At 34.5% G+C, this 54389-nt stretch carries 61 protein-coding genes and 1 tRNA gene; 16 read left to right on the top strand and 46 right to left on the bottom strand.

From position 1 onward, the window contains the following. Positions 1-177: 177 nt before the first annotated feature. Positions 178-253: transfer RNA gene (locus HMPREF0072_RS07450), tRNA-Thr, on the top strand. Between the two features lie 72 nt (positions 254-325). On the opposite strand, the gene HMPREF0072_RS12605 is transcribed toward HMPREF0072_RS07450, so the two are convergent. From HMPREF0072_RS12605 to glmM, 12 genes are all read right to left on the bottom strand, one after another. Beyond that, positions 326-568, bottom strand: a complete 243-nt coding sequence (locus HMPREF0072_RS12605; protein ID WP_423775369.1) for a putative sulfate exporter family transporter — start codon at positions 566-568, stop codon at positions 326-328. A gap of 20 nt (positions 569-588) precedes the next feature. After that, positions 589-918: a putative sulfate exporter family transporter gene (locus tag HMPREF0072_RS12600; RefSeq protein WP_282633095.1), complete on the bottom strand. Its 330-nt coding sequence runs from the start codon at positions 916-918 to the stop codon at positions 589-591. A gap of 86 nt (positions 919-1004) precedes the next feature. Then, complete coding sequence (locus HMPREF0072_RS07440; protein ID WP_037327430.1) at positions 1005-1448, bottom strand: Fur family transcriptional regulator; 444 nt, start codon at positions 1446-1448, stop codon at positions 1005-1007. Between the two features lie 240 nt (positions 1449-1688). Next, on the bottom strand, positions 1689-2072 hold the full coding sequence (gene rplL / locus HMPREF0072_RS07435; protein ID WP_004828833.1) for a 50S ribosomal protein L7/L12: 384 nt from the start codon (positions 2070-2072) through the stop codon (positions 1689-1691). A gap of 33 nt (positions 2073-2105) precedes the next feature. After that, on the bottom strand, positions 2106-2654 hold the full coding sequence (rplJ, locus tag HMPREF0072_RS07430) for a 50S ribosomal protein L10 (RefSeq protein ID WP_004828832.1): 549 nt from the start codon (positions 2652-2654) through the stop codon (positions 2106-2108). 197 nt (positions 2655-2851) lie between these two features. Continuing rightward, positions 2852-3565, bottom strand: coding sequence for a 50S ribosomal protein L1 (gene rplA / locus HMPREF0072_RS07425; protein ID WP_004828831.1), 714 nt, complete (start codon positions 3563-3565; stop codon positions 2852-2854). A 36-nt stretch (positions 3566-3601) separates the two neighbouring features. Further along, complete coding sequence (gene rplK, locus HMPREF0072_RS07420; protein ID WP_004828830.1) at positions 3602-4030, bottom strand: 50S ribosomal protein L11; 429 nt, start codon at positions 4028-4030, stop codon at positions 3602-3604. 58 nt (positions 4031-4088) lie between these two features. Next, positions 4089-4667: a transcription termination/antitermination protein NusG gene (gene nusG, locus HMPREF0072_RS07415; RefSeq protein WP_004828829.1), complete on the bottom strand. Its 579-nt coding sequence runs from the start codon at positions 4665-4667 to the stop codon at positions 4089-4091. Positions 4668-4674: 7 nt separating this feature from the next. Then, positions 4675-4857 carry a preprotein translocase subunit SecE gene (secE, locus tag HMPREF0072_RS07410; protein WP_004828828.1) on the bottom strand — a complete coding sequence of 61 codons (183 nt, stop codon included), beginning with the start codon at positions 4855-4857 and terminating at the stop codon, positions 4675-4677. A gap of 8 nt (positions 4858-4865) precedes the next feature. Continuing rightward, positions 4866-5015, bottom strand: a complete 150-nt coding sequence (rpmG, locus tag HMPREF0072_RS07405; RefSeq protein ID WP_004828827.1) for a 50S ribosomal protein L33 — start codon at positions 5013-5015, stop codon at positions 4866-4868. Positions 5016-5101: 86 nt separating this feature from the next. Next, the gene (locus HMPREF0072_RS07400) at positions 5102-5419 is read right to left on the bottom strand and encodes a hypothetical protein (protein ID WP_004828826.1); all 318 of its coding nucleotides are present in this window, start codon (positions 5417-5419) and stop codon (positions 5102-5104) included. Beyond that, positions 5412-6761 carry a phosphoglucosamine mutase gene (glmM, locus tag HMPREF0072_RS07395; protein ID WP_004828825.1) on the bottom strand — a complete coding sequence of 450 codons (1350 nt, stop codon included), beginning with the start codon at positions 6759-6761 and terminating at the stop codon, positions 5412-5414. Before glmM ends, HMPREF0072_RS07400 begins: the two co-directional genes overlap by 8 nt. 118 nt (positions 6762-6879) lie before the next feature. Here glmM and HMPREF0072_RS07390 point away from each other — a divergent pair, with 118 nt between their 5' ends. The 3 genes from HMPREF0072_RS07390 to HMPREF0072_RS07380 are packed head-to-tail and all read left to right on the top strand — an operon-like array spanning position 6880 to position 8596. Further along, the gene (locus HMPREF0072_RS07390; RefSeq protein WP_004828824.1) at positions 6880-7590 is read left to right on the top strand and encodes a tRNA1(Val) (adenine(37)-N6)-methyltransferase; all 711 of its coding nucleotides are present in this window, start codon (positions 6880-6882) and stop codon (positions 7588-7590) included. Then, positions 7590-8408, top strand: a complete 819-nt coding sequence (gene rsmI, locus HMPREF0072_RS07385; protein WP_004828823.1) for a 16S rRNA (cytidine(1402)-2'-O)-methyltransferase — start codon at positions 7590-7592, stop codon at positions 8406-8408. Before HMPREF0072_RS07390 ends, rsmI begins: the two co-directional genes overlap by 1 nt. A gap of 8 nt (positions 8409-8416) precedes the next feature. Further along, entirely contained in the window at positions 8417-8596 is a 180-nt protein-coding gene (locus tag HMPREF0072_RS07380) for a hypothetical protein (RefSeq protein WP_004828822.1), read from the top strand. A gap of 90 nt (positions 8597-8686) precedes the next feature. On the opposite strand, the gene rpsU is transcribed toward HMPREF0072_RS07380, so the two are convergent. The 10 genes from rpsU to HMPREF0072_RS11110 all read right to left on the bottom strand — a co-directional run bounded on the left by rpsU (position 8687) and on the right by HMPREF0072_RS11110 (position 18374). Then, positions 8687-8869: a 30S ribosomal protein S21 gene (gene rpsU / locus HMPREF0072_RS07375; protein WP_004828821.1), complete on the bottom strand. Its 183-nt coding sequence runs from the start codon at positions 8867-8869 to the stop codon at positions 8687-8689. A gap of 41 nt (positions 8870-8910) precedes the next feature. Then, positions 8911-9252 carry a histidine triad nucleotide-binding protein gene (locus HMPREF0072_RS07370; RefSeq protein ID WP_004828820.1) on the bottom strand — a complete coding sequence of 114 codons (342 nt, stop codon included), beginning with the start codon at positions 9250-9252 and terminating at the stop codon, positions 8911-8913. Between the two features lie 57 nt (positions 9253-9309). Then, positions 9310-10608 carry a tRNA (N(6)-L-threonylcarbamoyladenosine(37)-C(2))-methylthiotransferase MtaB gene (gene mtaB / locus HMPREF0072_RS07365; protein ID WP_004828819.1) on the bottom strand — a complete coding sequence of 433 codons (1299 nt, stop codon included), beginning with the start codon at positions 10606-10608 and terminating at the stop codon, positions 9310-9312. Continuing rightward, positions 10605-11726 carry a molecular chaperone DnaJ gene (gene dnaJ / locus HMPREF0072_RS07360; protein WP_039931234.1) on the bottom strand — a complete coding sequence of 374 codons (1122 nt, stop codon included), beginning with the start codon at positions 11724-11726 and terminating at the stop codon, positions 10605-10607. Before dnaJ ends, mtaB begins: the two co-directional genes overlap by 4 nt. 96 nt (positions 11727-11822) lie before the next feature. Further along, positions 11823-13637: a molecular chaperone DnaK gene (dnaK, locus tag HMPREF0072_RS07355; protein ID WP_004828817.1), complete on the bottom strand. Its 1815-nt coding sequence runs from the start codon at positions 13635-13637 to the stop codon at positions 11823-11825. 11 nt (positions 13638-13648) lie between these two features. Then, positions 13649-14200, bottom strand: coding sequence for a nucleotide exchange factor GrpE (gene grpE / locus HMPREF0072_RS07350; RefSeq protein ID WP_037327501.1), 552 nt, complete (start codon positions 14198-14200; stop codon positions 13649-13651). 16 nt (positions 14201-14216) lie between these two features. Continuing rightward, positions 14217-15230 carry a heat-inducible transcriptional repressor HrcA gene (gene hrcA, locus HMPREF0072_RS07345; protein WP_037327444.1) on the bottom strand — a complete coding sequence of 338 codons (1014 nt, stop codon included), beginning with the start codon at positions 15228-15230 and terminating at the stop codon, positions 14217-14219. A gap of 155 nt (positions 15231-15385) precedes the next feature. Further along, the gene (locus HMPREF0072_RS07340) at positions 15386-16339 is read right to left on the bottom strand and encodes a 3-hydroxyacyl-CoA dehydrogenase (RefSeq protein WP_004828814.1); all 954 of its coding nucleotides are present in this window, start codon (positions 16337-16339) and stop codon (positions 15386-15388) included. Positions 16340-16399: 60 nt separating this feature from the next. Then, positions 16400-17521 carry a radical SAM family heme chaperone HemW gene (gene hemW, locus HMPREF0072_RS07335; RefSeq protein ID WP_004828813.1) on the bottom strand — a complete coding sequence of 374 codons (1122 nt, stop codon included), beginning with the start codon at positions 17519-17521 and terminating at the stop codon, positions 16400-16402. Further along, positions 17514-18374, bottom strand: a complete 861-nt coding sequence (locus HMPREF0072_RS11110) for a GNAT family N-acetyltransferase (RefSeq protein WP_004828812.1) — start codon at positions 18372-18374, stop codon at positions 17514-17516. The genes hemW and HMPREF0072_RS11110 overlap by 8 nt, the downstream gene beginning before the upstream one ends. Before the next feature lie 105 nt (positions 18375-18479). On the opposite strand from HMPREF0072_RS11110, the gene HMPREF0072_RS07325 reads away from it, so the two are divergent. Together HMPREF0072_RS07325 and HMPREF0072_RS07320 are read left to right on the top strand one after the other, a co-directional pair. After that, a complete protein-coding gene (locus HMPREF0072_RS07325; protein ID WP_004828811.1) occupies positions 18480-18962 on the top strand; it encodes an RNA polymerase sigma factor in 483 nt (160 codons plus the stop codon). After that, positions 18955-19800 carry a zf-HC2 domain-containing protein gene (locus tag HMPREF0072_RS07320; protein WP_004828810.1) on the top strand — a complete coding sequence of 282 codons (846 nt, stop codon included), beginning with the start codon at positions 18955-18957 and terminating at the stop codon, positions 19798-19800. Before HMPREF0072_RS07325 ends, HMPREF0072_RS07320 begins: the two co-directional genes overlap by 8 nt. Positions 19801-19815: 15 nt before the next feature. On the opposite strand, the gene lepA is transcribed toward HMPREF0072_RS07320, so the two are convergent. Continuing rightward, a complete protein-coding gene (gene lepA, locus HMPREF0072_RS07315; RefSeq protein ID WP_004828809.1) occupies positions 19816-21627 on the bottom strand; it encodes a translation elongation factor 4 in 1812 nt (603 codons plus the stop codon). Between the two features lie 15 nt (positions 21628-21642). Further along, complete coding sequence (gene lepB / locus HMPREF0072_RS07310; protein ID WP_004828808.1) at positions 21643-22215, bottom strand: signal peptidase I; 573 nt, start codon at positions 22213-22215, stop codon at positions 21643-21645. A 146-nt stretch (positions 22216-22361) separates the two neighbouring features. Here lepB and rpsT point away from each other — a divergent pair, with 146 nt between their 5' ends. Continuing rightward, a complete protein-coding gene (rpsT, locus tag HMPREF0072_RS07305) occupies positions 22362-22619 on the top strand; it encodes a 30S ribosomal protein S20 (RefSeq protein ID WP_004828807.1) in 258 nt (85 codons plus the stop codon). A 140-nt stretch (positions 22620-22759) separates the two neighbouring features. Continuing rightward, positions 22760-22948 carry a hypothetical protein gene (locus tag HMPREF0072_RS07300; protein ID WP_004828806.1) on the top strand — a complete coding sequence of 63 codons (189 nt, stop codon included), beginning with the start codon at positions 22760-22762 and terminating at the stop codon, positions 22946-22948. A 278-nt stretch (positions 22949-23226) separates the two neighbouring features. On the opposite strand, the gene holA is transcribed toward HMPREF0072_RS07300, so the two are convergent. Together holA and HMPREF0072_RS07290 are read right to left on the bottom strand one after the other, a co-directional pair. Next, positions 23227-24243: a DNA polymerase III subunit delta gene (gene holA, locus HMPREF0072_RS07295; protein WP_004828805.1), complete on the bottom strand. Its 1017-nt coding sequence runs from the start codon at positions 24241-24243 to the stop codon at positions 23227-23229. Then, positions 24240-26429, bottom strand: a complete 2190-nt coding sequence (locus HMPREF0072_RS07290) for a DNA internalization-related competence protein ComEC/Rec2 (protein WP_004828804.1) — start codon at positions 26427-26429, stop codon at positions 24240-24242. Before HMPREF0072_RS07290 ends, holA begins: the two co-directional genes overlap by 4 nt. Before the next feature lie 52 nt (positions 26430-26481). Here HMPREF0072_RS07290 and HMPREF0072_RS07285 point away from each other — a divergent pair, with 52 nt between their 5' ends. The 3 genes from HMPREF0072_RS07285 to HMPREF0072_RS07275 all read left to right on the top strand — a co-directional run bounded on the left by HMPREF0072_RS07285 (position 26482) and on the right by HMPREF0072_RS07275 (position 30751). Next, positions 26482-27096, top strand: coding sequence for a hypothetical protein (locus HMPREF0072_RS07285; RefSeq protein WP_004828803.1), 615 nt, complete (start codon positions 26482-26484; stop codon positions 27094-27096). A 158-nt stretch (positions 27097-27254) separates the two neighbouring features. Beyond that, on the top strand, positions 27255-28994 hold the full coding sequence (locus HMPREF0072_RS07280) for an ABC transporter ATP-binding protein (protein WP_004828802.1): 1740 nt from the start codon (positions 27255-27257) through the stop codon (positions 28992-28994). Further along, positions 28991-30751, top strand: coding sequence for an ABC transporter ATP-binding protein (locus tag HMPREF0072_RS07275; protein WP_004828801.1), 1761 nt, complete (start codon positions 28991-28993; stop codon positions 30749-30751). Before HMPREF0072_RS07280 ends, HMPREF0072_RS07275 begins: the two co-directional genes overlap by 4 nt. A 41-nt stretch (positions 30752-30792) precedes the next feature. On the opposite strand, the gene HMPREF0072_RS07270 is transcribed toward HMPREF0072_RS07275, so the two are convergent. Then, positions 30793-31140, bottom strand: a complete 348-nt coding sequence (locus tag HMPREF0072_RS07270) for a hypothetical protein (RefSeq protein ID WP_004828800.1) — start codon at positions 31138-31140, stop codon at positions 30793-30795. 9 nt (positions 31141-31149) lie between these two features. Beyond that, positions 31150-31554: a helix-turn-helix domain-containing protein gene (locus HMPREF0072_RS07265; protein WP_004828799.1), complete on the bottom strand. Its 405-nt coding sequence runs from the start codon at positions 31552-31554 to the stop codon at positions 31150-31152. A 169-nt stretch (positions 31555-31723) separates the two neighbouring features. Here HMPREF0072_RS07265 and HMPREF0072_RS07260 point away from each other — a divergent pair, with 169 nt between their 5' ends. From HMPREF0072_RS07260 to HMPREF0072_RS07245, 4 genes are all read left to right on the top strand, one after another. Next, on the top strand, positions 31724-32044 hold the full coding sequence (locus HMPREF0072_RS07260) for a DUF4491 family protein (RefSeq protein ID WP_050755271.1): 321 nt from the start codon (positions 31724-31726) through the stop codon (positions 32042-32044). Positions 32045-32093: 49 nt separating this feature from the next. After that, positions 32094-32642 carry a TetR/AcrR family transcriptional regulator gene (locus HMPREF0072_RS07255; RefSeq protein WP_039931232.1) on the top strand — a complete coding sequence of 183 codons (549 nt, stop codon included), beginning with the start codon at positions 32094-32096 and terminating at the stop codon, positions 32640-32642. A 62-nt stretch (positions 32643-32704) separates the two neighbouring features. After that, complete coding sequence (locus HMPREF0072_RS07250) at positions 32705-33385, top strand: hypothetical protein (protein ID WP_004828796.1); 681 nt, start codon at positions 32705-32707, stop codon at positions 33383-33385. Continuing rightward, the gene (locus tag HMPREF0072_RS07245) at positions 33366-33776 is read left to right on the top strand and encodes a DUF2871 domain-containing protein (RefSeq protein WP_004828795.1); all 411 of its coding nucleotides are present in this window, start codon (positions 33366-33368) and stop codon (positions 33774-33776) included. The genes HMPREF0072_RS07250 and HMPREF0072_RS07245 overlap by 20 nt, the downstream gene beginning before the upstream one ends. Before the next feature lie 252 nt (positions 33777-34028). Here HMPREF0072_RS07245 and HMPREF0072_RS07240 read toward each other — a convergent pair whose 3' ends face one another. The 18 genes from HMPREF0072_RS07240 to hflX form a co-directional block, all read right to left on the bottom strand. Beyond that, positions 34029-34367: an SdpI family protein gene (locus tag HMPREF0072_RS07240; RefSeq protein ID WP_004828794.1), complete on the bottom strand. Its 339-nt coding sequence runs from the start codon at positions 34365-34367 to the stop codon at positions 34029-34031. A gap of 8 nt (positions 34368-34375) precedes the next feature. After that, positions 34376-34969, bottom strand: a complete 594-nt coding sequence (locus HMPREF0072_RS07235; RefSeq protein WP_039931231.1) for a TVP38/TMEM64 family protein — start codon at positions 34967-34969, stop codon at positions 34376-34378. Between the two features lie 147 nt (positions 34970-35116). After that, positions 35117-37519, bottom strand: a complete 2403-nt coding sequence (leuS, locus tag HMPREF0072_RS07225; RefSeq protein WP_004828792.1) for a leucine--tRNA ligase — start codon at positions 37517-37519, stop codon at positions 35117-35119. A gap of 8 nt (positions 37520-37527) precedes the next feature. Further along, positions 37528-38916 (bottom strand): asparagine--tRNA ligase, encoded by a 1389-nt coding sequence (asnS, locus tag HMPREF0072_RS07220; protein ID WP_004828791.1) that lies wholly within the window; start codon positions 38914-38916, stop codon positions 37528-37530. Further along, complete coding sequence (locus tag HMPREF0072_RS07215) at positions 38906-40225, bottom strand: replication-associated recombination protein A (protein ID WP_004828790.1); 1320 nt, start codon at positions 40223-40225, stop codon at positions 38906-38908. Before HMPREF0072_RS07215 ends, asnS begins: the two co-directional genes overlap by 11 nt. A 25-nt stretch (positions 40226-40250) precedes the next feature. Further along, positions 40251-40718, bottom strand: a complete 468-nt coding sequence (gene nrdR / locus HMPREF0072_RS07210; protein WP_037327477.1) for a transcriptional regulator NrdR — start codon at positions 40716-40718, stop codon at positions 40251-40253. A gap of 1 nt (position 40719) precedes the next feature. Further along, positions 40720-41814: a cell division protein FtsZ gene (ftsZ, locus tag HMPREF0072_RS07205; RefSeq protein WP_039931229.1), complete on the bottom strand. Its 1095-nt coding sequence runs from the start codon at positions 41812-41814 to the stop codon at positions 40720-40722. A 50-nt stretch (positions 41815-41864) separates the two neighbouring features. Then, entirely contained in the window at positions 41865-42656 is a 792-nt protein-coding gene (locus HMPREF0072_RS11335; RefSeq protein WP_004828787.1) for a cell division protein FtsQ/DivIB, read from the bottom strand. Then, entirely contained in the window at positions 42657-43736 is a 1080-nt protein-coding gene (gene murG, locus HMPREF0072_RS07195; RefSeq protein WP_004828786.1) for an undecaprenyldiphospho-muramoylpentapeptide beta-N-acetylglucosaminyltransferase, read from the bottom strand. Further along, positions 43727-45049, bottom strand: coding sequence for a UDP-N-acetylmuramoyl-L-alanine--D-glutamate ligase (murD, locus tag HMPREF0072_RS07190; RefSeq protein WP_039931227.1), 1323 nt, complete (start codon positions 45047-45049; stop codon positions 43727-43729). Before murD ends, murG begins: the two co-directional genes overlap by 10 nt. Then, positions 45046-45996 carry a phospho-N-acetylmuramoyl-pentapeptide-transferase gene (gene mraY, locus HMPREF0072_RS07185; protein ID WP_004828784.1) on the bottom strand — a complete coding sequence of 317 codons (951 nt, stop codon included), beginning with the start codon at positions 45994-45996 and terminating at the stop codon, positions 45046-45048. The genes murD and mraY overlap by 4 nt, the downstream gene beginning before the upstream one ends. Before the next feature lie 18 nt (positions 45997-46014). Beyond that, the gene (locus HMPREF0072_RS07180; protein ID WP_004828783.1) at positions 46015-46389 is read right to left on the bottom strand and encodes a hypothetical protein; all 375 of its coding nucleotides are present in this window, start codon (positions 46387-46389) and stop codon (positions 46015-46017) included. Position 46390: 1 nt separating this feature from the next. After that, positions 46391-47311, bottom strand: coding sequence for a 16S rRNA (cytosine(1402)-N(4))-methyltransferase RsmH (gene rsmH / locus HMPREF0072_RS07175; protein WP_039931255.1), 921 nt, complete (start codon positions 47309-47311; stop codon positions 46391-46393). Position 47312: 1 nt separating this feature from the next. Further along, positions 47313-47726: a division/cell wall cluster transcriptional repressor MraZ gene (mraZ, locus tag HMPREF0072_RS07170; RefSeq protein ID WP_004828781.1), complete on the bottom strand. Its 414-nt coding sequence runs from the start codon at positions 47724-47726 to the stop codon at positions 47313-47315. A gap of 108 nt (positions 47727-47834) precedes the next feature. After that, positions 47835-48635, bottom strand: a complete 801-nt coding sequence (lgt, locus tag HMPREF0072_RS07165) for a prolipoprotein diacylglyceryl transferase (RefSeq protein WP_004828780.1) — start codon at positions 48633-48635, stop codon at positions 47835-47837. A 1-nt stretch (position 48636) separates the two neighbouring features. Next, positions 48637-49368 carry a YebC/PmpR family DNA-binding transcriptional regulator gene (locus tag HMPREF0072_RS07160; protein ID WP_004828779.1) on the bottom strand — a complete coding sequence of 244 codons (732 nt, stop codon included), beginning with the start codon at positions 49366-49368 and terminating at the stop codon, positions 48637-48639. 2 nt (positions 49369-49370) lie between these two features. Further along, positions 49371-50015, bottom strand: coding sequence for a YigZ family protein (locus tag HMPREF0072_RS07155; RefSeq protein WP_004828778.1), 645 nt, complete (start codon positions 50013-50015; stop codon positions 49371-49373). Further along, complete coding sequence (hflX, locus tag HMPREF0072_RS07150) at positions 49993-51228, bottom strand: GTPase HflX (RefSeq protein ID WP_004828777.1); 1236 nt, start codon at positions 51226-51228, stop codon at positions 49993-49995. The genes HMPREF0072_RS07155 and hflX overlap by 23 nt, the downstream gene beginning before the upstream one ends. Positions 51229-51344: 116 nt before the next feature. Between hflX and HMPREF0072_RS07145 the strand changes: the two genes are divergently transcribed. Beyond that, entirely contained in the window at positions 51345-54266 is a 2922-nt protein-coding gene (locus HMPREF0072_RS07145; protein ID WP_004828776.1) for a transglycosylase domain-containing protein, read from the top strand. Positions 54267-54389 lie beyond the last annotated feature (123 nt).

The raw sequence follows: 54389 nt of genomic DNA, 5'->3' as shown, positions 1-54389 counted from the left end.
GTACCAATGTTAATATGTGGTTTGCTTCTTTCAAATGTTTGTTTGCTCATTAATTCCTCCTAATGTACTCATATACATTATTCTACCATATATGATAAAAAAATTCTATTAATTTCTACAAATTTATTATATTTTTGAACTTGTATTTACAAAATTAGCTTGTATAATAATAAATGTGCCGCTTTAGCTCAGTAGGTAGAGCGCTTCCATGGTAAGGAAGAGGTCCTCGGTTCAATTCCGGGAAGCGGCTCCATTTTTTTTTGTAAATTTTTAACTATAAATTAAAAACGTCCTTGCTAAGTTTAATCAAAGCAAAGACGTTTTTTTATACCATTCCCATGAAATAAATAACTAATATTGCTACCATAACTACAAGTAAGGATATTATAAATCCATGTAGCATAGGATTGATGCCAGCTTTTTTCATATCCCTATATTTGGTATTTAAACCAATAGCAGCAAGGGCTGCTACCATCAAAAATTTCGATATATCTTTTAGGTTGCTTGATAATTCTTCAGATTTAAAACCTAGGGAATTTAGCATTACCATAATTAAAAATACAAGTATAAAAAATGGAACGATTTAGCTTAGCATAAATTTCTTTTCAACATATTCATGTCCCATTTTTTTACTTCAAGTCTATGATGGATGAGTCTAAAAATTAATACTACCGAAATGATTGAAAGGCTCCTTGTAAGTTTTACCATGGTTGCAAAATCACCAGCTGCATCTGAGTAGGAAAATCCTGCAGCTACTACACTTGAAGTGTCATTTACAGCAGTTCCAGTCCAAAGTCCGTATGCCATATCACTTTGTCCCATTGCCCTACCCATAATAGGAAAGGCAATTATCATAAACATATCAAATAAAAATGTAGCACTCATAGCATAGGCTATATCAGTATCCTCTGCTTCTATAACTGGTGCTATTGCTGCAATAGTAGATCCTCCACAAATACCGGTATTTAGTCAAATAAAAAAGCGTTTATAAAACGCTAAATCTATTATTTACAATCAGGGCAAATCCCCCTGTAGATTACTTCAGTAGTGTCAATCGTATAATCTTTTAGCCTAGCAGGTTTTGCAATATCAGTTATTTCTAAATCTTCTATTTTTCCACAAACTTCACAAATAAAGTGACCATGACTAGGTTTTTTGAATTCATATCTTTTTGAAGTCATATTAAAATCAAGTTCTTTGACCAACTTATGTTTCACAAAAAGGTTCAAGCTATTATAAACTGTTGCTTGACTGATAACAGGATCCTTGCTTTTAAGATCCTTAAAAATCTTTTCTGCTGTTGGATGGATTGGATGGGTAATCAAATAATCCAAAATTAATAGCCTTTGGTGAGATATCCTTATTTTTTTATCTTGAAGGATTTTTTTTAACTTATTAAGTCTTTTTTCGTAGTTTTCATCCCTTAAACTTTCTATTAACTCATGCATATTCTCCCACACCTTTCTACCAGATAATATACGATAAAATGTCTATTTGTCAATAATTTGCGAATGATTCTCTAAATCAATCTACTAGTAAAAATATAATATAATTGCATATAAAAACAAATTATGCCTATAAACAAAGGTGTCTATACAAAAACATTATCGATTATATTAATTAAAAACAAAACCTCCTAACAACTAGCTAGGAGGTTTTCTAGGCTAAACCTAGATAAATTAATTAAATTATGCTAATTCTACTTCAGCGCCTGCTTCTTCTAGAGCTGCTTTAACTTCTTCAGCCTTATCTTTAGCAACACCTTCAAGAACGTTAGCTGGAGCTCCATCAACTAGAGCCTTAGCTTCTTTTAGTCCAAGACCTGCAAGATCTTTAACTACTTTGATAACGTTGATTTTAGATTGACCAGCTGATTTAAGAACTACTGTGAATTCTGTTTTTTCTGCTGCGCCTGCTGCTTCAGCTCCACCTGCTGCTGGTGCTGCTACTGCAACTGCTGCTTGAGCTGATACTTCAAATTCTTCTTCGATTGCTTTAACTAGTTCTGAAAGTTCAAGAACTGTAAGATTTTTGATTTCTTCTAATAAGTTTGTTACTTTTTCTGATGCCATTTTATTTCTCCTTAAATTTTAATTATTATTTTATTATGCTGCTTCGTTTTGTTTCTTATTTGCCACTTCATTAAGGGCAATAGCAAGTTTAGAAATTGTGTTGTTAAGATCTCCGGCAAGAGTTCTAATAGGTGCTTGTAATACATTTGCAAGCATTGAGTGTAATACTTCTGTAGCTGGTAATGTAGCTATTGCCATCATTTGTTGGCCATTTTGGTAATTACCCTCAACTATACCTGATTTCAAAACTAATTTTTCTTCATTTGCTTCTTTTTCTTTTCTGTAGTCAACTGCTATCTTTGGTCCGTCTACTAAATCATGTTTAGAAAATACTAGGGCGTTTGCTCCTTTTAGGTCTTCGATTAATTCATCATAACCTAGTTCTTGGAAAGCAAATCTCATCATAGTATTTTTGTAAACTTTATATTCAGCGTCTTTTTCTCTGAACTTGTTACGTAATTCTGTGATTTCCTTAACGTCCATTCCGTTAAAACCTACAAGTGTCACAGATTGTGAACCTTCGATTTTAGCTTTGATTTCATCAACTACTAGCTGTTTAGCTGCTATAGCTTTTTCGCTCACTTTTTCACCTCCTAAGGCTAATGGTAGGCATATAAAAACCCCACTTTATATAGACACCTTAATAGCGCCTACATCGGTGGGGATGTAGTTAATTTCTCCCACCTATACGCAATTATTAAACATTGCTGTCTGCGTAGTCTTTGGTAGCCTGTTTATTTGACTTATATATTATATCACCAATCTAATAATATTGCAAATTATTTTGTTTCTACTAATTCGCTTGCCCTGCTTGCTTGTAATTTTACACCAGGACCCATTGTAGATGCAACTGTGATTGATTTGATATATTTACCCTTTGCTGCTGCTGGTCTTGCCTTAACAACTTCTGTTATTAGAGCTTTTATGTTTTCAGCTAGTTTGTTTGCTCCAAATGATACCTTACCAGCTGGTACGTGGATTAAGTTAGCCTTGTCTGTTCTATACTCAACCTTACCTGCTTTGATATCTTCGACAGCTTGTTTAACGTCATTTGTAACTGTACCAGTTTTTGGGTTTGGCATTAAGCCTTGAGGACCAAGTACCCTACCAAGTCTACCTACTGTAGCCATCATATCTGGTGTAGCAATTACTACGTCAAAATCTAACCAACCATCTTTTTGGATTTTTTCAGCATATTCTTCGTTACCTGCATAGTCAGCACCTGCTGCTAGTGCTTCATCTATTCTATCGTCTTTTACGAAGGCAAGTACTTTTTGTACCTTACCAGTACCGTGTGGCAAAATAACTGTGCCTCTAACTTGTTGGTCAGCATGTCTGCTGTCAACACCTAAGCTAAAGTGTAGTTCTACAGTTTCATCAAATTTCGCCTTTGCAGTTTTTTCAACAATTTCAAGTGCTTCGTTTAATTCATATTCTTTAGTAGAATCATATAAAGCTTTTGATTCTATATATTTTTTTCCTCTTTTAGCCATTTAATACCTCCTGTGGTCAACGAGTAAACTCTCCCACTAATCTTCTACAGTGACTCCCATACTTCTTGCTGTTCCTGCTATCATGCTTACTGCAGCTTCTAAGCTTGCAGCATTAAGATCTTCCATCTTAGTTTTAGCAATTTCTTCAAGTTGGCTTCTCTTGATTGAGCCAACTTTATTTTTGTTTGGTTCACCTGAACCCTTTGCTAGGTTGATAGCTTTTTTGATTAATACTGGTGCTGGTGGTGTTTTAGTTATAAATTTGAATGTTCTATCCGTAAAAATAGTCATTTCAACCGGTATAATCATTCCAGCTTGGTCAGCTGTCTTAGCATTAAATGCTTGAACAAATTCCATTATGTTGATTCCATGAGGACCTAATGCGGTTCCTACTGGTGGTGCTGGTGATGCAGCTCCTGCTGGTACTTGTAGTTTTACTATCGCTTGTATATCTTTTTCTGCCATAATTTACCTCCTTGTGGTGATTCGGGTTACCCCTCCCACTATTTAGACAGTACTAAATTTATTCAATATCACTATATTCTAGGTCTATGAGTGTATCACGACCGAACATATCTACGTATGCTTTTATAATGCCCTTTTCATTATCAATTTCATCAATCTTTGCAACAAAGTCTTTGAATGGGCCAGCAATGATATTTACGTCATCTCCTGGTTTTACTTTGATATTTAATACAGGTTCTTTTTCCTTTACGCCGAATTTTCTCACTTCAGCCTTTGTTAATGGTACTGGATCCCCATCTGGACCAACAAAACCTGTAACACCTTGGGTGTTTCTAATTATATACCAAGATTTACTTGTAACGTTCATTTTGACCATTACATAGCCAGGGAATAACTTTCTTGTCTTTACTTTCTTGTCGTTATTCTTAACCTCAACATACTCTTCAGTTGGCACAGTCACATCTACTATATCTGGGTTTTGCTCATTGTCGATCATCATTTGAATCTTATCAGCAACCCTATTTTCATAGCCAGTATAGGTGTGAACTACATACCACCTTGCTTTTTTTTCTATTTCGGTTAATAAAGCTTCTTTTTCTTCTTCTTTATTGGTTTCAAAGTTTAAAGAATCAGTCATTGTCCACCTACAATATTGTTGATAGTAGGAAATGGAAAATCTTATCAAGAACCCAGATAGCAACACCTGTTGTTGCACTGATGGCGATTACTATTAAAGTATACTCTAATGTAGTCTTCTTGACAGGCCATTGGATCTTTTTGTATTCTTTACTTACTCCAGCGAAGAAAGAATCTTGTTTCTTAGCCATTTAATCTCCTACCTTGTTTCTTTATGAACTGTGTGTTTTTTGCAGAATGGGCAGTATTTTTTAAGCTCAATTCTCTCACTATGATGGGTTTTGTTTTTTGTTGTATCATAGTTTCTATTTTTGCATTCTGTGCATTCTAATTTAACTTTAACTCTCATAAAACACCTCCTATTTGTTTATACGGATACTTCCATACAATCATATATATTACCTGTTAAGTCAACTCTTGTCAACACCTTGAGATTTAATTTAAGAGTTTTCTTACGAATTCTTCTCTTTTTTTGACAAGTAGTTGTCTAAGGTCATCTAAATCATGGTTCGAAAAGCAGCAATCACTATAAGAAAGAAGAATATCTTCAATGTCATCAAATTCATAGAGACCTTCTTCTTCAAACCTTCCTAAGTATTCATCTTCCCTGTCATAATACACAAGAGGTGGATAGGCCTTAATTTTTGATGTATCAAAGACAACATAGGATTCTTTTGCGTAAACCCTACCCCTCACAATTAAAAAACTCTCTCTTATATCAATTTCTCTTCCACTCTTACAATCCTTAATCAAGGCTTAGGCCATTTTCCTTAATGGTATTGACTATTTCCATAGCAGAATCATTTGCAATTTTTTCTGTCTCAGCTTCTACCATTACCCTTATAAGCGGTTCTGTTCCTGATTTACGAACTAAAACCCTTCCTGAATTTTCAAGTTCTTTTTCTATTTTTTCAACACTCGCGCTTACTTTTTCGTTGTCCAAAACAGTGTTTTTATCCTTTACTCTCACGTTTATTAAAACTTGAGGGTAGATTTTAAGGTCACGAACTAGGCTCTTTAAATCATTTTTTGATTCAATCATAGCTTCCATTATTTTTAAAGAAGTTAAAATGCCGTCGCCTGTATTGGCAAACTTCTTTATTATAATATGACCTGACTGCTCCCCACCTAATTCTATATCTTTTTCGTACATACGGTCGTGGACATTTTTATCGCCCACATCTGTTTTTTCGTAATTAATTCCAAGTTTATCAAAGGCCTTATAAAGACCAATATTTGACATTACTGTTGTAACAACAGTATTAGAATCAAGAGCTCCGTCCTTTTTCATATAATTTGCTAATATATAAAGGATGGAATCTCCATCAATCACATTTCCTTCATTATCAACAGCTATACACCTATCACAGTCTCCGTCAAAGGCAAAACCAAGGTCTAATTTATTTTCAGCTACATATTTTCTAAGTCCATCTATGTGAGTTGAACCCGCATCCTTGTTTATGTTAAAGCCATTTGGCTCTGCATTTATCAAAAATGTATCCGCACCTAGGGCATCATAAACTGGTTTAGCTATAGTAAAGGCAGCTCCATTTGCGCAATCAAGTCCGACCCTAATTCCCTCAAAGGACTTAGTAACTGTCTGGATTAGATAAGCAATATACCTATTACGACCCCCGATATAGTCAACTGTCCTTCCAATTTCTTCGCCGACAGCTAGGTCAATATCTTTAATATCAGAATCTATATACTCTTCGAGTTTGTAGAGAAAATCATCTTGCATTTTCTCCCCGTATTTATTTATAATTTTAATTCCATTGTCATAATATGGATTGTGGCTTGCTGTAATCATAATTCCACAATCAAAATCCTCTGTTCTTGTTATATATGAAACTGAAGGAGTAGGTGTGACGTGTAAAAGATGGGCATTTGATCCTGATGAGGTTATACCAGCTGATAGGGCATCTTCGAACATATATGAAGATCTTCTTGTATCCTTACCAATTAGAATTTTACCAGAGCCATTATTCTTTTTAGAAAAATAATCCCCAATAAACCTACCAATTTTAAAAGCATGGTAAACATTAAGATTTTTATTTGCCTCGCCTCTAAAACCATCTGTACCAAAATATTTCATAATCTCTCCTTTCAAGATTAATTTACTCTTATATTATACTTCCAAGATAGGATTTTTAGAAATAAGTCACCGAGATTTTAACGATTTTAAATTTATAAATATCTGATATAATATAAGTATGATAAAGTTAGATTATATTCCAAGAACAAATTTAAAAATGATTCACATAGATGGTGCCTATTCCTTTGGAATCGACTCAATTTTGCTCGCTGACTTTGCAAAGATGAAGAAAAACAAAATTCTCCTCGATATTGGATCGGGCAATGGTATTTTAGCAATGATGGCAAATAGCCTTTACGATTTGGAAAAAGTCTATGCGGTAGAAATCCAAGGGGCCAAGACAAAAATCCTAAAGGAAAATTTAGACCTTAATGGCATAAATAATATTGAAATAATAAACGAAGACTTAAATAAGGTTGATTTTAAGGAGAACAGCCTAGATTACATAATAACCAATCCCCCTTATTATAAGATTGACCAAAATATCAAAAATAAGGACGAAGAATACCTAATTTCTAGGCAAGAACTATATTTAAACTTAGACGATATCTTTGCCTTTGCAAACAAAAGTCTTAAGGATAAGGGCAAACTTTTTATGATTCACAAACCAGAAAGAATGGTAGAAATTTTTAATAAGTCGGGAAATTTGAAACCAAAAAGAATCCGTTTTGTATCATCTACCTACGATACCAGGCCACAATTTATCCTAATAGAATTTGTAAAAAATGCTAAAGATGGCCTTAAAATCGAAAATCCGATTATAATCTATAAAGATGGCACCTATACCGACCAAGTAAAAAAAATAAACGGAACTTATAAGGAGAACTAATGGACTACCAAATATACTTTGTGCCAACACCGATTGGCAACCTCGAAGACATGACCCTAAGGGCAATAAATACATTAAAGAAAGTCGACCTCATTGCATGCGAAGACACCAGAGAATCTAAAAAACTCTTAGACTTTTACGAAATTAACAAACCCTTAACTTCCTACCACAAATTTAATGAGCAAGCCAAAAGCGAAGAACTAATTAAAAAGGCTAACGAAGGAGTAACAATAGGAGTAATTAGCGATCAGGGCATGCCTGGTATGTCTGACCCTGGCGAAATCTTAATAAAAAAATGTATAGACAATGATATCTCATATACAATCCTACCTGGCCCAAGTTCAATACTTACAGCCCTAATCGGTTCAGGCCAAGATATGACAACCTTCACCTTTTATGGATTTATCGGCAAAAAATCTAAAGAGAAAAATGAACTTTACGAGAAATTAAAAAACGAAGACAAAACTTCGATAATATTTGACTCGGTCCACAACCTACCAAAAACAATCGAGGACTTCAAGAAAATTTTCCCAGAAAGAAAACTTACCATAGCAAGGGAATTAACAAAAAAATTCGAAGAATATAAGACCTATACTATTAAAGATATAAATCCAGAAGAAATTACCCTTAAGGGCGAATTTGTCCTAATTTTGGAAGGCAAAAAAGCAGATGAGTCTGCTGATATTTCTTATTTTGACGGCAAAATAAAAGAAATGATTAGAGATGGCAAATCGACCAAAGAAATCGTCAAAGAAATTAAGAAAGAAAGTTCTTTTTCTAAAAACGAAATTTATGAATATGTAATTAATTTTGAATAGGAGATTTTATGCTGAAAAGTAAAAAGTATTTAAAAATAGGATTGGCAATGATTCTAATAGCAGTATTATTCGTATACTATGCCTTACATCATCCAGAAGCGTCCTTTCCATGGCCTAATAGTATAACATATACCATTTACATGACCTATCTTGCCCTAACTATTTATTTTATAATTAAAAAAGATTGAAGTATAAACCAAGAGTCCTAGATAGAATAAAAGTCTGGGACTTTTAATTTTGCCATAAAAAAACCACCCACATCGTGGATGGTTAAATTATTATTTTCTTTTTCTGTTTTTTCTTTTAGCAGCGTCGTTTTTCTTTTTCTTAATAACGCTTGGTTTTTCGTAGTGTTCTCTTCTTCTGTATTCAGAAAGTACACCGGATCTTGCGCATTGTCTTTTGAATCTCTTAATCGCACTGTCGATTGATTCGTTTTCTCCAACTCTGATTTCTGTCATCTCTATCCCCCCTCTCGTATATGCACTAGTTTAAACTTAAATCAGCCTGGTGGCCATTGTAGGCTTCTATCGCCAAGAACATGGAAATGCATGTGAGGTACAGTTTGTCCTCCATCTTCTCCTATGTTATTGACAATCCTATATCCGTTATCAGCTATGCCCTTTTCGCGAGCAATTTTTCTGATTGCCAAAAATATCTTGCCTATCAAATCACTATCAGACTCATCGAGAGTTTCTAAACTTTGTATGTGCTTTTTTGGTATAACAAGAAAATGGATAGGTGCTTGTGGATCTAAGTCGTCAAATGCAATTAACTCATCATCTTCGTAGATTATCTTAGAAGGAATTTCTCCATCTACAATCTTACAAAATACACAATCCATACTTCACCCCCATTAATATATATGTTACCACAATTATTTTTAAGAGTAAAGTTTTTATTAACTTATTTCACCGATTAATTCATCATTTATAAGTCCAGTGATTTTTACATCGTAAATTTCATTTGTTGGAAGGCTTGGATTTTCCACATTTACCCTTAAATAATTGGTTGAATATCCTGATTTAAAGCCAGCCATGTCAGATTTTTCTTCAAATAAAACTGATAAAGTTTTTCCTACTTGATTTTCCAAAAATTTTTCTCTGTTGGTTTTCTCAATTGCTTCTAAATCTTTTAAACGCTCTTTTTTAACGTTTCCATCTACTTGGCCCTTCATTGTTGCTGCTCTTGTCCCATCTCTTTTTGAATATTTGAACAAATGGGTTTTTGCAAATTTAATTTCTTTTACAAATGCCATGGTCTCTTGATGGTTAGCTTCTGTTTCTCCAGGAAAGCCTACAATTATATCTGTGGTTAATCCAGCGTTCGGGAATATTTCCCTAATCAAGTCAGTTTTTTCCTTAAATACTTTTGTATCATACTTCCTGTTCATAGCTCTTAGGACATCATCTGACCCTGATTGTAATGATAAGTGAAAGTGGTCACAGGCCTTTTTTGTCGCCTTCATTCTTTCAAGGAAGTCTCTGGTAATGTGCCTTGGTTCCATTGATGAAAGGCGAATCCTTTTAATACCATCAACTTTTGCTACATTTTCAATTACATCTATTAAGCTAATTCCGTCTTTGAAGTCCTTGCCGTAGCTTGCAACGTGGATACCTGTTAGGACAATTTCCTTAAAACCATTTTCTGCTAGTCTCTCAGCTTCTTTGACAATAGAATCCATTGGACGACTTACGACATTGCCCCTAGCATAAGGAATCAAACAATATGAGCAATACATATTGCATCCGTCTTGGATTTTCATATAGGCCCTGGTCATTTCTGTTTGGTTTGAAATTTCTAAATCTTCAAAAGATTTTTCTTCCGAAACAGATATTACTTGGTCAATGGCTTCCTTATTTTGGAGCATATCTTCGCAAAGGTCAACAACTTCTTCCTTATTTCTTGAGCCTAGGATTATATCCACGCCTTCGATTTTTGCTACATCTTCTGGTTTTACCTGAGAATAACAACCCATTACAGCTATGATTGCATCCGGATTATCTTTCCTAGCCCTAGAAATCATCTGACGACTCTTTCTATCTGACATATTGGTAACTGTGCAAGTATTTATGACATAGACAGATGCGTTATTTTCTTTTCTTTCAAAACCTCTTGCCTTAAAGATTTCCTCAACAGCTTCAGACTCATATTGGTTAACCTTACAGCCAAGAGTTATGATATTGTACGTGTTTTTCATTCAAAAAGGTCCTTTACTTTGTCAAAAAACGACTTTTCTTCCCTAACTTCACTTCCACTTGCTTCTGCGTAGGCTTTTAGAGCTTCTTTTTGCTCTTTAGAAAGTTTGGTAGGTGTTACGACCTTGACGTAGAAGTATAAGTTACCTGTCCTACCTGTCCTCTTATCTTCGATTCCTTCATTCTTTAGGGTAAATCTCTCACCAGTTTGAGTTCCTGCTGGGATTTCAAATTCGACAGATTTTCTAAGGGTTGCTACATCAATTTTTCCACCAAGAGCTGCTGTTGGAAAGCTAATTGGCATTTCATAATAAATATCAAGGCCATCTCTCTTGAATATTTCATGGTTGGCTACCCTAAGAATCACATAAAGGTCACCATTTGGACCTCCATTTTCTCCAACATGTCCCTTACCTGATAGCCTAATCACATTATTATCTTCAACACCTGATGGAATATCAATTTTGATTTTTTCTGACTTATATTCCTTACCTGTACCCTTGCAATTTTTGCATGGTTTATCTATTATTTCACCTGTACCATGACACTTAGAGCAGGTTACAGTCCTTGACATAGTCCCAAAAGGTGTTCTTGATACTTCATTAACTACGCCTTGACCATGACAAGTTGAACAGGTATGAGTTTCCGATCCTTCTTCAGCTTTTGATCCGTGGCAAACATGACATTCTTCCTCACGTCTTATTTGTATCTCCTTGCTTGTACCAAAGGCTGCCTCTTGAAAAGTAAGATTTACTACCTGTTGGATATCAGCTCCCTTACTAGGCCTTTTCCTGTTTGCTCCATAGCCTTGGCTAAAGACATCACCAAATAAATCACCAAAAATATCGCCAAAACCACCAAATCCTCCACCAAATCCACCATTAAAGCCAGCTCCTCCATTTTCAAAGGCAGCTGCTCCGTAGGTATCGTATTTTTGTTTTTTATCTGGATCTGAAAGTATTTCGTAAGCAAGGTTTGCTTCCTTAAACTTTTGTTCAGCTTCTTCATTATCTGGATTTAAGTCTGGGTGGTATTTTTTCGCAAGTTTCCTATATTCTCTTTTTATTTCAACACTTGTCGCAGTTCTTTCTACTCCAAGCACTTCATATGGGTCTCTCATATATCCTCCAATCACTAAAAAAAGCTATTTCACTAGGAAATAGCCCCTTTTATCAATTGTTTTTATTATACTAGCTATAGTAAAACTTTCAAAAGATTATTCTTCATCTTCGTCGATTACTTCATAGTCAGCATCAACAACATCTTCATTGCTTGCGCCGTTAGTTCCTGCGTTTGCTTCGTTTGCCTTATACATTTTTTCGCTTACCTTGTAGATTTCGTTGGTCAACTCTTCTGATAGGCTCTTAATCTTGTCTATATCGTTAGCTCCGATTGCTTCTTCAAGTTTTTTAGCCTTAGCTTCGATATTTTCTTTATCAGCGCCTTCAAGCTTAGCGTCTTCTACAGTTTTTCTAGCTTGGTAAACTAGGTTTTCAGCATTGTTTTTAGCGTCTATGTCTTCTTTTTTCTTCTTATCTTCTTCAGCAAATTTCTCTGCTTCCTTGATTTTTTTATCAATTTCTTCTTCTGATAAGTTAGATGAAGATGTAATTGTTATTTTTTGTTCCTTGCCAGAACCTTGATCTTTTGCTGTTACATTTACAATACCATTAGCATCTATATCAAAAGTTACTTCGATTTGTGGCACACCACGTCTTGCTGCAGGGATACCTGTTAATTGGAACCTACCAAGGGTAGTGTTGTCTGCTGCCATTTCACGTTCACCTTGAACTACGTGGATGTCTACTTCTGTTTGACCATCTGCTGCAGTTGTAAAGATTTGTGATTTCTTTGTTGGGATTGTTGTATTTCTTTCAATTAATTTTGTAGCAACTCCACCAAGAGTTTCGATACCAAGTGAAAGAGGTGTTACATCAAGAAGTAATAGGTCTTTAACTTCACCAGTTAATACACCACCTTGGATAGCTGCACCGATAGCAACTGATTCATCTGGGTTGATATCTTTTTGTGGTTCTTTGCCGATTATTTTCTTAACTAATTCTTGAACAGCTGGCACCCTTGTAGAACCACCAACTAATAGAACCTTGTCAATATCAGATGCTGATAAACCTGCGTCATGAAGAGCATCTTCTACTGGTTTTCTAGTTTTTTCTACTAAGTCGTGGGTTAATTCATCAAATTTAGCCCTTGATAGGTTGATGTCTAAGTGGACTGGTTGACCATCAACAGCTGTGATAAATGGTAGATTTACATTTGTTGTAAGGGTTGAAGATAATTCCTTCTTAGCCTTTTCAGCTGCATCTTTAAGTCTTTGCATAGCTGTTAAATCTTTTGTTAGATCAACTCCAGATTCTTTCTTAAATTCACTTGCAAGATAATCCACAACTGCATTATCAAAGTCATCTCCACCTAATTTGTTGTTACCTCTTGTAGCTAATACTTCAAATACTCCATCACCTACTTCTAGGATTGAAACATCGAAGGTACCACCACCAAGGTCATAAACCATAATCTTAGATTGGTCAGTTTCCTTGTCCATACCATAAGCAAGTGCTGCTGCAGTAGGTTCGTTTATAATTCTGTCTACTTTAAGACCTGCGATTTGTCCAGCATCTTTTGTTGCTTGTCTTTGAGCATCTGTAAAGTAAGCAGGTACTGTAATTACAGCGTTTGTTACCTTATCATTCAAATAAGCCTCAGCGTCTGCCTTTAATTTTTGAAGAATCATTGCTGAGATTTCTTCTGGTGTATATTGTTTGCCATCAATTTCAGGGCTTTTCCAATCATGACCCATCTCTCTTTTAACTGATGATATTGTTCTGTGTGGGTTGGTGATTGCTTGTCTTTTAGCTGTTTCACCTACCAATCTCTCTCCATCTTTTGAGAAAGCTACAACTGATGGAGTAGTTCTATTACCTTCGCTATTTGGAATAATGGTTGGTGTACCACCTTCCATAACAGCTACTGCTGAGTTTGTTGTACCTAAGTCAATTCCTATAATTTTTGCCATAATTTTTCCTCCTACTTGCTTACCTTAACCATAGCTGGTCTAAGGACTCTGCCGTTTAATGTGTATCCTTTTTGGAATGTCTCAATAATATAATCTTCTTCAACTGTGTCATTTGCTTCTGTCATAACTGCATGATGAAGATTGTGATCAAATTTTTCGCCATCTGAAGCAATTTCTTCTAGCCCTTCATTTTTAAGGGTCTTGAGAAGTTCATCTCTTGTCATAATAACTCCCTTAACAAATGGGTCTTCTGGGTCCTTATCCTTAAGAGCCCTATCAAAATTGTCTAAAACTGGTAATAATTTTTCTACCAAAGAACTTGATGCAAACTTCTTAAAGTCTGCCTTGGCCTTTTCTTCTCTTTGCTTGTAATTTGCAAAATCAGCCATTAGTCTTTGATATTTTTCTATATATTCGTTATTTGCTGAAGAGTCTTTTTCGTCATCAACTATTTCTGCATCGACAACTTCTTCATCAACTTCTTCTGCGATTTCATCTTCTATATCTTTAATATCTTCGACTTCTTCGTCGATATTTTCATCTTTTTTAATATCGTCTGCCAATTCATCCACCTTCCTCTTATTGGTTTAATAAATCTGAAACTAGCTTTATACTTTCGATAACTTCCTTATAATTTATCCTAGTTAAACCTACAACACCGATTGTACCAATAGTGTTTTCATCTACCTTAAAATATGAAGTTATGATTGTATTTTCTTTTAACTGGTCGATCTCGTTTTCTTCGCCGATAGTAATGACAAGATTCTTATCATTATTATCAGCTAGAAAATCTGTAATAATGTCTGGGCTTTCAAAGAGATTGATAAATTCCTTAGCCTTAACTATATCATCAAATTCCTTGAAGTTGAAAATATTACCCAAACCCTCTATCTTGATTTCCTTACTAGAATCTTTATTAGATTCATTTTCCATCTTAGTTTGGATTACATCGAGTAAATACTTATAATTTAGATTTAACTTTTCTTCAATTTTTCTTATCTTATCAGGCAAGTGCAAAATATTTGAACCTATAAGTTCTCTTTGCAAGAGATTGTTTAAAAATTCAAGATCACAAGCTTCTATACCATAATTTAAGTGGATAATGTCATTTACTATCAAACCGTTATCATAAACTACTATTAAAAGCAAGGAGTAATCATTCACCCTAAGCATTTCAATATTAGAAATTGATTTGATTTGATTTTTGTAAGTGACTGATACTGCTGTAAGATTAGTTATTCCAGCCAAAATTTTTGTCGCTGAATTAACTATATCACTAGCATTATTGTATCTTTTATCCAAAGTCTTTTTTAATTTGGTAAGGTCAGGTCTTGATTTTTTCTCAATCAAACCATTTTCTAATAGGTAGTTTACAAAAAACCTATAACCCTTGTCTGATGGGAGCCTACCGCTTGAAGTATGAGCCTTTTTTAAGAGACCTTTTTTCTCAAGGTCACTCATGTCGTTTCTGATAGTGGCAGCTGATACATCAAAAGAATATTCATCAGCCAAGGACTTCGAACCGACCGGCTCTCCTCCCAAGATATAAGAATTTATGATAGTGAAAAGTATCTGCATTCTTCTATCTTTCAAAGTCTTTCACTCCTTTTAGCACTCTTTACTTCCGACTGCTAATAATAATATACTAAGTTAGTAATAAATGTCAAGTTAATTTAATATCAAAACTTAAATTATTATATGACGCAATTTTTTTCAAAGAAAAAGTGGCATATAAGCCACCCTTATCCTTATTTATACTTATAAAATCCTTCTCCAGTTTCAACTCCCTTAAGTCCCTTATCTAGCATTTCTTTTAGCTTGATATAAGCCTTGCCTATTGGGCTTGATGGATCATTTGCAGCTGGATTTGCACTTAATACATTAACCACAGTTGTAATACCAACTATATCCATTATTTCAAATGGGCCTTTTGGTGAACCAGTACCTATTTTCCAGTCCATATCAATGTCAACTGGATCTGCTACACCCTTACCATAAAGGACTAGGCCAGCATTTATAACAGGAACTAAGATTGAATTTAGGATATAGCCTGGTTGTTCTTTTTTGATTGCAGCTGGATACATCCCAATTGTTTTGGCAAATTCGATAACTTCCTTGAAAACTTCATCGTCTGTCCTATCGTGTTTCATAACCTCTGCGAGGTTTTGCCTGTGGATATTATTTGCAAAGTGAAGGCTTAAGAACCTTTCTTCCCTGCCAGTGTATTCCCTAAACATAGATGGAAGAAGGGTTGAAGAATTTGTCACAAGGATTGCATCTTCTTTTAGGTATGGGGCAATTTTTTCATAAAAAGCTTTCTTTTGATCAACAACTTCTGCAATTGCCTCTATGACTAAATCTGCGTCTCCAAAAGCTTCTTTAAGATCTGTTGTATAGGTAAGACCCTTGTAGGCTTCTTCATTTGCTTCTTTTAATTCTTTTATTTTTTCTTCTGTAATTTCTTCTTTTGATGCAAAAAATGATCTTGGGAAATTTGGATTTTTTTCTCCAATATAAGTTGAGGCAAGGTCTAATTCTTGCTTATAAATTTCATGAAGACGGTCAATCCTTGGTTTAATTCTTTCGATTGAATCATCTTTCCTTCCCCAAATAGTTACATTATATCCGTGAAAAGCTACGGCATAGGCAATTTGAGCGCCTAGTACACCGCCACCTGCTATGGTTACTTTTTGTATATTCATAATTAACTCCTTAATTTTTTATATTTTTTATATACCCAAAAATATAAAAAATAATAAGTTTTAAATTATTTCAACAAAAAATTCATTAGAAAGACTCATACCTTTTTTTGTAAACCTAATAGCTGAGTCTATTTCAAAGAATCCATCATCTCTAAATTTACTTATTTGCCTTGCATATTTTTTTAGGAAGTCTACCCCATACCTATTCTTAAATTCCGATAAATCAATACCTTCACTTTCCCTTAGCTTAAAGATTATATATTCCTTTTCATTTTCATTTTTATCAATAAAATCCTTATTAATGATAGGAAGCTTATTTGCTTTGAGCATCTTATCGTAAATGGCTAGGTTTGGTGTATTGTTGTACCTAAGGTTCGAAAGATAACCTGCCGCGGCAATTCCCAAACCCAGGTAACCTTCCTGGTTCCAATATTTTTTGTTGTGAAAGGACTCAAAACCCTTTTTAGCAAAATTTGACACCTCATAACGGTGAAGACCAACTTTTTCAAGTTCATCTATTAAATATGAAAAAATATCAACTTCTAAATCATCGTCCATCAAGGAAAGCTTGCCTTGTTTATCAAGGGCATAAAATTTAGAACCCTTATCCAAAATTAAGGAATACCAAGAAATATGGTTGGGTTTTAATTTTTTAACCATATCTAAATCTCTTTTAACACTAGAAAAGTCTTGGCCCGGCAAATTTAGCATAAGGTCAAAGGAAAGATTTGTAAAACCAGCCTCCCTAATCATTTCTATATCTCTGATGGCTATTTGGCTAGTATGGTTTCTGCCAATATTTTTTAAAACTTCATTATCAAAAGACTGGACCCCAAGGGAAACCCTGTTAATTCCTAAGTCCCTATAAATTTTTAATTTCTCCATATCAAGCGACTTCGGATTTGCTTCTATAGTAAACTCTTTTATATCGTGCTTAAACTTATAGACTTCTCCGATAATTTTTTCTATAAATTTTGAATCTATATAAGAAGGAGTACCCCCACCGATGTAAATTGAATCGATAATCACATCCATCCTTTCCCTATAAAGTCTTATCTCTTTTATTAAATTTTCTACATAGGGTTCAATCCACTTTTCAAGGTTTGGAAAGGCAGCAAAATCGCAATAGTAGCACTTTTTTTCGCAAAAGGGAATATGAATATAAGCTCCGACCCTATTCATCTTTACCAGTCACTTCTATCAATAAGACCCTAGCAGCTGACCTTGCTATAATCTTAAAACCCTTGCCTTTTTTTATCCTTAGAGCATCAGCTGGGAAATATGTGTATTCCTTCTTATCAGAAATCACCCTGACCCTACCCTCAATCACAACTATATAATGGGAATGTTCAGAGTTTTGAGGCACAAATTCATTTTCCTTCTCAAAATATAATCTCTTAATTATCTCGCTAGAAGATTTTAAAACCAATTCCTCTCTAGCTTTTAAAGGTTTCTTCTCCTCCACTTGCCCAGTTTTGTTATTTATATAATCTTCTTTTGTGAAAATTGTTTGGTGAACTGGTGCTAAAATTCCCATAGGAACTTTTACAACATGGCTGCCATAATAAGTAAAGCCAAGCTTCTTTTGAAAATCCCTAGACTTAAAATTATTCCTAAAATAACCTGCTGAAAGATAATCAAGGTCCAAATCTTCAAAGGCATATTTCATAAGAGCTTTAGCAGCTTCTGTCATTAGCCCCTGCCTGTGAAAATCTTCGCTTAAGACAAAACCAATTTCCTTGCCCTTTTTATCCTTAAATTCTTGATAAAATTCAGCATCTACTGGGTGCAGGCCAATAGAGCCTATGACTTTTCCATCTTTTTCTATGGCAAGAACGTCCTTGTTTTTCTTAAATCTTTCTAAAACTTTTCTGGTATCATCTAAACTTTCATGGTGAGGCCAACCAGCCATTTCTCCAAGACCAGGGGTCTTAGCATATTGGTAAAAATCTTCTAAATCACTATCTCTAAAGGTCCTCAAAAGGAGCCTGTCAGTTTTAATTACTAAGTCAGTAAAATCAACTTTAATATCCATATATCCTCCTTTACTCTGCTAGGAATACTATACAACAATGGAATTTTTTTTAAAAATTTTGTAAGATATGATTAAGTTATTTGTCTACTATATGAAGGAGGAACCATGGATATAGAAAAAATATATAGGATATATTTTGATGATTTATATAGGTTTTTGCTATATCTATGCAAAAACAAGGAAGTCGCCCAAGATATATGTTCGGGATCTTTTATAAAGGCAATGAAAAATATAGAAAGAATAGATGATGATAAAGTGAAATCCTACTTATTTCAAATAGGCAAAAACACCTATTACAACTATTATAAGAAAAACAAGAGGATTTTACTCACAGAAAATATCGAAGATTTCGACTTAGCTTTAGGATCTTTTGAGAAAGATATTTTAGAAAAAGAAAGTCTATCTATTTTGGAAAAAGCGATAGATAAGCTTGAAAATCCTTATAAGGATGTCGTAAGGCTCAGGCTTAACGACTTATCTTTTAAGGAAATTGGAGAGATTTATAAGAAAAATCAAAACTGGGCCTGTGTTATCTACCACAGGGCCAAGGAGCAATTAAAAAAATTAATGGAGGAAAATAATGAATAATTGCCAACTTATAAAAGATTTACTTCCCTTATATAAGGAAAATCTTTTAAGCGAAGAATCAGTTAAATTTGTAGCAGACCATTTAAAGTCTTGCCCTAAGTGCAAGAAGATATTGACAGATGAAATCGAAATTAAAAATGAAAATACAAAGCCCCTAGATTTTGTAGAAAAAAGGATAAAAAAAGAGACTAGATTTTTCACCCTAGCAGTGGTCTCGCTTATCGGATCAATACTCATTTTTATCATATCTTATCTAAACATGCCTAGGCATATTGAATATGAAAAAGACTTGTACAAAGTTTACAGGGGCGATGACATTTACACAGTAGAATTTTCTGATAAGGTCAGCGGGATAGATTACACTGATACAGAAGATACCATCTACCTAGACGCCTACACTACAAAGTATGATGAATTTTTCAATAAAGAAAGACCTAAAAAATCACTAACTTTTCACAAAGATGAGATAAAAACTGTTCTCTACCAAAACCACGAATCCATGCCAACAATGGTGATAGGATCTGGAGAAGTTCGACAGACTCTCCTTCCAAGATTAATCTATGGATTTTATGCAAGAATTTCAATTATAGGATTTGTATTTCTTAGCCTGCTAATAGCCCTAATAGAAAAATTTAAGAAAAAATCTATAAGTTTACCAATAAAAACAATATTCTTAGGATTTCCTCTTGCACTTTTCCTTGGTATCCTTGCAGTAAAAGGAATAAATACAGCTAGCTTTTATCCAACAAGCGATTTTAAATACATTTTATTATTAAGTCTAGGGATTTATCTATTTTTCATATTTTTAAGTATATTCAAAGAGCAAAAAAGGATGTAAGTTCACATCCTTTTTTTATTCATCATCTAATTTTAATACTGATAGGAAGGCATCTTGTGGCACTTCAACGCTACCAAGTTGACGCATCCTCTTCTTACCTTCTTTTTGCTTTTCAAGAAGTTTTTTCTTTCTTGAAATATCGCCACCGTAACACTTCGCAATTACGTCTTTTCTAAGAGCTTTTACAGTCTCTCTTGCAATAATTTTTCCACCTATAGCAGCTTGGATTGGTACTGCAAATTGTTGTCTTGGAATTTCATCCTTTAATTTTTCAACAATACCACGTCCCCTAGCATAGGCATTATCCCTATGAACAATAAGTGATAGGGCATCGACATTTTGTTCATTGATGAGGATATCAAGTTTAACAAGGTCTGAAACTTGATAATCTTTTACTTCATAATCCAAAGAGGCATAACCCTTGGTTCTAGATTTCAAAGAGTCAAAGAAGTTATAAATAACCTCACTTAGTGGAATTTTATACTTAATTGACACCCTATTTTCATCTATATAAGTCATATTTATTAAAACACCACGTCTTGATTGAGCAAGATCCATAACTTGACCAATGTAGTCTTTTGGTGTGATTATTTCAGAAATGGTTACAGGTTCTCTGATATATTGGATTTCTGTAGGGTCAGGAAAATCATTAGGGTTTTGTAATTCCTTTTCATCATCCACACCCTTTAGCTTTATTTTATAAATTACAGACGGAGCTGTTGCTATGATATCAAGGTCATATTCTCTTTCTAGTCTTTGAGTAATAATATCCATGTGTAAAAGTCCAAGGAAACCTGCTCTTAAACCAACACCTAGGGCCTGAGAATTTTCTTGCTCAAATACTAAGGCCGCATCATTAACCTGGAGTTTTTCCAAAGAATCTCTTAATTTATCAAAAGACTCTCCCTCAGCTGGGTAAATACCTGAATAAACCATAGGTAAGACTTCCTTATAACCTGTAAGTGGTTTATCAGTCGGATTATCTACAGTTGTGATTGTATCTCCTACCCTCGCATCCTTAACTTGCTTGATAGACGCTTCGATAAAGCCAACGTCGCCACTTCTTAATTCTTTTGTTGCAACTCTTCCCTTTGATGTGTAGCCAACTTGGTTTACTTCAAAAACCTTGCCAGTATTCATCATCTTAATCTCATCACCAGGACGAACCACACCTTCAAAGACCCTTATATAGCAAATCACCCCTACATACGAATCATAGTAAGAGTCAAATATAAGAGCCTTAAGAGGCTTATCATCATGATCTTCAGGAGCAGGAATATTATTAACAATATCCTCAAGCACGTCATCAATATTTAGACCAGTTTTGGCAGAAACTAAAGGTGCCTTATCCGTATCAAGACCGATTTCATTTTCAATTTCAAGCTTAACTTCATCAACCCTCGCACTTGGTAGGTCAATTTTATTTAAAACTGGAAGGATTTCTAAATTTTGTTCCAAAGCAAGATAGGTATTAGCTAAGGTCTGTGCTTCTACACCTTGACTAGCATCAACAACAAGAATAGCTCCTTCACAAGCCTTAAGAGATCTTGAAACTTCATAATTAAAGTCTACGTGGCCTGGAGTATCTATTAAATTTAGGTCATATACCTTTCCATCATCAGCCTTGTAATGAATTTTAATCGACTTTAATTTAATAGTAATCCCACGTTCTTGCTCAAGTTCCATATCATCAAGCATTTGCTCTTTTATATCTCTCTGACTGATATTTTCGCTCTTTTCAATGAGCCTATCAGCAAGGGTCGACTTGCCATGGTCAATATGAGCAATAATAGAAAAATTTCTAATATTATCTTTTCTCTTTGTCATATAACTCCTACTAATTTAATTATCATAAGGATGGTTATCAATCAAACCAGCATCAGCAAATGGATAAATCCTGAAAAATGCGTGGCCCACAATTTCTTCCTTGTAAATCTTACCAAAATCTCTAGAATCATTTGAATTGACCCTATTGTCACCAAAAACCAAGTATTCCCTGTCACCTAAAATCCAACTAGTCTGATCAGTCTTGGCTGGAGTTTCATCAACTGGGACATACTTCTCTTCAAGTTTTTGGTCATTTACATAAACAGCCCCATCCCTTAGTTCAACAAGGTCCCCTGGGGTGCCTATTACTCTTTTTACATAAAGTCTATTAGGAAAATCAGGCGCATGTAAAATAACAATCTCTCCCCTGTGGAAATCTCTAAAATGCTTGCCTATTTTATTAACCATAAGCCAATCACCACTATGAAGAGTATTTAACATTGATTTACCAGAAACTATTGTAGCATCGATAATAAATTGCTTTACAAAAATTGTAATAGCAAGGGCTATAAGGATAGTTTTAACCCAATCCCACACGATATCTAAAAGCGAATCTTCTTTTTTATTTTTTATATTTTCTTCTTTCATTTCTAACCTCTCATTTCTTATTAATTATATACTAGTTGACCCTAATTCTCAAAAAAATTTGCTTAATCTAAATAAAAACTTGAGCTTTTAATCAATATATGGTAGAATACATAAGTCAAGCAAAAAAAGAAGAGAGGTGAAAACAGATGGCAAATATTAAATCAAGCCAAAAAAGAATTGAAGTTGCTAAGAGAAACAACCTTAGAAACAAGGCTAGAAAATCAGAAATCAAAACTTACATCAAAAAGTTTGAAGCTTTAGTAGAAGCTGGCAACCTTGATGAAGCAAGAGAAATCTTTAAAGTTGTTGATAAGAAATTAAAACAAGCTGAAAGCAAAAATGTTATTCACAAAAACAGAGTAGCAGCAACAGCATCAAAGTTAGCTAAAAAACTAAACGCATAAGAAAAATGAGTGATAATCAGTAATGGATCCCGACATATGACTACTGATAATCACTCATTTTAATTGTAGTAAAAAATTTTGTAAGCAAAATTTTTTACGGTTTTCACAATTTTACAAGCACGAAGTGCGTAGGAAAATTGATGAAAAACATTATGCAGAGAGGAAAATTCAACACGACGAATAGGAGTGTTGAATTTTCCGAATCGCTAATGGTAGCTCAAATATTGCAAGCAATATTTGAGCGTTTTTCATTATTTTACAAGCACGAAGTGCGCAGAGAAATAATAGAAAAACTTTATGCAGCGAAAAGAGCCCGATGCGATGAATAAGAGCATTGGACTTTTTGAGTCGCAAATTGTAGGTGTAGTGTAAGCAAAATTTTTTACGGTTTTGTTTTTTCAATAAGCTAGTCATGATAATGTTTAAAAAAAGAGTGGTTATCCACTCTCAGAATGTTGACAAAGTATATAAACATACGTCATTCCGACAGAGAATCCATCAGGATTCGACGAGGAATCCCATAAATTGTATGATTCTTCCTCACTTCGTTCGTCTGAATGACATCAGACTATAACTTTGTCTATAGCTTGAGAGTGGTTATCCACTCTTATTTTGTCCCCACAAAAGCAATAAGCTTCATCAGTTCATCTTTCATTTCAAAACTCTCTGACTTGGACCTAAGTTCCATATCCATTAACCTATCATTGATATCTATCAGACTATCCATGCTATAATTTTTTATATTAGCCTTTGCCTTTCTCAATTCAAAAGATCCAATTTTACTAGCTTTCATTATAAAACTGTCGTTGAAATTTTGATTGCTCAAACTTTTTACTGTTGTTAGTATCCTAAATTGCCTAATTAGCATGTGGTAAATCATAAATAAATCTTCGCCTGATTTTTCCATCAAAAGCAAGGTTTTAAAGGCTCCTTTTATATTTTTACTTGCTATCGCATCTGTTAAGTTAAATATGTTAAGATTTAATACCTGATCTAATTGATCTTCTATATCTTCTTTTTTAATAATTTCATCAGTAGAGTTTGAAATAATCTTATCAACAGAGTTTACAATCTCAAACAAATCAATTTCGCTATTATAAGCCAGATATGAAAACCTATTGATGATCTCATCTATATAAGTATTTGAAATTTTTTTCTTATTTTTTATAAATCTCCTGCCAATAAATGACCTGAGTTCATTGTTATTTAACCTGTCAATTTCAACTATTGTCCCATTTTTAGAAATCTCCTTATAAAATTTCCCTTTAAAAGGAGTTGTATCTGAAAAAATCAAAAGTGTCGCATAGGATGGAAATTTTTTTGCATCTTCTGCTAGCTTTTCTAAAATGATATTATAATTTTTAACCCCATCCTTGGATAAATCAATATTTTGCCAAATTATTATTTTTTTATCTTCCATAACAGGATAAGTTTCATAAGAATTTTTCATGGTTTCAAAGTCTGTCTCACCTTTTATTTTTATGAGGTTAAAATCCTTTATATTAATAAGTCTTTCCGCTTCTTCGATTATTGTTGTATTTAAATATTCTTCTTTTGAGTCAAATAAATATATGCCTGCCGTTTTAAAATTTACAAAATTTTTGAAAAACTCTATATATTTCACCTAAAAAATCCTCCTTTCAAGTATTTTTCCACCTTCACTCTCCCCTTATAAAAATTAATTTTTACAAGTCCATCTGTTTGAGTGTTATACTTTTTTATTTTTCCTACGTTATTAAGAGCTTCCTTGCTTGGATGACCATAAGAATTGTCCCTGCCAGCTGAAATTAAAACCATTTTAGGGTCTACTTCTTTTATAAATTTCTTAGAAGACGAATGAGCTGAACCATGATGGGATAATTTTAGAATATCTGCCTTAACCCTTAATTTATCCTCATAAGTCGAAGACAAATCACCCATAGTCAATATCTTATTGCCCCTAATATCAATTACCAAGCCAAGTGACTGATCATTTTTCTCAATGACCCCATCCGTCCCATCATAAACGCAATGGATGTTTCCTTCTGATAGTTTGAAATCATCGCCTTTTTTCATAAATACAGGCTTGTACTTATGCTTAAATTCTTTTGATACCTTATCATCAGTAATAATATTTTTAACCGTAAAGTTTTTTCTTAAAATATCAAGATTGCCTGCATGGTCAGAATCTTCGTGGCTAATAAAAGCTGCTTCAATTTCTTTGATGCCAATGCTTTTTAAATATGGGACTAAAATCCTCTCTCCCGAATTATAATCCTTATACTTAGGGCCACCCACATCTACCATATAATATTTTCCCTTATCATTTAATAAAAAAGCATCGCCCTGGCCTATGTCAATCATCTGATATTCTATCGGTCTATCTAGATTTCTTACTACAAGAGAAATAAAAACAATGGCAATGGCTGTTTGTAAAAATTTCCCTAAGTTTTTCTTAGTTTTGATATTTGTTAGTACAAAAATTAAGACAAAGAGAAAAATACTAACAATTATACTTTCTGTCATAAATTCCAAGCTAAAAATTTTAATCTTGCTAAGGACTGCTGTCATATTTATTATTGATCTTATTATTATATCAAGGATTATAAAGCCCGGCTTTAATAAACTTCTTAGAATAGGATATAAAAATATCAGACCAAAAATAAGGTACATGGCAATCTCAAAAACTGGAACAACAATGAAGTTTGCTACTATACTTAGGAAATTAAAATACCTAAAATAATATACGCTAAAAGGCAAAACTGCAAATTGAATACTGGTTGTAAAGGCGATATTTTTTCTTAAAAACCCTTCTTTGAAATATACCTTAAGTCGTGGATATATCTTGTAAATTGCAAGCATGGTCATGAATGACAGGATGTATCCTGTATTTAAAATAGCAAAGGGATTTATAAATAAAATCAAAATTGCTGCTACCATCAAGGCCTTGACCCTATCAACACCTCTCCTTAGCAAAAATCCTAAAAAGATGATTGTACTTACAATAAGTACCCTGAGAATTGAATAAGCGAAGCCAATTATATAGGCATAAATTAGGGCAAGGCTTAAGGATATTACCATAGATTTCTTATAGGAAAAATCGAATATCGATAGAATAGAAACCATAAGGGTCATTAATAAGTCAAAATGAAAACCAGAAATGGCAAGAATGTGGGCAAGTCCCAACCTGTTTATATCTTCCCTATCGAAAAGATTGTCAGCCAAGGTTATTGAAATAACAAAATCAGCTGAATCTTTTGATAAATTCTTCCTAAAAATCCTATTTATATAGGCTGTAAATCTCCTCCTAAGTCCAAGGAAAATATCACTAGACTTTAACCTACTTATCTCAGGATTTAATTTACTCGGCTTAAATTCAAGTCCTACCCCCTTAGAGATGGCATAAAGTCTGTAGGAAAATAAATTTGGATTAGTGTTTGTATTTACTAATTTCAAATCTCCCTGGCATTCCAATTTATCTCCAATGTCAAAGTCAGCTTCATTAAACATAAAGGCTTTTTGCTTGCTTTTGTCGATTTTTATTGTATATCTAAAGGAATTTTTGCTCTTCTTCTTATCAATAATAGTAAAACCTATGTTTACGTTAGATTTCTCCCTAGGATTAATCCTAGAAAATTTAAAGCTCGCCAAAGAAAAACCAAGTAGGACTGCAAGAAAAAATATAGCATAGTCCTTGCTTTTGGCATATGTAAAAAAGCAAAGTGCACCTAGAGTCCCTGCCAGATAAAGGATATGTATATTTTCAAAATTAACAAAGCCTAAGATTCCAAGGATTAGACCCAGAAGAATAAAGGCGATTCTTTTTTTCATAAAAACCTCTATTTCATTATATCATATGATATAATAGATTAGAGGTGGAAAAATGAAAATTTACGAAAATTATCCTGAAATTCTTAAGTTTAATACAAAAATAGAAGATAAAAGATTTAAAAATAATATCAGCCAGTTGTTAGTAGAAAAAACTATATTTATGCCTACTGATGATTTCTTAATAAATGATTACGAGTCTGCTGGTGGGCTTGAAGTTGTGGAAGTTAAGGAAAACAAGGGCAAGGACCTCGTTTCTGTCAAGGGCAAATACACAGAAGATACTATCGAATTAGTTGTTGATAAAAAACTCAGATATAGGAATCTTTCCTACAACACCGCCTACATCCTCTTTCAAATTTTTTTAGAAGGCTTTTATGGCAATGTTAAAACCAATCTATTTTTAAGCGAAGATAAGGCCTATATTACCCTACTTAATTACACATCAGACATCGACCCAGAGCTTTTTGACGAAATGATTAATTATTCCATTGAATCAAATTTACCTATTACAAATAAGGCTGGAATCACTGAAGTCACAGGCCTTGGAACTGTGATTAACTCTTATATAAATTTTGACAATACTTATAAAATTAGACGTTTTAAAGTTCTAGATACAAGAAAAGATGGAAAAAATACCATCATTTCATTCGCAGCTGGCAATAATTGACAAAAAACTTTTACCATGGTAAACTATTATAAATTTAAAGAAAGGAGAATAGAAAAATGACAATAATAAAAATAGGAAAGAAAACCCGTAACTAGTAAGTAAGGATAGCTCCTTGACTTACATAAGAAAAACAAGGAGGATGCCGAGATTTCGGCACTATGAAAGAATTTAAATTTTTAATTAAAAAGATGGCTAATTTAGAGCCAATCATGTTTTTACTAATCGCACTTTACGGTCTATTTGTAGGGATTAAACCCTTCTTATGGATTATTTCACCTGCCTATATTTTAGAAAACTACCAGACTAATCCTAAGGTTTTCCCAATATTTTTTATAGGCTTATTTTTTATTTCTTCACTAATTAGCTTTTTTGATGCCTTTGTTATGGGCAATTATAGAATGAGGATGAACCACGTCCGATATAAGCTTATGAATATGATTACAGAGTACTCACTCTATCTCCCCTATGCCAAGAAAAAAGAAAAGAAAGAATCTGAAAAAATAAGTGATGCCATGAAGGCTGTAGAATCGCCTTGGCACGGTGTTGGTGGCATAATGATGGATTTGCCAAATGTCTTTGCCCTTCTTATTTCGATTGGAGGATTTTTGTGGATTTTTGCATCTATGGACCTTTGGATTCTAGCCACAACAATAATTCTAACCATTATTTCCTGGTCACTTTTAAACCAAGTTCCTAAGTCTTATGACAAGTACTGGGAAGAAATGAGTCCAAATTGGGATAAGTTTTCTAAGCTTAATAACGAAATGAAATCTCCCCTATCAAAGCAAGATATTTTGATTTTTGATACCATAAGGATTTTCAAATCCTATTACGGCAAAACCAATAGGGATAGGATAAAGCGTCTTGGAGATGTCAACACAAAGACTCTAAGAATTTTCACTCTGGCAAATGTATTTAACCTTATAAGGGACGGCCTTATAATATTTTGGCTAATGACAGGTCTTATTTCAGGGAGGATTTCTATAGCGAATTTCTATGTATATTTTACAGCGATATTTGCCTTTATTGCCTTTAACCACCAGACTATGTGGGTTTTTTCTGATATCAGAAAAAACTTCACTGCATTTAAACCATTTTTTAGGATAAAAGACGTCTATAAAGAGGATAAACAAGAAATTTATCCAGACCAAATGGAAATAGTCCTTGATAATGTTTCTTTCAAATATCCGGGTACAGATACTTATGTATTAGAAAATATTAATCTAAAGATAAAAGACTCAGAAACAATCGCCCTTGTTGGAGAAAATGGTGCTGGCAAGTCTACACTCGCCCTTATCCTCGCAGGTCTATATAAGCCAACTAAGGGCAATATTTTAATAAATGGAGAAGATATAAAGGAATCTAAGATAGATTATAAAAAGCTAGTTTCAGCTGTATTTCAAGATTCAAATCTCTTGCCATTTTCCTTTAAGGAAAATATCCTAATGTCAACTGAGGATAGGAAGATAGATGATATTTACAAAATGACCCACCTAGATGAAATCATAAATAAATATGAAAAAAAGGATGACCAAACTCTTTTGAGGATTCTCGACAATGACGGGGTAGATTTATCCGGTGGCCAAAAGCAAAGGCTATTTTTAGCCAGAGCTATAGCAAAATCCAAGGCAAAACTTTTAATCTTAGATGAGCCAACAGCCCAGCTAGACGCCCTAAACGAAAGAGAACTTTATATGCTCTATGATGATTTGACCCACGATAAATCTTCGATTTTTATCTCCCACAGGCTGGCGTCTACCAAGTTTTGTGACAGAATAATTTATCTTAAAGATGGAAAGATTATAGCAAATGGAGCTCACGAAGAACTCATGGAATCTTGCGAAGATTACAAAGACCTCTATAATCTTCAGGCAAAAAATTACAAGGAGGTCCTATGAAAAATATAAGAAAACTTTTTAAATTAATTGACACCTACAGACCAGGTTTTACTCTTAGGGTAATAGTAACAAACCTAATTTTGGGATTTTTGCCACTAATAAACATTTTCGCTCCAAAGCTAATAATAGATGAGCTTATGGGACAAAAAAGAATTTCCTACTGCCTAGGTCTTGGTCTTTTGGTTATAGTCCTAGGTTTTATAAAGGAAGTAACCTATAGGGGCTTAAACAATTACCTGACCCTTGTTTTTGAGGATATGTCTGATAAACTGACCTTTAAGATAGCAAAAAAATCATTAAGGCTTCCCATAGAAAAATCTGACTCAAAAGATATCCAAGACATGATGGAACAAGCCCATTACGCAGTTTGGGAAATGTACACCCTCTATGACATAATAGTTTTAGTTGTATCGGCTGTGATTACAGGAATCTTATCTTTGGGAATACTTGTAAGGCTAAATCCTGCCATAATCATCTTGCTAATTTTATTAGTTTTGATAAATAAAAAAATAGTGAAATTAATTAAAGAAAATGAACTAAAATACCATGGTGAAAGTGTTACTGAAATCAGGTCGTACAGGTTTTTCGCCGATTTTGCGGCAGATTTGAGATACTTTAAAGATGTAGAAATTTATGACGGACAAGACTTAGTACTTGAACAAGCTGACATTTACCATCAAAATGTAATAAGATCTTCAACCGAATACTTCAACAAAAATGGAATCTACACTGGAATAATGAATGTAAGTGCCAATGGCTCAATCATTTTTACGTTAATTTACCTAACCTATAAATTAATCGATAAGACCATTAGCCTTGCAAATTTTACCATGTACTTCAACTCCCTAATCCAGGTAATAAACGCAACTAACCTCATCCAACAAAACTATGCCAAGGTTATTTCAGTAAATGCCCAACTAGAAGTATTTTTTAACTTCCTAGAAATGGAAGAAGGCCTACTTGATAAGGGAGAAATCACTGATATTGACACAAGTAAGATTAATATTAGATTTGACAATGTCTCTTTTAAATATCCAGCAAGTGAATCTTATGTCCTAAAAGATGCTACATTTGAAATAAAAAATGGAGAAACCCTTGCCCTTGTAGGTAAAAACGGGGCTGGTAAATCTACTATTGTAAAACTTTTATGCAAGTTTTACGAACCAAGTGAAGGCACTATCTACCTAAATGATATAGATATAGCAAAGATTTCAACCAAAAAATATTACGAAATCCTATCCCCTACCTTCCAAGATTTCAGGCTCTTTCCTTTTAGGATTAGCGAAAATATTACAAGTAAACTAAAGGAAGAAATTACAGATTATGAATATAAAAATATGGCAAAGGCATTTGACTTATTAAATTTGTCGACTTGGATTGATAAGCAAGTAGAAAAAGAAAATACTTTTCTAACCTATCTTTTCTCAGACAAATCTGTTGAGCCATCTGGAGGAATTGGTCAAAAGCTAGCTCTCGCTCGTTCTATCTTTCATGAAGGGAAATTTTTCATCATGGATGAGCCAACCAGTGCTCTAGATCCAAGGAGTGAACAGGAAATCTTTGAAAATATGCTTCAAATTTCCAAGGGCCAAACTTCCCTATTCATCTCCCACAGACTATCTTCTACCAAATATGCTGACAGGATAATCGTTTGTGATAAGGGGAAAATCACAGAAAACGGAACCCACGATCAATTAATCAAACAAGACGGCCTTTATAGGGAAATGTTCACCACCCAGGCAGAATTATATATATAGAAAAAAGCTTAGGCAGAAATAGCCTAGGCTTTTTAGGTGGTTTAAAATGTAATCCCCTTATAGTATATTAAGGCTATTACAAAAACCAAGGATGCTATAAGGTTTATTGATAAGGCAAGGAGAGATTTTTTCTTATAGGATTCAAGCTCTGCCAAATCCTTACTAGAAATATTTTGTATAGGATATTTTTTTCTCCCTATTAAATATGCTAGCAAAAAAGCATTGCCATTGTTTCCCGAAATATTTAATACACCCAATAATCTAGGATGTTTAAGACCTCTAGCCTTGGCATCAATTTGGGTCATTTGGTAGATATTGTATTGGAGGATAATAGCTCCAACCAAAAATACTGCCCCACTAATTATCATTATTATTAATTTAATATCCATTTCCTTCTCCTAAAATCTTTTAATAATCTCACTATATACTAAGCCTGTTACTATTACTGCTAGGCTAAATATAGAAATTAAGAATACTTTTTCTGGCAAAAATTCTGTAAAAAGCGCCATTACAATCATTGCTATCAAGGCAAGACCTATAAAAAATATGAGTTTTTTATTTGATTTTACTATGTCGGTTGATTCTTCCAAATGTTTCATAAAATTATCACTCCCTTTTAAGAGCTCATCGAGACTTATTTGGTATAAGTCTGATAAGGCGATTACATTTCCTATGTCAGGATAAGTTTTATTATTTTCCCAGTTTGATATTGATTGCCTAGAAACAAAAAGTTTTTCTGCAACTTCTTCTTGGGTCAATTTTTTATGAAGCCTGGCATTTTTTAATTTATCTCCGATTTTCATTTTTACCTCCTAAGTCTATATTAAAAAATTTATCTCATTTAGTCTATCTATATCACTTTACACTCAAGTTTTTTTATGTAAAAACCCTTTTACATTCTTTAATTTTAAGGGTTTTCTTAAATATTTGACCAATTTTTTAATATATATGATAATTATAGAAGGAGGAGTTATGGAAGGAATTATTATTGGAGTCGTAACATTTTTTCTTATAGGAATTTTTCATCCCCTTGTGATTAAGGGCGAGTATTATTTTGGGAGGAAGGTTAACAAGTTTTTTATTTTGTGTGGCATAATTTTTGTTGCCCTTTCCATTTATATTAAGTCCCTTATCCCTAGTGTCTTTGCTGGGGTTATTGCCTGTTGCTGTTTTTGGTCAATCGGTGAGGTTATCGAACAGGAGCAAAGAGTCCTTAAGGGTTGGTTTAAGGAAAATCCAAAAAGAAAAGCCTACTACGATGAGTTAAGAGAGAAAAAAAATCTTGACAAGTAAAATTTTCGCCTTATAATGATAATGAACAATGTTCATCGAGGAGTCATATATGATTATTTCCAAAGCCTATATCCTAAAAGAATCAAGGGATATAGTTGCAAAAGAAGGCTTGAATGCCTTGAGTATAAGAAAACTTGCACAAAATTGCAATGTCGCTGTGGGATCAATCTACAATTACTTTTCATCTAAGGATGAACTCATGATTAGCACAATCGAGAGTGTTTGGGAAGATATTTTTAGGATTGATGATTCGAGCGTTTCTTGCGATGACTTTTTAAAGTATCTTTCGGAAATTTTTACCCACCTAGGCAGTGGAATTAGAAAGTACCCAAACTTTTTTACCATCCACTCCCTCAGTTTCAAGTCGCAAAATCTTGGCAGGGCCAAAGATTCGATGGATACCTACATTGAAGGGCTCAGAGAAAATTTGCTTCAAATCCTAGATAAGGATCCAAACATAAAAAAAGATGCTTTTGATGATGACTTTACTAAGGATGATTTAGTTGATTTTATCCTGTCGACTAGTCTTTGTTTTATAGTTGAAAAAAATTATGATAAGGACTTGCTTTTAAAAATTGTAAAAAAAACCTTATACTAAGACCCGTTTGTTGACGGGTTTTATAAAAGCTTTAAATGAACAATGTTCACTAAGGAGGTCTTATGCAAGCAATATTTGAAACCCTCTTTGATATTTTTTACCTAGGAACAGTAATCTTTCTTGGCACAAAAATGCTAAAAGAAGGTAATAACGAAAAACAATATTATTTATTTGGTATCATGGCTTTGGTTTTAGGTTTTGGAGATGCCTTCCACCTCGTGCCAAGAGCAATCGCCCTTAATACCACAGGGCTAGAAAGTTTTACCATGTCGCTTGGCTTTGGCAAACTAATCACTTCCATTACCATGACGATCTTTTACGTCATCCTTTACTACGTCTGGCGAGTGCGTTATGAAGTTAGGGATAAAAAAGGCCTTACTAGATCTATCTGGGCTCTGGCTGTCCTTAGGATTTTGCTAGTTCTTTGTCCAGAAAATAAGTTTCTAGCAAGTTCATCACCCTTTGCTTGGGCGATATACAGGAATATCCCTTTTACAATTTTGGGGCTTATTATAATTATAATATTTTACCAAAAATCTAAAGTGACTGATGACATAGCCTTTAAAAACTTGTGGCTTACCATTGTTCTAAGCTTCGGTTTTTATTTGCCAGTTGTCCTTTTGGAAAATACCTTGCCAGCTATCGGTGCCCTCATGGTACCAAAGACTTGTGCCTATATCTGGACAATCTTAATCGGATATTGGGCAATGAAGGGAGAAAAAAATGACAAAAAAATACTTTAAGACAGCATTTATCTACGCCCTATTCGGCTTATTTATAGGTGCTTTCTATAGAGAATACACAAGAATTATTGGTTTTAAGGGTATTACAACCTTAGGTCTTGCCCACACCCACAGCTTGGTTTTGGGATTTTTCCTATTTATAATCCTTGCCTTGACTGCAAAAAGTTTGGATCTAAAAGAAGATAAAAAAGAAAAAAGATTTTATACCACCTATAACTTTGCCTTGGTCTTGGTTATAGGAACCTTAATAGCCAGAGGTTTTTATCAAATCTATGGCCTTAACAATTCTGCTATAAGTGCTGCCATATCCGGCATTGCTGGTCTTGGTCATATAGCAATTTCATTTGCCTTTTACTTTTTATACTCCTATCTTAAAGACTATATAGGATAGGAATAAAAAGTTAAGGATATTACTCTCTAAAAAAGCTCTCTAGCTTGGATTTTCCAAGTTTGAGAGCTTTTTATTATATAAACTGACCTATTACTAAGATAAATAGAGATGGAATCATAATTCCTAGACCTATTAATTCTAACAAGTCTAGCCTATCTCAACTTTCCTTATACTTTTTATAATAACTTGGAATTAGTTGTATAATCCCAAGTGCCATTAGGATGTAGGCAATTAATCTTAACATGTCTCCTCCTATTTTTTATGGGCTGTTTTTAGTCTCATTTCAAGACTTATGCCAAGAACAATAAAGGACATAAATTCTATTACTACAAATATTATCCTTCTTAGCCTTGTCATATCCACATAGTGATTTATAAGTAGGCCAATTATTATAAATGCAAAGGCTAAAGCAAAGGATCCCTTTGCCATATAGGAATTTGCAAAGTACCAATTGTGTTTGTTTTTAGTTGACAGGGGCGTTCTATAGCCATATTTTTTATCTATTGGCTTATCCTTTATCATATTTGATGTAAAGCCTACAAAGACAAAATAGGCTGGGAATAAAAATATTACCAAGTCTTCAAATTTCATTTTTCCTCCTATAGGTATCTTTTGATTAAAAAGTCAAAACCAAGGGCCCAGGCCATTGAGTAGGCGAAGATGCTGAGGGGTTTGCAGATTAAAATTATAGCTACAAATTTTTTGACAGACATTTCAGTAAGGCCTGTTAGGTAGCAAAGAAAATCATCTGGAGCCACTGGCAAGAAAATTGCTAGGGCAAAAAACTTGTCGTACTTATCTTCGTTGAGCTTTCCCTTGTATTTATCGTATAAGTCTTCACCAAAAATCCTTAAGACAATTGACCTGCCAAAAGTCCTTGAGATAAAAAATACAAGGATGGATCCTAGGCAAATAGATATGTAGTTATAGATAAATCCCCAAAAAGCTCCAAAGATAACGACTCCTGCTACGCAAGTCAGACCTCCAGGTATGACTGGAACAACAATTTGTACAACCTGCAAGACCATAAAAACTAAGGGTCCCCAGGCTCCTTTTTCTAAAATTAATCTCCTAAAGGTATCTAAGGAATCAAAATAACCCTTATGATAACCGATGAAGGCAAGTATTACTCCCACAATTAGGAGAATCGCCCCTATTATATTAAAAATTTGATTTTTTATGAATTTTTCCATAAAGTCTCCATTGTATGATGTATGTAGTGTTATCATACACTTATATTTTTTATATGTCAATCACAAGTCTATCATAACAAATCTTTATGAAGATTTAGTAAAGATAAAAAATCCAAAGACCAAGGCTGGTCAATGGATTTTATTTTTTTATACAACTATATTTAAAATCTTTCCTGGAACGTAGATTACCTTCCTAAGTTCTTTGTCTTTGATATAGGTATTTACGTTGTTATCTAAGTTTGCAAGGGCAAGGGCTTCTTCTTGGCTAGCTGTTTTTGATATCTTTATCTTGCCACGCATCTTGCCATTAACTTGGACTGGTAGGTCGATTTCATCAAGGCTTAGCTTGTTTTTATCAAAGCTTGGCCAAGATGTTTGGCTTAACCTTCCGTCAAAGCCTGCCATTTCCCAAAGTTCTTCTGTAAGATGTGGAGCTACTGGGTTTAATAAAGTGATATAAGTTTTGAAATCTTTTTTTGTTATCTTTCCAAGAGCTCTCATCTCATTTGAAAGGGTCATCAATTGAGCAATTGCAGTATTAAACTTTAGATTTTCATAATCTTCGCCTACCTTTTTGATTGTTTGGTTGGTTAGGATTTCTAATTCTTTAGAATATTCGTCCCCATCCACAACAAGATCAAGTAGGTTATAAACTCTTTCGAGATACTTCCTACAACCCTTTACTCCCTCATCTGACCATTTGGCAACTGATGAGAAATCTCCCATGAACATTTCGTATGTTCTAAGGGTGTCTGCACCAAAATCTCTTATGATATCGTCTGGATTTATTACATTGCCACGAGATTTACTCATCTTTTGCCCATCTGGACCTAGGATCATGCCATGGCTAGTCCTTTTCATGTATGGCTCTTTGGTTGGAACTACTCCTATATCATATAAAACCTTGTGCCAAAATCTTGAATAAAGAAGGTGGAGGGTGGTGTGTTCCATTCCCCCGTTGTACCAATCAACTGGTGTGTAATAATCTAGGGCTTCCTTGCTCGCAAGGGCGTCTTTATTGTGTGGGTCTGCATATCTTAGGTAATACCAAGATGATCCTGCCCATTGTGGCATGGTGTCTGTCTCTCTTTTTGCAGGTTTCCCACAATGAGGACAAGTTGTATTTACAAATTCGTCAATCTTTGCAAGTGGAGATTCACCTGTAGCTGTAGGTGTGTAAGACTCGATTTCAGGCAATTTTACTGGCAAATCTTTTTCATCTACTGGCACCCAACCGCAGTCTTCGCAATAAACCATTGGAATTGGTTCTCCCCAGTATCTTTGTCTAGAAAATACCCAGTCACGAAGTTTGAAGTTAGTCTTTGCCTTGCCAAGTCCCTTTTCTTCGATATAGGCGATGGCTTTTTTCTTTGCCTCGCTTGCAGAAAGACCGTTTAAGAAATCAGAATTAATTGAAATTCCTTTTTCAATATCTGTTACTGGAAGGTCTTCTTCTGAGTCATAGACACGAACTATTGGCATATCAAATTTCTTAGCAAATTCAAAGTCACGTTCGTCGTGGGCAGGAACTGCCATGATTGCCCCTGTACCATAACCCATTAATACATAGTCAGAAACCCAAATTGGAATTTCTTTATCATTTAATGGATTAATGGCTGATAGACCATATATCATAACCCCTGTCTTATCTTTATTTAGCTCTGACCTTTCAAAATCAGATTTTAGGCTGGCTTTATGTTGGTAATCAACAATTGCCTCATAGTTTTTTATTTCGTTCTTGAATTTTTTAAGGATTGGATGTTCTGGTGATACAACCATGTAGGATACACCAAAAATGGTATCAGGTCTGGTTGTATAAACTGTAAGTTTTTCATCCTTGCCCTTGATTTGGAAATTAACATCTGCTCCGTGGCTTCTGCCAATCCAATTTATCTGGCTAGTTTTAATCCTATCTTCAAAGTCAACGCCGTCAAGGTCATCGATTAGCCTGTCTGCATAGGCTGTTATCTTTAGCATCCATTGGTTTTTAAGCTTATGCTCAACATCTGCCCCACATCTCTCGCACTTGCCGTCAACTACTTCTTCGTTAGCAAGACCTACAAGACAAGATGGGCACCAGTTTACTGATGTTTCTGACTTATAGGCAAGACCCATCTTATACATTTGTAGGAAAATCCATTGGGTCCACTTATAATATTCTGGATCTGTTGTATTTATTTCCCTATCCCAATCAAAGGAAAAACCAATAGATTCCATTTGTCCCCTGAAGTGGTCAATATTTTTTTCTGTAATAATAGCTGGGTGGATTTTATTTGCTATAGCATAATTTTCTGCTGGAAGACCAAAGGCATCCCAACCCATTGTGTACATTACATTTTCCCCCTCAAGTCTCCTCTTACGTGCCACAACGTCTATAGCTGTGTATGGGCGAGGGTGACCTACGTGAAGGCCTTGACCTGATGGATAAGGAAATTCTACAAGTGGGTAAAATTTCTTTTTATTAGGGTCTAATTCAGATTTAAAAGTTTTTTCATCTCTCCATATTTTTTGCCATTTCTTCTCAATGGCATTTGGATTATATTCTTTCATCATTCCTCCTATTTTTGGTTAGCAAAGGCGTTTACATACCTAGGATAAGCTATTACGTCTCTGATATTTTTCATACCTGTTACATACATCATAGCTCTTTCAAAGCCAAGACCAAATCCTGAGTGGACAACTGTTCCAAATCTTCTAAGGTCTAGGTAGTTTTGATATTCTTCTGGCTTTAGACCATTGTCAATCATAGATTTAACTAATTCATCGTATCTTTCTTCCCTTTGAGAACCACCGATTAATTCGCCAACTCCTGGTACGAGCATATCAAAGGCTGCAACAGTTTTTCCATCGTCATTTCTCTTCATATAAAAGGCCTTGATATCCTTTGGATAATCAGTTACGAAAACTGGTCCATCTACGATTTTTTCTGATAAATATCTTTCGTGTTCAGTTTGTAGGTCCATACCCCATTCAACTGGGAACTCGAATTTTTCTCCAGATTCTTTTAATAATTCAATTGCCTTTGTATAGGTAATTCTAGCAAATTCTGAATTACGTAGTTTGGTTAGTCTTTCAATTAGGCCCTTGTCAATCCATTGGTTGAAAAATTCCATTTCATCTTTGGCATTTTCTAGGATATAGTCAATGGCATATTTAATCATAGCTTCTGCTGTATCCATGCAAACATTATAGTCAGCAAAGGCCATTTCAGGCTCTAGCATCCAAAATTCTGCAGCATGCCTTGGTGTATTTGACACTTCTGCCCTAAAGGTAGGACCAAAAGTATAAACATTACCAAAGGCTAGGGCATAGTCTTCTGCTTCTAGCTGGCCAGATACAGTCATATAAGCTTTCTTGCTAAAGAAGTCTTTATTGTAATCAACTTTACCATCTTCTCTTCTTGGTGGGTCATTAGGGTCGATTGTTGTTACGTTAAACATTTCACCAGCACCTTCAGCATCACTTGCTGTGATAATTGGTGGATTTACATAAACAAAGTCTCTTTCTTGGAAAAACTTGTGAAGACCAAAGGCTAGGATTGAACGAAGTCTAAATACTGCCCTATAAGTATTTGTTCTAGGTCTTAAGTGAGGAATAGTTCTCATAAATTCAAAGGTTTGTCTTTGTTTTTGAATTGGAAATTTTTCTGATGATTCACCTAAAACGATGACCTTAGTCGCTTGGATTTCGTAAGGATTTTTGTTATTACCTGTTGCTACAAATTTTCCTTCTACACATAAAGATGCAGATAGGTTTTGCTTATCAAGTTCATCATAATTTTCAATTTCTTTTCCCACTACTACTTGGAGGTTCTTAAAGGTAGAACCATCGTTTAATTCAATAAAACCTACGTTTTTACTAAATCTAGAGTTTCTTATCCAACCTTCAATTGTTACTTCCTTGTCAACAAAGCTATCAGCTTCTCTCATCAATTGTCTAATCTTCATTTTTGCCTTCCTTTATTTTTTCTAATCTTTCAATCATTTCTTTTTCATAACCTAAATATTTTGCCTGGTAGAATTTTTCATCCTTAAAAGCATCTGGCAAATAATTTGTCTTAACATAACCACCATGGTCGTGAGGATAGAGGTATTCTTCATTGATTAAATTTTTACTTCCCTCATAGTGGCTATCCTTAAGTTTATTTGGTACCGTCCTATCCTTGTTTACCCTTACAAAATTAAGGGCCTTATCTATAGCAAGGTAGGTGGTATTACACTTAATAGCTGCCGCTAGGTAGGTAACAGTTTGAGCAAGGATAATCCTAGCTTCAGGCATACCGATTTTATCAACCGCCTCGAAGGTGGCATTTGCCAGCACTAGCGCAAAGGGATCAGCATTTGAAATATCCTCTGCTGCAAAAATTATCATCCTTCTTGCAATGAATTTGATATCCTCACCGGAAGTTAGCATCTTTGCTAGATAATACAAACTTGCATCTATGTCAGAACCTCTCATCGACTTGATGAAGGCAGATATAGTGTCATAATGCCTGTCACCATTTTTATCATAAACAGCAATTTTTTGGGTGGTAGAATTTTCTATAGTTTCAGAATCTATCTCTATTCTACCGTCTTTTTCATTTTCAGAAAATATGGCGATTTCCAAAGCATTTAAAAGTGCCCTAGAATCCCCATTTGAATATTTAATTAACTTATCCCTTGCCTTTTCATCTAAAAAAATTTTTTTATTTTTCAAAACCTCATCTGTGCTTAAGGCAAGGTCTATAAGGTCACTAAGGTTTTTGTCAGTCAGCTCTTTGAGTTCAAAGACATACATCCTTGAAATCAAAGCCTTGTTTACTTCAAAGTAGGGGTTTTCTGTAGTTGCGCCTATAAGAATAATAGTAGCATCTTCTACAAAAGGCAAAAGATAGTCTTGCTGACTTTTATTAAACCTATGAATTTCATCAATGAATAAAATAGTTTTTTTGTTTTCGTAGGCTAGGTTGTCCTTAGCGATTTGAATTTTTTCCTTAAGGTCGCCTATCCCACTTGCCACAGCAGAGACTTCTTCAAAAGCCATATGGGTAGAATTTGAAATTATCTTTGCAAGAGTGGTTTTGCCTACTCCTGGTGGCCCATAAAAAATCATCGAATAAATCCTGTCGGCCTTGATCATCCTTCTAATAATCTTACCCTCACCTACCAAGTGGTCTTGACCTATGTAAGCATCTATGGTTTTGGGCCTTAACCTGTCGGCCAACGGAGCAGATTTTTCCATTTCAATTTTCCTATTTAGTTCAAATAAATCCATACTTCTTCCTTAAAGAAAAAAGATGCTAAGAGTTAGCATCTTTATCATCTTTTAAATTTATAATCTCCTCATAGAAGGACTCTAAATCCTTAAATTCCCTATATACAGAAGCAAATCTGACATAGGCAACTGAGTCAAGGTCTTTTAGCTCGTCCATGACAAGCTCGCCTATATATGTTGAAGTCACTTCTTTTTTGCCAGTGTGGTTGACTTTTGTTTCGATGTTTTTAGCTACTTCTTCTATCTGATCCATTGATACAGGACGTTTTTGGCAAGATTTCACAATACCTGATATGACCTTCCTTGGGTCAAAGGCCTCTCTTGTATCATCTTTTTTTATAATCATAACTGTAGAATCTTCGTACCTCTCATAGGTAGAAAATCTTTTATCACAATCTTCGCAGAGTCTTCTCCTACGGATAGCTCTGTCATCATCGGTAGACCTTGAGTCAACTACTCTGGTATTAGTCGAATTGCAATAGGGACATCTCATATTATTTTAAGAAATCTGGAAGATCTATATCATCAAAAGGATTTGATGATCTTCTTTGTTGGCTTGCTTGGTTATTTCTTTGTGGAGCTCTAAGTTCATCTGCCCTATTTGAAGGTCTATCTGATCTTCTAACCTTACCATTATTATCAAAACCAGTTGCAATAACAGTAATTTTTATTTCATCACCGAGGGATTCATCTTGGCCTACACCAAAGATGATATTAGCATCTGAGTCTATAGACTCTCTAATTAATTCTGCTGCTTCATTTGCTTCCATTAAGCCGACTTCTGCAGCTGTAACATTAAGAAGAACAGCATTTGCACCATCAATGCTTGTTTCAAGTAGAGGAGAATTAACTGCAGCCTTAGCAGCATCAACAGCTCTATTTTCACCGCTTGCCCTGCCTATACCCATGTGAGCCATACCTTGGTCGCTCATAATTGATTCAACGTCAGCAAAGTCAAGGTTAATTACATTAGGTACTGCGATTAATTCTGAAATACCACTTACAGCATCCATAAGAACTTGGTCAGCCATTTGGAAGGCTTCTACCATTGATGTTCTCTTTTCTACGATTTGTAGGAGTCTATCATTTGGAATTGTAATAAGAGTATCTACATTTTCCTTAAGTTTTTCTATACCAGCTTCTGCTTGAGTAGCTCTTTTTCTACCTTCAAAAGTGAATGGTTTTGTAACAACGCCTACAGTTAGGATGCCCATTTCTTTAGCAACTTGAGCTACGATTGGAGCAGCACCTGTACCTGTACCACCGCCCATACCGGCAGTGATAAATACCATATCAGCTCCCTTAATAGCTTCTTCAATCTCACCCTTAGATTCTTCTGCTGCCTTTTCACCAACAAGTGGATTTGCACCAGCACCAAGACCCCTAGTTAGTTTTTCACCTATTTGAAGTCTAATATCTGCGTTTGATTCTTGAAGAGTTTGTAAGTCTGTATTTAGTGCTAAAAACTCTACACCAGATAATCCGTTGTCTCTCATTCTGCTGATAGCGTTATTGCCGCCACCACCAACTCCTATAACTTTAATCTTAGCTAAAGAGTTGCTATCCATATCAATGTTAATATTTGCCATAAAATCCCCCATTGTTCATTCTACTTATTAAGATTTTTACTAAAAGACTTTTATTTAACAACCACAAGAGGATTGTCTCCGTTGTTTAAGTTGATGCTTACTGCTTCTAGTCCCTTGTTTCTAACGTCTTGTAAGACTTTTTCTAGCAATTTAATTTTATAAGAAATATTATTTAAATCGCCAAACTTAACCTCAATATCTTGTATCATTATACCAATATCAAGCTTATTTTCCAAATTTAATTGGCTTATATTGCCTATAAGAGAAGATGCCTGTAATTCGTTTATAAATTCCAATATAGCTTTTGAAGATGTAAAGCTCTTTCCTATCGTTGTCTCAAGTCCAGTTACCTTTATATTAATAAACTTTGCATCTTTACTAAAAGGCTTTTTATCAGTTATAATACCATTATTAGTAATCAAGATTTCCTTGCCATATTTTTTAACAGCAAACATCGGAAAATCTTCTTCTATCTTCACTGATAAAATTTTAGGAAACACCTTCCTTACCTTAGCACCCTTCACATATTCAAGACTTTCTATATCCTTTTCGTATTTAGTTGGATTATATAATAAAATATTTTTTCCAAGAGGTGACTTCAATTTTTTTATAATCTCAGTATCCTCTGTCACCCTATTACCGTTTATATAAATGTCTTGAATTTTCATAAACGGATGAGTGAAAACATTATAAAAAATCCCTAAGAAAAAAGCCAAAACCAACAGAAAAACAAAAAGCTTCGAACCAGTTTCTTCTTCCTTATTGTGTCTTTTGGCTATATATTTTTTACTAAATACTCTAGATCCTTTTTTTATTAACCTATCGTCATTTTTATTATTCATCTATATTAGCTCTTCAATCTGCTGGTAAATCTTATCTAAGGCATTATTATCAGCAAGTTCGCAAGCTTTCTCCCCCATACTTTTAATTTTTTCCTCATCTTTTATTATACTCATTATCTGTGTCTTTAGGTAGGCACCAGTCAAATCTTTTTCCAAAATCATTTGACTTGCACCATGATCAACATAGGTACGAGCATTATACTCTTGATGGTTTTCAGTAGTGTAGGCCTTTGGTATTAAAATTGAAGGCTTGCCAACTGATGAAATTTCTGCAAGACTCATAGCCCCACTTGAAGCTATAACTAGGTCTGAAACAGCATAAAAAAGGTCAATGTTATCAATGTATTTAAAGGCCTTGATGTATTTAGATGCATGACATTTGTCTAAAAAGTCATCGAAATACCTTGATCCTGTTTGGTGAAGGAGGAAAAATTCTCCATTTAAATCCTTACTCATCTCTATTACCGCTTTATTTAAAGCAAAAGACCCATTTGACCCACCAAAGGAAAATACAACCGGTATATTCTTATCAATTCCAAGTTTGTTTAAATCGTCGTCAGTATATGACAAAGAAAAATTATTCCTAACAGGGTTACCTGTTACTACAATATTTGCTTGGTTTTTAAAATGCTTGGCGGCTTCTTTGTATGAAATCAAAACCTTATCTACCTTCCCAGACAAAAACTTAGATGCCATTCCCGGATAAGAATTAGATTCATGGACAATAGAAGGTATTTTTGCCTTACTTGCTTGGTATAAAATCGGTGCACAAACATAGCCACCTGTGCCTATTACAAGATCTGGTTTAAATTCCTTAATTATGCTTTTAGCTTCCCTAAAACCTTTTATATTTTTAACAATGGCCTTAAATAATTTTTTATTTATTTTTCTAGGAAGGCCCATAGCGTCAATAGCTTTAAATTCGTAGCCGTTTTTTGTTGCAATTTTTTCTTCTGGGCCACCCTTGATACCTACATAAATTATTTCAGCATCAGGATTTTCTTCCCTAATTTTTTGGCCAATAGCAATGGCTGGATAAATATGACCACCTGTGCCGCCACCTGATAAAATTACTCGCATTTTTCTTCCAATCTATTTACAAGGTCCTTAAACTCATCTCCCCTAACTTCGAAGGACTTATACATATCCCAAGAAGCACTAGCAGGAGAAAGTAAAACTACATCGCCATTTTCGCCCTTAGAATAGGCAGTATTTATGGCTTCATTCATATCTTTTACTAAAATATATTTTATATCATATTTTTCACACAAGGCTTTTAATTTTTCCTTAGTAGCTCCCATTATAACCATAAGCTTGCCATTTTTCCTAAAGGCCTTCACAAAATCTGTGTAATCAATATGCTTATCATAGCCACCTGCTATAATAAGTATAGGTCTATCAAAACTTTCAATCGCCTTTACAGAGCTATCTACATTGGTTCCCTTAGAATCATTATAAAAATCAATTCCAGAAAGAGTCCTAACGTACTCAAGCCTGTGAGCAATCGACTTAAAAGTCTTTATAGCCTTTATAATTTCTGATAAATTCAAGCCATACAAATAAGTAAGGAGAATAGCTGCCATGACATTTTCATAATTGTGGCGACCTATAACAGATAAGTCCCTAACATCGAGAATTTCTTCAATTACACAGCCACCGTTCCTAAGACAAATTTTATTGCCTTCAAGAAAAAGTCCCCTGTCAACTATATTTTGACTTGAAAACTCATAAATTTGAGCTTTAAAATCCTTAATATGTTTTTGACTTATTTCATCTTCGTGGTTTATAACCAGATAATCTCCTTGATCTTGGTTTGCTGCAAGCTTTAACTTGCTATTGATATAATCATCAAAGGAGCCATGCCAATCTATGTGGTCTTCTTTGATGTTTAAAATGGCTCCGATATGAGGTTTATAAGCCTGTGTATCGTGGAGTTGGAAGGAAGAAAGTTCTTCTACAAAAACACCTTTTTTCTCATACATCTGCCACAATACTCCCTCGCCAATATTTCCAACAGCGTAAGCAGGCTTGCCACACTCATTTAAAATATGGGCAACCATAGAAGTTGTTGATGTCTTTCCATTTGTGCCAGTAATAGCAATTTTTTCCCTATCTGGAAATAATCTTTGACTTACTTCTATATCTGAAATTATTTCATTATCTTTTTCTAGAATTTGTACAATATCATCTGTTGGCTTAATGCCAGGAGACTTTAAAACAAAGTCATATTTTCCAAATTTTCCATCAGAAATAGGGCTATACTTATAGCCCTCAAGTTCATCAATATTCTTTTTATTTTTATCATAGGTGTAAACCTCATAGCCTAGCTTATCCAAAGCTTTGACTGAAGATATACCTGTTACACCGAGTCCATAAACTAAAACTTTTTTCATAGTATTGCCACCAAACTTATTAGACATAGAATTGTGGATAAAACCATAAATCCTACTACAATTTTTTGCTCCTTATAACCTTTTAATTCGAAATGATGATGGATAGGAGTCATAAGAAATACTCTTTTCTTATTCCTATACCTATATGAAATTACCTGAATAATTACAGATAAGGTCTCCATCACATAAACTCCACCAAATATCACAAGATATATTGGTATTTTTAGGTTAATGGCAAGGGCTACTACAGCTCCACCAATCGCCATTGATCCAGTATCTCCCATAAATACGCTGGCCGGATTAGAATTGTAAATTAAAAATCCAAGTATCGCACCTAACATAATCACAGAAAATAATAGATTTGTACCTGTCTTTGCTATTATAGCAAGACTTACAAAAACTGGAATAGATACGCTAACCAATAGTCCGTCAAGACCATCAGTTAAGTTTGTAGCGTTTGTTGTTCCTACGATTATAAAAATCATTATAGGAAGACCAAGCACTGAGACTGGTAGGTAATAATCCGTAAAAGGTATTAAAAGTCTAGTTATAGAGTCTTTGTCATTAAAGTAAGCAAGGATTGTAATGACCCCTGCTAAAATAAATTGTAAAACTAATTTTTGTCTTGGGTTCAGCCCCTCTGACTGGTGGAGGACAAGTTTTCTAAAGTCATCAATAAAACCAATCGCCCCAAATCCAACCATAGACACTATTAAAATTAAAGTTTCTAAGTTTCTTGGTAGCATAAGCACACTCATCACTAAGGCAACTATAATAAATATCACCCCACCCATGGTAGGCGTGCCTTCTTTTGCCATATGACTTTGTGGTCCTACTTTTCTAATATTTTGTCCAATTTTTTTCCTTTTAAGTATGGGAATTATGACTTCCCCAAGTCCCATACTCAAAAAAATGCCAATTATTGTTATTAAATAAATGTTATCCATAATAAATCCTAACGGCAGTTAATTATTATTTTTCTTATAAACCATTCCTAAATCTTCGATAGCATATCTTTGAATACTGTTAAGATCAATAGCTTCATCAAGATTATTTTGCAACCTATCTCTTTGAAGTTCATAGCTTACAATTTCTGCCTGTAGTCTATTATACTCAAATCTGTCATTTGACAAGTTAATTCTTTTAATAATTAAGAAAGTTGCCATAGTAGCAATAAAAGCAAAAGCAATAAAAGAAATAGCGTATTTTACATTCCTATCCCTTTTCCTAGTTTTTTCAATCTGGTTAGCCCTAGTTAATTTTGGTCTTTCTTTAACTTTAAGTCTAACACGATTCCTATTTTTATTTTTTACTAGTCTTTTTTCAAAACGCTCAGCCATATCATATCCTTTGACATACTCTTAATTTCGCAGGTTTAGACCTGGAATTTTCCCTTAATTCATCAGCCTTTGCAGTAATAGGCTTTTTGGTAATAATTTTTACCTTAGCCACATGGTTACATACACATACTGGAATTTCTGGTGGACATATACATCCTGTCGCCAGGTCCTTAAATTTATTTTTAACTATCCTATCTTCTAAAGAATGGAAAGTAATTATAGCTAATCTGCCATCTTTATCAATAAAATCTATTATTGTGTCGATTGCTTTTGTTAGGACGTCAAGCTCCCTATTTACTTCAATACGAAGAGCTTGAAATACTCTTTTTTCAGGATGGACTTCCGTAAATCTCGCAGATTTCATAACAATATTTCGGAGTTTGAAAGTGGTATTAATTCTTTCGTTTGCGCGAGCTTTTACAATATTTTTTGCTATAGCCTTGGAGAATCTTTCTTCCCCATAATCAAAAAATATCCTTGTGAGCTCATCCTGAGAGCATTCATTGACAATTTTTTCCGCTGTTAACTCATTTTGCCTATTCATTCTCATATCGAGAGGTCCATCATGGATATATGAAAAACCACGTTCTGGATTATCTATTTGATATGAGCTGACGCCTATGTCCATTAGAGCACCATCAATTTTATTAAAACCAGCTTCAGTTAGAACCTTGCCTATGTTTTCAAAGTTAGTGTTAAAAAAAACCTTGTTGTCATAGTCCTTAAGATTTTCTGATGCAGCTTCAATGGCAGCTTTGTCTTGGTCTATGCCTATTAATAATCCCTTGGCAGAAAGTTTTTCTAATATCAACTTAGAATGTCCTCCCTTACCCAAGGTTAGGTCTGCATAAATGCCGTCAGGTTTAATATTTAAATTTTCTATACATTCCCTATAGAGAACAGGTGTATGTTCAAATTTCATATTATTCATCCATAATGTCGGATAAATTCACCTCGACTTCATTAATGTAATCATCCCAAATTTTCTTATCCCATATTTCTATAGTGGTATTATTGCCTATTAATATGGCTTCATCTGAGATACCGGCATAGTCCTTTAACGATTTGTTAATCAAAATCCTGCCTTGTTTATCAAGGGCGACTTTGACAGTGGATGAGAAAAATAGTCTTTTTATAGCACGATTTTTCTTATTTTCATAAACAAGTTGGTCCAGGGCCTCTGATCTTTTTTGAAATTCATCTTCGGTATAGACTACCAAGGATTTTTCCGGTCCCTTTGTAAGATAAAAATATCCTTCAAGATCTTCCCTAAAGTCGCTAGGTATCATAATTCTGTTTTTATTATCCAATTTATGAACATATTCACCTAGGAACATTCTCTACCACCTTTTACCACATTCTTCCACTTCATCTTTATTTTATCCTATTTATTAAAAAAAAGCAAACAAAAAGACCAGTTTTTAAAACTGGTCAGATTCTTTATATCATTTAAATCTTATAATTCTGTCTTCTTTCTGCTTTTTATTTTCTTTATAAAAATATGGTGGGAGATTTTTTTGCTTAGCAAAAATTAATAAAGCTATGCCCACTATTATAAATACTATCGAAACTAGTTGGGCTGTTCTTAAACCAAATACATAAAGTGAATCAGTTCTTAAACCTTCCACAAAAAATCTCACTATACCGTAGGCTAAAAAATACATCCCTGCTTGAAAACCCTTGGCAGGATTTTTCTTCCTATAAAAATATAAGAATAAAAATATCAAAAAGTCGCCAAGAGATTCGTAAAAAAATGTTGGGTGGACCTTAACTCCATCTATAATTATCCCCCATGGAAGATCTGTTGGATAGCCATGAGCTTCAGCATTGGTAAAATTTCCCCAACGGCCAACAGCCTGGGCAAATACAAGAGATGGGGCTAGAATATCAGTAAGGTCTATCATAGGTATATCCCTAACCTTGCTAAAAATATACAAGGCAATTAGACCAAAAATAATTCCACCTTGGATGGCAAGTCCTCCACCCCTGATGTCAATTATCTCTTTTGGATGGGCTCCATAATAGTCCCATTCAAAAATGACATACCAAAGTCTCGCACCGATTACTCCTATTGGCAAGATGGTAAAGAGGATATCATCGACTATATCTGCCTTAAATCCTCTTCTTTCAAATTCTTTTTTTGCAAAAATACTTGAAATCAATATCCCACTTACAATAATTATCCCATACCAATAGACATCTAGGCCAAAGATTGAAAAGGCAACCCTATCAATATTAAATTCCATCCTATTCCTCGCTTGGGCTAGCCCAGTTGTAATAAACCTCTTGGATATCGTCGTTGTCTTCAAGGGCATCTATTAATTTGAAAAGTTTTTCGTGGTGAGAAGGATCTACTTCGATATCATTTGCTAGGTAAGAAACGTTAGCTTTTTCTATTTTATATCCCATTTCTCTAAGCTTTTCTACAGTATCATTAAAGTCATTTACTTCTGTAAGGACTTGAAAATATCCTTCTTCAATGTCATCTACATCACTTGCACCTGCTTCTAGGGCATCCATCATAAATTCATCAAAGTCCTTGCCTTCACCATTTACAACAATTTCTCCCTTTTTCTCAAAGAGGAACATTACAGATCCGTCTGTACCAAGATTTCCGCCAAACTTATCGAATATATGCCTTACATCTGGTGCAGTCCTATTTTTATTATCTGTTAAGCAGTCAACTATAAAGGCAACTCCACCTGGACCATAACCTTCATAGATTATCCTCTCGAAATTATCTCCACCTGCTTCGCCGCTCGCTTTTTTAATGGCTCTATCTATATTATCGTTTGGCATATTATCTGCTTTAGCCATTTCTATTGCAGTCTTAAGGCTTGCATTGTACTCAGGATCAAGTCCACCTTCCCTAGCAGCTACTGTTATATTCCTAGCATGCTTAGTGAAAATTTTTCCTTTTTTGGCATCTTCACTACCTTTTTTATTCTTAATCTTACTCCACTTATTATGTCCAGACATTATTAACTCCTCACTTCATAGAGCATAAGCTCTTCTTTTTTATTTATTTTAATATTCGCACTTGTCATATTTATTAGGTCTGAAGAAAACTTATTATACCTATCAGTCCTCACATAAAGTTCGATTTTCACTTCATCGGTGAAGAACTTATCAATCACTTGGTATTTCTCTTCATTCAAATAATTTTCTATTTGGCCTAAGATATTATAAGACAAAATTAATTCTACTCTCAAATAGTCTCTCTTGTAAAGGGCATTTGGTCCAACTGTGTCAGCAACTCCCTTGGTGTAGGCACGAATTAATCCGCCCTTGCCAAGAAGTTTTCCTCCAAAATACCTTGTTACAACCACCGCCACATTTGTCACTTCCTCTTTTTCAAGGACAGATAACATAGGAAGTCCTGCCGAACCTTGGGGCTCACCATCATCATTATATCTTTTTATAACTGGTGTTTGGTTGATAATATAGGCTGTGCAATTATGGGTTGCATCCTTGTATTTTCCCCTAACTTCATCAATAAACTTAAGAGCGTCATCTTCGCTTTCAACGTGCTTGGCAGTTGTGATAAAGACAGACTTTTCTACCTCAAACTCAGAAACTACAGTTCCCTTTATTGTCTTATAATCATTTGTCGATATAGGATTCATACTTGCCATAGTCTCCCTTATTTATCTCAAGCTTAATTATAGTACCAGTATTATCATAATCTGTTTTTAATATATCATAATTAGTCATAAAATAATCTAGGACTGCTCCCTTATCAAAAGGAATATGCATGGTTACTTCTCTATATTCTTCTTTGATGACTTTTACTATCTCATTTTTTAAATTATGAAGGTCCTCGTCATTTTTAGCAGAAATAAATATTCTCTCGTACTCCCTTTTGTATAAGCTTGTTGCAGTCACATCTTCTACCTTATCCATTTTATTGAAAACATAAATTATTTGCTTACCATCCAATTCGATTTCATCTAAGGACTTATCAATTGTTGCAAGTTGTCCGTCAATATTGTGACTAGCATCAATTACGATAAGAAGCATATCAGCAAACTTAATCTCTTCTAAAGTTGTCAAAAAAGAATCATTTAATTCCTTGGAGAGGTTGTCTATAAAACCTACTGTATCAGTTAGGGTAACCTTAGTGTTTGAAAAATCTAGGCGTCTTGTTGATGTATCAAGTGTTGCAAAGAGAAGGTCATCAGAATAAACATATTTTTCTGACCCAAAAAGTCTCATCATACCATTTAAAATTGTAGACTTGCCTGCATTTGTATAGCCAACCAAGGAAATATTAAAAATATTATCTCTTGATTTCCTATTTATACGCTTAGTTTTTTCTATATCCTTAAGGGCTTTCTCTAAGGACCTAATATCCCTTTCAATAGCTCTCCTATCGGTCTCAAGCATGGTCTCACCCGGACCCCTAGTACCAATACCACCTGCCTGACGTGACAAATAGGCAAACCACTTATTAATCCTTGGTAGTTGGTATTTTAGTTGGGCAAGTTTTATCTTAAGCCTTGCCTCCTTAGTGTGAGCCCTTTGGGCAAAAATATCTAAAATTAAAGATGTCCAGTCAACAACCTTGAGTTTTAACTCTTCTTCTAGGTTGTATAATTGACTGGCCGATAGTTCTACATCAAATATTATTGTTTTCACTTCTAATTTATCAGCCAAATCCCTAATTTCTTCAAGCTTACCCTTGCCAATATAAAATCTCGGATTGACCTTATTTACAACTTGACTTACAAAGGCAACTGACTTGCCTCCTGCAGTATTAATCAGGGATTCTAATTCATATATTTTTATTTCTTCGTCGTCATCCTTCGCAAGGACGTTGACTTGTATTACTTCTTGCATAAAAATCCTTTCTAAGATATTATACTTTTATCTAAAATTTAATAAAGGATGGAACTTATTGATTAAAAATGATAAAATAGAAGTAAGTATAAAAATTAGAATTAAACGGAGGCCACATGACTAAAAAAATATCCTCTATCATAATAAAAATCTTGCTTATAGTAATACTTTTTTTAGGATCTATTATGATAGTTTTTGCAGGCATAACAGGAGGAGCTATCCTTGAAGTTATGAAGACTGCACCAAAAATAGATGCAGATGCAATTAAATACGAAATGAGTCAAAACTCGACTGTCGTTGATGAAGATGGCAATGAGGTTGATGCAATTGCAACTAGTCAGTTTAGGGAAATAGTACCCTATGACCAAATACCAGATAATTTGAAAAATGCCTTTGTAGCTGTAGAAGACGAAAGATTTTATGACCACAAGGGTATAGACGTAATTTCTATAATCGGCTCTATGTTTGAAAACCTAAGAGCAGGTGGCATTGTAAGGGGTGGATCAACCATTACCCAACAGCTTGCAAGAAATACCTACCTTACAAATGATCAAACCTATCAAAGAAAAATAAAGGAAATCTACCTCGCTCTTGAAATTGAGGACCACCTTTCAAAAGAGGAAATCCTAGGTGCCTACCTTAACAGAGTCTTTATGGGACAAAATTCCTACGGAGTCCAAGCGGCAGCCAATACTTATTTTAACAAGGACGTAAAAGATTTAAACCTTGCCCAATGCGCAGCCCTTGCAGGTATTGTCCAATCTCCATCTGAATATTCTCTTTATAAGTCAATTAAAACTAGTGAAATAACTGACGAAAAAGTTTTAGGAGAATTTTCTATAGATGGCACAAAGTATTCGGCAGTTTTTAACGAAGCGCCTCTTAAGAGGGAATCTTATGTCCTTGATAAGATGTACGAGCTCGGCTATATAGGTGAAGCTGAGATGGAAGAAGCCAAGAGCTTTAATATTGCTAAATCAATAGAACCAGCAGAAAGAGCCAATACAGAAATCACTTCTTATTTCAATTCCCTTCTTGAAAAACAAGTAGTAGCCAAACTTATGGAAACACAAGATATGAGCGAAAACCAAGCCTGGGATAGGCTCTACTATGGAGGACTTAAGATAACAACCACCCTAGACCAGCAAATGCAAAAGAATCTTGAAGATATCTATGCAAACTTTTCATCCTACCTTATGGGCAATACTTCTGGTTGGAACACTCCTCCCCTTCTTAATATGAAATATGATAAATGGGGAAACATTGTAAATTCTTCAGGCAAATTACTCTACTATGCTAAGAGCAATTTCCTTAATGAAAATAATGACATTAGATTATCAGCTGACGATGCCCACAAAGATGATCAGGGAAATATAGTCCTTACATCTAAGAAGGCCTTCCTTGATCAGACCAAACTCGTTTTTAGAAACTACTATTCTCTAGATGATGAAAATAGGAACCTAAGAACTCACAGGTCAGGTTTTGTTGACCTCGGGTCAAATAAAAATATCTATCTAGACAAGGAAGATAATATTGTAATAGCCAAACAATACTTAGATGAAAATGAAAAATTCATAAAGTCTTACGATGACGGAACTTTTTCAATCAGCAAAGACTATTATGATATGGACCTAGAAGGTGTCATCCAACCCCAATCATCCAGCGTTATTATCGACCAAAAGACTGGTCATATAAAGGCAATAATGGGTGGTCGTGATCAAAAAGGACAAAGAATTTTAGACAGGGCCTCATCCGTACCCCGCCAACCAGGTTCATCTATGAAACCTCTTGCAACTTATACACCTGCTTTGGACAATGGTTTTAACCTTGCAACAGGAATTGACGATGTACCATTTATGATGGATGAAAATAATAAGCCATGGCCAAACAACGTTTATGGCTACTACATGGGCGTTAAGCCTCTTAGAGAAGCTCTCAAATTATCTATAAATACAATCGCTGTTAGGACCCTTGACAAGGTTGGCATTGATACATCCTTAAAATATCTTAAAAACTTTGGCATAATCAAAGAAGACGGCAAAGATAATTTTGTAACTAGCGAGGAAAATAAAAATACTAACGACGAAAACCTCGCAGCTATGGGGCTTGGAGCCATGACAAATGGAATGACAGCCCTAGATATGACAGGAGCCTACGCCGCCCTTGCCAACGGTGGTAAATATATAGAACCACTTACATTTTCAAAAATAGTTGACTCAACAGGCAAGGTCTTATTTGAAGATAAGGATAAGATTACCCACGATGTAACAAGCCCAGAGACAGCTTACCAAATCACATCTGCCCTTCAAGATGCCGGTAAGTTTTATGGAAATATCTTCCTAAATGGAACTGACTTTGCTACTAAGACAGGTACTACAGACGACTACAACGACTTCTGGTGCCTAGGCTACACCCCATACTACACAGTTGGTATATGGATGGGCTGTGATGATCAAAACATATCACTTACAGGTTCCTCTGCTGAAAGAGCTGCCCTTATGTGGAATGTAATCAACAACAAAATCCTAGAAGGTCGTGAGGCTTTAAAATTTGAACAACCAAAAGGAATTGTGTCCATGAAAGTTGATACCATGAGTGGTATGCTTCCAACCGAAATCTCCTACGCTGACCCAAGAGGTACAGTCAGGACAGAAATATTCGGACCAAAGAATAAACCAACAGAACAAGACGATGTTCACGAATGGGCAACAGTCGACTCTAGAAACAACCTCCTAGTAAGTGATAAGACCCCAGAAGAGTTTGTAACAACCAGATCCTTCATCAATCCAAAGAGCAACTACAATCCAGCAAACTTTGGCAATATCATCCCAAGAGATTGGCAACACAGAGTTCCAAAGACCTATTCAGACCTTGGTGAAGAAGAGGACGGAGAGGATGATGAAGAAAAAGATAAGGAAAAAGACAAAGACAAAGATAAGGACAAGGATAAAAAAGACAAAGATAAGTCTGATAAGCCAGATGCTCAAAGTCAAGAACCAAAAGCAGAAGGAGAAAAACCAGAAAATCCTGAACCATAAACCAAAAGGGACTGCACAAGCAGCCCCTTTTATATTACAAATTTTTCATTATTTCATTTAATCCTACCATAAATCTTTAATATTTTTTAAATTTGCAATTTAAAAGTCAGACCAAAGGTCTGA

The organism is Anaerococcus lactolyticus ATCC 51172, from assembly GCF_000156575.1.
GTDB lineage: Bacteria > Bacillota > Clostridia > Tissierellales > Peptoniphilaceae > Anaerococcus > Anaerococcus lactolyticus.
This window is presented reverse-complemented; position numbering and strand designations above follow the sequence as displayed.

Coding starts and splice junctions, on each gene's coding strand:
- HMPREF0072_RS07440 (WP_037327430.1), bottom strand. CDS start 1,448: ATGCATGAGTTAATAGAAAGTTTAAGGGATGAAAACTACGAAAAAAGA.
- rplL (WP_004828833.1), bottom strand. CDS start 2,072: ATGGCATCAGAAAAAGTAACAAACTTATTAGAAGAAATCAAAAATCTT.
- rplA (WP_004828831.1), bottom strand. CDS start 3,565: ATGGCTAAAAGAGGAAAAAAATATATAGAATCAAAAGCTTTATATGAT.
- rplK (WP_004828830.1), bottom strand. CDS start 4,030: ATGGCAGAAAAAGATATACAAGCGATAGTAAAACTACAAGTACCAGCA.
- nusG (WP_004828829.1), bottom strand. CDS start 4,667: ATGACTGATTCTTTAAACTTTGAAACCAATAAAGAAGAAGAAAAAGAA.
- secE (WP_004828828.1), bottom strand. CDS start 4,857: ATGGCTAAGAAACAAGATTCTTTCTTCGCTGGAGTAAGTAAAGAATAC.
- rpmG (WP_004828827.1), bottom strand. CDS start 5,015: ATGAGAGTTAAAGTTAAATTAGAATGCACAGAATGCAAAAATAGAAAC.
- glmM (WP_004828825.1), bottom strand. CDS start 6,761: ATGAAATATTTTGGTACAGATGGTTTTAGAGGCGAGGCAAATAAAAAT.
- HMPREF0072_RS07390 (WP_004828824.1), top strand. CDS start 6,880: ATGATAAAGTTAGATTATATTCCAAGAACAAATTTAAAAATGATTCAC.
- rsmI (WP_004828823.1), top strand. CDS start 7,590: ATGGACTACCAAATATACTTTGTGCCAACACCGATTGGCAACCTCGAA.
- HMPREF0072_RS07380 (WP_004828822.1), top strand. CDS start 8,417: ATGCTGAAAAGTAAAAAGTATTTAAAAATAGGATTGGCAATGATTCTA.
- rpsU (WP_004828821.1), bottom strand. CDS start 8,869: ATGACAGAAATCAGAGTTGGAGAAAACGAATCAATCGACAGTGCGATT.
- HMPREF0072_RS07370 (WP_004828820.1), bottom strand. CDS start 9,252: ATGGATTGTGTATTTTGTAAGATTGTAGATGGAGAAATTCCTTCTAAG.
- mtaB (WP_004828819.1), bottom strand. CDS start 10,608: ATGAAAAACACGTACAATATCATAACTCTTGGCTGTAAGGTTAACCAA.
- dnaJ (WP_039931234.1), bottom strand. CDS start 11,726: ATGAGAGACCCATATGAAGTGCTTGGAGTAGAAAGAACTGCGACAAGT.
- dnaK (WP_004828817.1), bottom strand. CDS start 13,637: ATGGCAAAAATTATAGGAATTGACTTAGGTACAACAAACTCAGCAGTA.
- HMPREF0072_RS07340 (WP_004828814.1), bottom strand. CDS start 16,339: ATGAATATACAAAAAGTAACCATAGCAGGTGGCGGTGTACTAGGCGCT.
- hemW (WP_004828813.1), bottom strand. CDS start 17,521: ATGAATAGGGTCGGAGCTTATATTCATATTCCCTTTTGCGAAAAAAAG.
- HMPREF0072_RS11110 (WP_004828812.1), bottom strand. CDS start 18,374: ATGGATATTAAAGTTGATTTTACTGACTTAGTAATTAAAACTGACAGG.
- HMPREF0072_RS07325 (WP_004828811.1), top strand. CDS start 18,480: ATGGATATAGAAAAAATATATAGGATATATTTTGATGATTTATATAGG.
- HMPREF0072_RS07320 (WP_004828810.1), top strand. CDS start 18,955: ATGAATAATTGCCAACTTATAAAAGATTTACTTCCCTTATATAAGGAA.
- lepA (WP_004828809.1), bottom strand. CDS start 21,627: ATGACAAAGAGAAAAGATAATATTAGAAATTTTTCTATTATTGCTCAT.
- lepB (WP_004828808.1), bottom strand. CDS start 22,215: ATGAAAGAAGAAAATATAAAAAATAAAAAAGAAGATTCGCTTTTAGAT.
- rpsT (WP_004828807.1), top strand. CDS start 22,362: ATGGCAAATATTAAATCAAGCCAAAAAAGAATTGAAGTTGCTAAGAGA.
- HMPREF0072_RS07300 (WP_004828806.1), top strand. CDS start 22,760: ATGAAAAACATTATGCAGAGAGGAAAATTCAACACGACGAATAGGAGT.
- HMPREF0072_RS07290 (WP_004828804.1), bottom strand. CDS start 26,429: ATGAAAAAAAGAATCGCCTTTATTCTTCTGGGTCTAATCCTTGGAATC.
- HMPREF0072_RS07285 (WP_004828803.1), top strand. CDS start 26,482: ATGAAAATTTACGAAAATTATCCTGAAATTCTTAAGTTTAATACAAAA.
- HMPREF0072_RS07280 (WP_004828802.1), top strand. CDS start 27,255: ATGAAAGAATTTAAATTTTTAATTAAAAAGATGGCTAATTTAGAGCCA.
- HMPREF0072_RS07275 (WP_004828801.1), top strand. CDS start 28,991: ATGAAAAATATAAGAAAACTTTTTAAATTAATTGACACCTACAGACCA.
- HMPREF0072_RS07270 (WP_004828800.1), bottom strand. CDS start 31,140: ATGGATATTAAATTAATAATAATGATAATTAGTGGGGCAGTATTTTTG.
- HMPREF0072_RS07265 (WP_004828799.1), bottom strand. CDS start 31,554: ATGAAAATCGGAGATAAATTAAAAAATGCCAGGCTTCATAAAAAATTG.
- HMPREF0072_RS07260 (WP_050755271.1), top strand. CDS start 31,724: ATGGAAGGAATTATTATTGGAGTCGTAACATTTTTTCTTATAGGAATT.
- HMPREF0072_RS07255 (WP_039931232.1), top strand. CDS start 32,094: ATGATTATTTCCAAAGCCTATATCCTAAAAGAATCAAGGGATATAGTT.
- HMPREF0072_RS07250 (WP_004828796.1), top strand. CDS start 32,705: ATGCAAGCAATATTTGAAACCCTCTTTGATATTTTTTACCTAGGAACA.
- HMPREF0072_RS07245 (WP_004828795.1), top strand. CDS start 33,366: ATGACAAAAAAATACTTTAAGACAGCATTTATCTACGCCCTATTCGGC.
- HMPREF0072_RS07240 (WP_004828794.1), bottom strand. CDS start 34,367: ATGAAATTTGAAGACTTGGTAATATTTTTATTCCCAGCCTATTTTGTC.
- HMPREF0072_RS07235 (WP_039931231.1), bottom strand. CDS start 34,969: ATGGAAAAATTCATAAAAAATCAAATTTTTAATATAATAGGGGCGATT.
- leuS (WP_004828792.1), bottom strand. CDS start 37,519: ATGAAAGAATATAATCCAAATGCCATTGAGAAGAAATGGCAAAAAATA.
- asnS (WP_004828791.1), bottom strand. CDS start 38,916: ATGAAGATTAGACAATTGATGAGAGAAGCTGATAGCTTTGTTGACAAG.
- HMPREF0072_RS07215 (WP_004828790.1), bottom strand. CDS start 40,225: ATGGATTTATTTGAACTAAATAGGAAAATTGAAATGGAAAAATCTGCT.
- nrdR (WP_037327477.1), bottom strand. CDS start 40,718: ATGAGATGTCCCTATTGCAATTCGACTAATACCAGAGTAGTTGACTCA.
- ftsZ (WP_039931229.1), bottom strand. CDS start 41,814: ATGGCAAATATTAACATTGATATGGATAGCAACTCTTTAGCTAAGATT.
- HMPREF0072_RS11335 (WP_004828787.1), bottom strand. CDS start 42,656: ATGAATAATAAAAATGACGATAGGTTAATAAAAAAAGGATCTAGAGTA.
- murG (WP_004828786.1), bottom strand. CDS start 43,736: ATGCGAGTAATTTTATCAGGTGGCGGCACAGGTGGTCATATTTATCCA.
- murD (WP_039931227.1), bottom strand. CDS start 45,049: ATGAAAAAAGTTTTAGTTTATGGACTCGGTGTAACAGGTATATCTTCA.
- mraY (WP_004828784.1), bottom strand. CDS start 45,996: ATGGATAACATTTATTTAATAACAATAATTGGCATTTTTTTGAGTATG.
- HMPREF0072_RS07180 (WP_004828783.1), bottom strand. CDS start 46,389: ATGGCTGAGCGTTTTGAAAAAAGACTAGTAAAAAATAAAAATAGGAAT.
- rsmH (WP_039931255.1), bottom strand. CDS start 47,311: ATGAAATTTGAACATACACCTGTTCTCTATAGGGAATGTATAGAAAAT.
- mraZ (WP_004828781.1), bottom strand. CDS start 47,726: ATGTTCCTAGGTGAATATGTTCATAAATTGGATAATAAAAACAGAATT.
- lgt (WP_004828780.1), bottom strand. CDS start 48,635: ATGGAATTTAATATTGATAGGGTTGCCTTTTCAATCTTTGGCCTAGAT.
- HMPREF0072_RS07160 (WP_004828779.1), bottom strand. CDS start 49,368: ATGTCTGGACATAATAAGTGGAGTAAGATTAAGAATAAAAAAGGTAGT.
- HMPREF0072_RS07155 (WP_004828778.1), bottom strand. CDS start 50,015: ATGAATCCTATATCGACAAATGATTATAAGACAATAAAGGGAACTGTA.
- hflX (WP_004828777.1), bottom strand. CDS start 51,228: ATGCAAGAAGTAATACAAGTCAACGTCCTTGCGAAGGATGACGACGAA.
- HMPREF0072_RS07145 (WP_004828776.1), top strand. CDS start 51,345: ATGACTAAAAAAATATCCTCTATCATAATAAAAATCTTGCTTATAGTA.